We start from the raw sequence: 56,327 nt of genomic DNA on the forward strand, positions 1-56,327 counted from the left end.
CTTCACTTCATTAAAAAGTCTTTCTTCATCGTGTTCGTATGGCGGAATGCTTTCTTTCACTCCATAATGTAAAAATTTCGGGGTCAACCCTTTGTCAAAGACAATGTTTTCCGGCGTCGCAATGAGATGCAGCCTTTTGACCGAATGCTCTTCAACAGCTTTGACGAGCTGGTAGGCGAAAAGCCATTTGCTTTTTTTATTTTTGGATTTCAAGTAGCGAAATTCTTTATATTCAGCAGGAGGCTGAATCGAAATTTGGACTTCATCATCGGTCATGACGGTTTCTTTTTTAAAGGAAGGATCGACTTCTTTGATGACGTTTGCTTCCAAGCCGTTGACAAGGTTGATCTTTTCTCGTTGAAAACGAAAAATGTAAGCATCGTCTTCCTTCGTCATGACGGCTTCCAGTTGATTTTCCAGATACGTTTTCTTTTTTTCTGCCATTCATCCAGATCCTTTCATAATATTTCAAGACGGTCTCCAGTCGTTATACCGCACTGTGACAGTGTGTATTCGCCTGAAAAAACGGCATCCTTATTTGTCACCCTGATCCAGCAGCCTTCGCGGGGAGGGACAGATATGCTCTTGGCCTGCCAAGCGATGTCGACCACCTTTTTGACAGAATGGTAATCTGACAGTCTGAGATCAAAAGCGCCGCCGTCATAATGTTTTAAATCGATGGTAATGTCAACATACACCAGTTCATCACCTCTCAATAGAAAAAGCGCCGTCATCTTCTTTTGAATTAGGCGCTTCTCTCTTTCTTCTAATCTGTAAATTAGCCGCGAATTTGGCTAGCGATGTCTTGGTCAGTGCTTTCAAGAGTGTTAGCAGTCTGATGAAGCTGTTTAGAAACGTCGCTTAGAAGTTCAGCCATTTTCACAAAAGAAGGTCTCAGCTCTTGATATTGCTCTGCGAACGCGCGGCTTGATTCACCTTCCCACATATCTTGAAGCTGGTTGATCATTTGATCAAGACGCTGGTTGACCTGTTCAGTAACGTCTCCGCTTTCTTTTTGATATCTGTCAGCCATTTGCCGCAGTTCAGCCGGCGTAACACGAATGATTCCTGACATATTCCTTATACCTCCTGCGCTATTCGCCCTAGATATGGGCTAAATAACTTATTTTTTTGAACGCTTTTATTATAAAAACAAGATTGAGGCACAGTCAAACAAATCTGTTGTTATTTTACAAAATGAGTCTAAAGGTTTATCATTCCTCTATTTCCATCCAGCAAAAATTCTAGAAATCTAGTAAAAAAATCTCAATTTTCATCAAATATTCAATTTGAATCAAAATCGATGGTTCTATTTGACTATGTGCAAGCTTTTTAAAGTCCATAGTGAAAAGGATGGATTGCATTATAATGAAGAAAAACGCCGAGAAGGCGCTCAGACCAAAAAAGCCTGTCTCCTTATCTTGGAGACAGGCTTTTTCGCCTCACCCGGCTTTTAGTTTCGCCGGCTTTTGCCGGTTGTAATGATTTAAAAAGAAATCGTCGGTTTCCGCGCGAATGACCTTCCATAATAAAACAAGAGCCACCAGGTTGGGAATCATCATCAACGCGTTCGCCATGTCGGCAAAAGCCCATACCGTATTCAGGCTTGCCACAGCACCGTAAAACGTGATGAATACGTAAGCAACACGGTAAATCGGCACCCATTTTAAGCCGACAAGATATTCAAGACATTTTTCTCCATATACATACCAGCCGACAATTGTTGAATAGCCGAAAAAGATCACCGAAAACGTAACAATGTACTTCCCTGTTAACCCTAAAGAAGAGGCGAACGCCGCATTCGTGAGCGCCCCCGCGTCAAGGGATGTATCATGGGCAACTCCGGAAATCAACCCGCCTGAAGGATCCCAGAACCCTGTAATGATGAGGACAAGCCCTGTCATTGTGCAAACGATCAATGTCACAATAAACGTTCCCGTCATCGCCACCAGCGCCGATTTAACAGGATGATCGGTTTTGGCATTCCCGGCGATGAGAGCCGCTGTTCCTAAACCGGCTTCGTTTGAAAAGATCCCCTTGGACATTCCGTTTCTGATCGCTTCGGACACGACCACTCCTGTGAAGCCTCCGGCCGCAGACACCGGGTTGAAAGCATGATAGAAAATCAGCTGAAACGCCGGAATGATTTGATCATAATGCAGGAAAATGATAATCAATGAACCGCCGATATAAAGAATCGCCATCACCGGCACAAAAATGCTTGCAACCGTGCTGACGCGCTGAAAGCCGCCGAAAATAATCGCCGCTGTCAGCACTGCGAGCACAAGGCCGATAATCCAATCTTGGATGCCGAATGTATGTGTGACGACCTCAGCAATCGTATTGGACTGGACAGAGTCGCCGATTCCAAAAGAAGCGAGCACGCCCGACAGCGCAAACAAGACGGCGAGCGGCTTCCACTTCTTTCCGAGACCTTTTTCAACATAGTACATCGGTCCTCCGGAATACTCGCCGCGTTCATTTTTGACACGGTATTTCATTGCCAGCAAAGCTTCACTGTATTTGGTAGCCATACCCAAAAGGCCGACGAGCCACATCCAGAACAAAGCCCCCGGGCCCCCTACCGTAATCGCCGTGGCCACCCCGGCGATATTGCCGTTTCCAATCGTCCCGGCCAGCGTCGTCATCAGCGCTTTGAAGTTGCTGACATCGCCGTCTGCACCCGCAGACTCTTTTTCTTTTCCGAAAGCGAGCTTGAAAGCATATATCAATCGTTTAAATTGAAGCCCCCTCAGGATCACCGTCAAAAAAATTCCGGTCCCTACAAGCAGAACGATGCCCGGGACTCCCCATAAAATGCTGTTAATTTTCTCTAATACCAACACCGCTGTCTACTCCTCTTATTCCAAAATAATTAAATTTGTTGTAATAGCTGTCACCATTCATGAAATATAATGAATCGCGATTAACTTTTTTGTTGATTTTCACAAACAACTATATTCATAATAAAAGTAAGATGGGTATATGTCAAAATTTTTTCATGCAAACATAAAAGTAGGGGTTTTTTATGAACAATCGAGTGAATCCTTTTAAATACCAATACGACCGTTTGGAAGATGTGGCGGATCATATCAGCGAGGTGCTGAACTGCCCGATTACGATAGAGGATGTCAACCACCGCCTCCTTGCTTACAGCACGCACAGCGACTATACCGATCCGGCGAGAACATCGACGATCATCGGCCGGCGCGTTCCGGAAAAGGTGATCAACAAGCTCTGGAAAGACGGAACGATTCCAGCTTTGATGAAAACAGACGAACCGATCAGGGTGGAGCAAATCGATGAAGTCGGTCTGAGCAGCCGCGTGGCGATCTCAATCTGGAAAAACAGCGAAGTCATCGGTTTCATTTGGGCTCTCGAAAGCCAAAAAACACTGTCGGAAGACGAGCTTCACCTCTTAAGGCTTGCCGCCGATTCCGTGAAGAATAAGCTTTTGCCATACCAGGTCCGCAAACGAAAGAATGAACAGCGCAGCCAGGAATTTTTCTGGAAGCTGCTCACAGGGCATATTTCAGAGGAACAGGAAATTGCCGACGGCTTTCATCAGCTCGGCATCAGGGTGCCGTCTTCCTACTCTGTCTTCATCATCCGCCTGAAAAACGAAATTGAGGAAAAAACCGAAAAACAGCTCAATTATTTATTGGAGACGACACAGCAGGTGCAAATTTCGCTGGCCACGATCGACTATAATGAGCTGATCATCCTCGCCGCTCCGAAAACAGGGGAAAACGGACAGCCTTTTAACGATTTAAAACAGTTTGCCGGAAGTATTCAAAAGCAGCTTAGTGAGCGGTACAAGCTGAACGACTGCACGATTTCGATCGGAGGAATGTACGGGTCGATCACCCGTGTGCACCAATCCTATCAGGAAGCGCTCTCCGTCTTAAAAGTAAAGGAGCGGTTTGCGGACGAAACAAAGCATCTCGTCAGCTTTTCAGAGCTCGGCATTTATCAATACCTCGATGTGCTTGCCGAAAAAAGAAAACACGCGAACTATCCAAATTATTCGCTCATGCAGCTTGAGGCTTATGATCAAGAACACCACTCCAATCTCGTCGAGACCCTTGAGCAGTTTATCGAGTGTGACAGCAATGTCAACACCGCTGCCAAAAAGCTGAACATTCATGTCAATACATTAAACTACAGGCTGAAGCGGATCGGCAAAATCGCGGAAATCGATTTAAAAAACATTAATGAAAAGTTTACGATTTACCTTGAAATCAAGCTTCGCAACATGCATTTGTGAGATTCCACAAATGCATGTTTTTTTATTTTCTTATTCGAACAAAGAAAATTCTAAATTGTCAGTATAAACTAAAAGAACAGTAACCATAGAAGGAGGAGCGACGCGATGATGATCGGGGTTCCGAAAGAAATCAAAAACAATGAAAACAGGGTGGCGCTGACTCCCGGTGGAGCAGCGCAGCTGATTGCCGCCGGCCACCGCGTCATCCTGGAAACAGATGCAGGTGCGGGAAGCGGATTCGAAAATGAGGATTATGTGTCAGCAGGTGCGGAGATCGCCGAAGAGGCAAAAACGGTTTGGAATACTGCGGAGATGGTGATGAAAGTAAAAGAGCCTTTGCCTGAAGAGTATCCCTATTTTCGCGAAGGGCTGATCTTGTTCACCTATCTCCATTTGGCTGCGGAGCCTTCTTTGGCTGAAGCTCTAAAACAAAGCGGTGTCATCGCCATCGCTTATGAAACGGTAAGTGACGGCCGTTCCCTTCCTTTGCTGACGCCGATGTCGGAAGTCGCCGGACGGATGGCCGCCCAGATCGGTGCGCAATTCCTTGAAAAGCCGAAAGGCGGAAAAGGCATATTATTAGCCGGCGTTCCCGGTGTGGCTCGCGGAAAAGTGACGATTATCGGAGGAGGCGTCGTCGGCACAAATGCGGCGAAAATCGCGGCGGGTCTTGGCGCCGATGTGACAATGATCGATTTGAACGCAGATCGGCTCCGCCAGCTTGACGATCAGTTCGGCCATCAAATCAAAACGCTGATGTCAAACCCGGTCAATATTGCCGATGCTGTCGCTGAAGCCGATCTTCTCATTTGTGCGGTGCTGATTCCCGGCGCAAAGGCTCCGACATTGGTGACGGAAGAAATGGTCAAACAGATGAAGCCCGGCTCCGTTATCGTGGATGTCGCCATTGATCAAGGCGGAATTGTCGAGACGGTTGACCACATCACGACCCATGACAATCCGACATATGAAAAGCACGGCATTGTCCATTACGCCGTCGCCAACATGCCCGGCGCCGTCCCGCGGACATCCACAGTGGCGCTGACAAATGTAACGGTTCCATACGCCCTTGAGATCGCAAACAAGGGCGCGGAAAAAGCGGTTCTTGAAAATCCAGCCTTAAAGGCCGGCGTCAATGTGGCAAGCGGACATATCACATATGAAGCGGTGGCAAAAGCTTTAAATGACAGCTATGTACCGCCGGAATTGGCGCTTGAAAGTTCGTCGTCAGCGGCTGGGGCGTGACATGTTCAAAAGACAGAGGCTTACTCGCAGGCCTCTGTCTTTTTTTAATCAAAGCTGTATCTTTCTTCTTTCCAAGGGTCTCCCCTCATATGGTAACCATTTTTCTCCCAAAATCCCGGGTGGTTTTCCTTTGTAAACTGGATGCCCCTCAGCCATTTGGCGCTTTTCCAAAAATAAAGGTGCGGCATGATCGCCCTCAGCGGAAAACCGTGCTCAGGAGTAAGCGGAGCGCCGTTATGGGAGTGGACCAGCAAAGAGGAATCCAGCAAAAAATCCTTCAGCGGCACATTGGTCGTCCAGCCTTCCTCAGCGTGCAAGATCACATATCGGGCTTCCTCAAGCGGCTTTGCGATTTTGGCTATCTCCTGTGTCTTGATTCCCTTCCAGACATTATCGAGTTTTGACCATCCCGTCACACAGTGGATGTCGTTTGACACTTCGCTTTCCGGGAGCTCGCACAGTTCCTCAAAGGATAATAAGAGCGGCTGTTCAACCAATCCGTAGATTTGCAGATTCCATTTTGACAAATCTCCATAATCGGGAACATCGCCTGTGTGAAGGACGGGAAACGTCGTGGTGACATTCTGGTTCGGGGGCACTCTGTCAGATGGCTTGTGCTGTTTTGCTTTTCCAAAAAACATGTGGCAAGCACCTCTCTTTTGTTAACTAGTATAGAGATAAGGTTGACAAACTCTTTCATCATCTTTTACGATAGGAGGAGAATGAAGGAGGAAGAACAACATGACAAAACAAAAGCTTCGTGCCAGTGACATGGCGCTTGCTGGAATGTTTGCCGCTCTGATGGGAATCGGCGCCAACATCACTTCGTTTGCTCCCTTCCTGCAAATCGGCGGAATTCCGCTGACGATGCAGCCGTTTTTCTGCCTGCTGGCGGGCCTTCTGCTCGGCCGCAGACTGGGGGCGTTATCCATGATTGTTTATGCGTTGGTTGGCTTTATCGGCGCGCCTGTTTTCGCCTCGTTTTCCGGGGGAATATCCGCTCTTTTCAAGGGCAGCGGCGGTTTTATTTTATCCTACATCCCCGCGGCATATGCCGCAGGCTGGATCACAGACAGAAAATCTGAGCCGAAAGCAGCCGATTTTTTCACCGCTTCAGTCATCGGTACATTGATCATCTACCTAATCGGCGTCAACTATATGTATTTCGCTTTTAAAACTTGGCTGAACACACCGATCACCTATTCTTACGCCTGGGTCATGATGACCTGGTTTTTCATCAAGGATCTGGCCTTCTCCGTTCTGTTGGCCGCCCTCGCCTCAAAAGTTTACAAAGCGGTTCAGAAAGCCGCCGGCTTCAAAAGAAATCCCACTTTTTAAAAAAAGAGAACCTTTGCGGGTTCTCTTTTCATTTTAACAAATATCCAAAATTAAAGGACGATAGCCGCGATCCAGCCAAACAGGATCAGCGGGATGTTATAAAAGATGAACGTCGGCACACAAGTATCCCAAATGTGATGGTGCTGTCCATCGGCATTTAAGCCTGATGTCGGTCCTAACGTACTGTCGCTCGCAGGCGAGCCGGCATCTCCCAAAGCTGCCGCCGTTCCGATAATGGCGATCGTCGCCAGCGGGCTGAAGCCGAGCTGTGAGCAGAGCGGGACGAATATCGTGGCAATGATCGGGATCGTCGCAAATGATGAGCCGATTCCCATTGTAATCAACAGCCCGACGATCAGCATCAATAGCGCGCCGACAACCTGGTTATTGCTGATCAAACCGGTGGATGCTTCAACAAGGGATTTGACATGGCCCGTTTTCTCAAGCACATTGGCAAAACCTGCAGCGGCAAGCATGACAAAGCCGATAAACGCCATCATGTTCATCCCGTTTGTGATCAATTCGTCGGCTTCGCCTCGTTTCATGGCGCCGCTTAAGAATAAGACCGCCAATCCGCTGAGCGCGCCGAAGATCATCCCGTCAACATCAAGGCTTTGTGACAAATACAGCTGCACGCTTAATGAAACGGCGATGGCCAGCACTGCGATAGAGAGGCTTTTTTTCGTATAAGCCGCAGGTTTTTGACCGGCGATTTCCTTCATTTCATATGTGCGCGGTTTCCGGTATACGAAAGCGGCGATTGCTAGCCCCACAACCATTCCACCAACCGGAATGATCATCGCCAGCGGAATATCCGAAAGAGAAACGGAGAGTCCCGCGTCTTTCATATTATCTTTCAAAATCCCCTGGAAAATCTGGCCGAAACCGACCGGAAGCAAAATATACGGAGCCGTTAATCCGAAAGTCATCGCACACGCAATGATCCGGCGGTCAACTTGAAGCTCATTTAAAATTTTGAGCAGCGGCGGGATTAACACCGGGATAAATGCGATATGAACGGGAACGACATTTTGCGACATACAGGAAATGATTAAAATCACAAGAACGATCAACACTTTTGACAGTGTTTTGCGCCGCGTGTCCCCTTCTTTGCCGATCAGCTTTACAGCCGCTTCAACCATGGCATCCGGGAGGCCCGTTTTCGTCAAAGCGACCGCAAATGCGCCGAGAAGCGCATAGCTGACGGCTACCGTCGCATTTCCTCCAAGCCCTTCGGTAAAGTCGCTGACCGTCTGACCGAGGCCGAGCCCGCCAGTCAGACCGCCGGCAAGGGCGCCCGCAATCAAGGCAATGACAACATTGACCCGCAGCAGGCTTAATATCAGCATAACAATAACTGCAATCACAACTGCATTCATATTTAAACCTCCGAAAAAATACTTTAGTTTGCTAATGTAGTAGATAATTAAAGTAATGAACGTATATTACCACATCTTTTGCGATTGCGTCAATGAAGCTTTGAAAATGTGAAAATTCACCAATAAAAAAATCCCCTGGTGAAGGGGATTCTAAAAGATCATACATCTCCTGTAAACCGCTCAACAAACGTGACAAGCGTTCTCACCATCACACCTGTCCCGCCTTTTGGCCCGAAGCATGTATGCTGATTTGTCGTTGCCGTTCCGGCTATATCAAGATGCACCCATGGCGTCTGCTCTGCGAATTCACCGAGAAAAGTCCCGGCCATTATGGCGTGGCCTTCTCTGCCGGGCGAATTGTTTAAGTCGGCCATTTGGCTGTTTTTCACTCTCTTTTTGTCCTTTTCTGTTATCGGAAGCTGCCAGATCGCTTCTCCCGCTTCATCAGCGGCTTCCCGCACCCGGTCATAAAGCGGCGCGTGATTCGTCATGGCCCCCGTTGTTTCCGTGCCGAGAGCGACGATGACGCCGCCTGTCAGTGTCGCGACATCGATCAATACGTTTGCTCCATGGTGTTTCGCATAAGTCAGACCGTCGGCCAGGGCAAGCCGTCCTTCAGCATCCGTATTCAAAATTTCAATCGTCTTGCCGCTTAAGGAAACGATGACATCGTCGGGCTTCATGGCGCTTCCGGAAATCATATTGTCCGTGGACGGGATGACAGCGAGAACATTTTGCTCGGGACGAAGTTCGCCGATCGCTTCCATCGCCCCTAAAACGCTTGCGGCTCCTCCCATATCCGATTTCATCCCGACAATGCCGTCCTTCGTTTTAAGAGAATAGCCACCTGTATCAAACGTGATTCCCTTGCCGACCAAACCGATCACATCATCCCATGTTTCTTTTCCTTGATATTTAAGCACGATCATTTTCGGCGGTTCTTCAGACCCTTGGTTGACCGCCAAGAGCCCGCCCATGCCGAGTTCTTCCATTTCCTCTTTCTCAAGGATTTCGCATTCGAATTCGTATTTAGCCGCCAGTTCAGCCGCATAGGAAGCGAGATCGGCCGCGGTCAGCATATTGCCCGGCATATTGACGAGCGTTCTGGCTGAATTCGTGGCATGTCCATACACTTGGCCGACATGAAGGCTTGCCTGAACCTCCTTCAGGTCATGATCAGTTAATACGAAAACGTTTTGCAGGTGGTGCTCGGGTTCGTTCGGTCTGTGCTTGTAATCCTGCACCTCATATGTTGAGAGCATGCAGGACTCCGCCAGTGCATGGGCGGCATCGTTTGCATCGATTTGATCAGATACAAAGCTGTCTAGCAAAACGGTTATGTCCTGCTTTTTGTCTTTGTGAATCATTTGAACCGCTTCTGCAAAGCACCGCTTTGCATCCTCGAACGAGAAGTCCGCTTCCCGGCCCAATCCGACGACATACAGCCGTTTAACTCCCGTAAGCGAGGGGGTAAATATTTTAGAAACTTGCGCTTTTTTGGAGGATACATCACCGTCTTTTAACAGCTGCAAAAGCTGGCCGTTCAACAGGCGGTCGATTTCTTCCGCTTTTCCGTACAGGCTGCTTTTTTTAAACAATCCGATCAGCAGCGTTTCTTTTTTTTCAAAGTCTTTAAAGGCATAAAACATCTGTCCACAGCTCCTTACCAGCAGAGTGAGTAAAATTGAAGCAACAATGTTATAATAGGAAAAACATTTTTTCCTTATGAGGTTTCATATGATATATTTTAGCAAATAACCGCATACTTTTCTGAATTCATCTCTATTTTCTTTTAGAAAGGATGTTCTGAAAATGGAAATCCTCAATAACTTTCCTTTACTGGCGAGCTTCGCTGCCATCTTTTTTGCTCAGTTCATCAAAGTGCCCATTTATTTTGTCGTCTCAAAAAAATGGGATTGGCGGCTGTTGACCAGCACGGGGGGGATGCCGAGCTCTCATTCAGCGGCCGTTACGGCCCTGTCAACGGGTGTGGCTCTTGACCATGGGATGGATTCGTCTTTATTTGCCGTCTCTTCGATATTTGCGGTCATTACGATGTTTGATGCGACCGGAGTCAGAAGGCACGCCGGAGAACAGGCGACGGTCATCAACCGGCTCGTCCGCGACTTCAACCGCTTTGTCAGTGAGGCAAAGGATTTTCCAAAAGTGCATCAGGAGGAAAAGCAAAAAAAGTTAAAAGAGCTGTTGGGCCATCAGCCGATCGAGGTCTTTTTCGGAGGATTGACCGGCATCGCTTTAACGCTGATTCTGCACTATTTATTCATGTAAAATAAAAAACGTTTAAGCCCGTTTTTCGGACTTAAACGTTTTTTTGCTTATTCTTTCGCCATTTTATATTTTTGCCTGAATACCTGCATCGATTTGTTTTCATTCAGCTTCATGAGATCCTCTTCGGTCACGGAGCCGTCCCCTTTTTTAATGACATAGACATCAAGGGTTTTCTTTCCCCATTCATTATAGACATCTTCAACCGTTTCATAATACAGGTCCAGCCTGTTCCCTTTAATCGCCGATCCCGTATCAGCGACCACGCCGTAGCCGTAGTCGGGAATGAACAAAATCGTTCCGATCGGAAACACGTTCGGGTCCGCTGCAACGGTCGAATATAAATCTCTTTTCACTTTGACTCCTGAATATGTAAGCCCGTACTCAGGATCGTGAGGCTGTTTTCCAGTCGATTCAACCCCTGCGGTATAGCCTGTTGCCGTGACTTTTTGTTTCGGATATTTACTCCAGTCAAATGCGTCTTCAAGTTTTTTCGGTTTGTTTTTAATTTGCTTGGCGGCAGACAAAGACGTCTTTTCCGCCCTTTCTTTCGGAAGTGATTTAAAGGTTAGCCCCAATTGTTTAAGGGACAGGTCCCGTTCTTTTGCCCAGTTTGATAAATCCTCTGCTTCGACGCCTGATACGGCAAAGAAAGTCGTCATGAAAGCCAGGACGAACAATATCGTCATCAAAAAGCGCCTGCACATTGTTATCACTTTTCTCAAATCTTCCCACTCCTCTCACCATCTAGTTGTTTCCAAGAGTGGGCGGAAATATTCAGATGGCGAGATAATTTCAAGAAAGTTGGGAAAATTCACACCAAAAAACCCTCTTCAGCAAAAAGAAGAAGGTTAAAACATTTGGTATCCTCTTTTTCGCAAAGCTTTGATCGTGACTCCTGACAAAAGGGCCCCGGCCATCCCGCTTGCTAAAATAATAATGTCCGCCGCAGCCAATGAAGCCACCCTGTCAAAAAGTCCGGAAAACGCCTCTCCGGGCGTCTCCACATAGCGAATTAATTTTTCCTTATTGACAATGAAAAGGCATACAATCGGATAAATGACAGCCATGATCCACGACATCCTGAGCAGCATGTTCAGCAAAAAACCGATTCCGAAAAACAAGACGAAAAACAAGACAACTGATATGATGACAACTGGTAAACTGATCAAAGCCTTCCACCCCCAAGTAACCTCTTTTAGTGTACATTGGAGAAGGAGCTTGAGTCAATCATTGGAAAGTCTTGATTCAGCGGTCTTTTCCGGTCCCCTGGCAGTGGCTGCACGTTTCCGAACCGCCGAGCAGAAGCTGAAAATAACCTTTGCCTGAACAAAATGTGCAGGTTTCTGAGCGCTGCTTAGTTGAAGAAGTCTTCATCACACACACACCTTTTTCTTAATTTTCAGATAATAATATCATGAAGATTGTCAATGAGAAAGTCAGAAAATATAACGGAATATTTCATGTAAGCGCTTAAAAACAAGGCTTTCTTCCGTTTTCTTTCATTTTTGAAGTTTTTGATCGGAAATAAAAAGCCCGCAGCACATGCTGCAAGCTTCTTAGAAAAATTTAAATTTCCCTTTCTTCAGGACGAGCCCCGGTCCTCCGATCATGAAGAGCGAACGGTTGTCGATCATCTTCTTCATAAAGGAAGCACTTGTACCGGTCATTTTTTTGCCGAAAGCGATGCCGATTGCATCGTGTTCGCCAAGCGAAGCGACAGATCCTTTATTATCGAACGTGAATGTTTCAGTTTCTTTGCCGTGGATCAACGCCGCAATATTTGCCGCACAAGTCTCTCCCTGCTGCATGGAAATTTGCGCTGTCGGCGGATATGGACGATCGGTTTCTTCGTTGATGACAAGCGAGCAGTCACCGATGACAAAAATCTCATCATGGCCGTCAACCCGAAGATCCGGCTTGACTTTGACACGGCCGCGCATATTTTCAAAACCCGATTCTTCAATCACCGGATTTCCTCGGACACCGGCAGCCCACACCACCGTTCCGGCCTTAATTTCTTCGGTCTCGTCATCTTTTCCGACAATGATGCCGTCTGGTTTGCATTCTTTTACGGCTGTTCCGATTTTGAATTCGACGCCTTTTCCTTCAAGGAAATTGACCGCATAATCGACAAGTTCGGGGTCAAAACCAGGGAGGGCGGACGGTGCGGCCTCGACGCAAATCAAGCGGACCTGCTGGCGGTCAATATCGTATTCCCTGCACAATTCGGGAATGCGGTTGGCCAGCTCACCTAAAAATTCGATTCCAGTAAAACCTGCGCCTCCGACAACAATCGTCAGACGCTCAGGGCGCTTTTCGGCTTCTGTGTTGTATGTCGCAAACTGGTATTCAATATGCTCCCGAAGCTGGCGGGAGGAATCGATGTTTGAAATCGGGAAAGCGTATTCCTTTAATCCCGAAATGCCGAATGTCTCAGGAACGGCTCCCAAGGCAACGACAAGGTAGTCGTATGCAATCTCGCCGGTTTCCAGAACGACCTTTTTTTCTTCTTTATTGATTTTCTTCACCGTGTCCTGAACAAAACGGACGCGGGATGTGTTGATGACATCTTTAATTTGATAGCGGCACCTGTCGTGATGAAGCGTGCCTGCGCTTGCCTCGTGCATCCATGTTGTTTCATAATGATAGTTGTGCTTATTGACAAGCGTAATGTCCGCTTCATTGATGCCGATTTTTTTGACAAGTCGCGTCACAGTCATTAATCCACCGTAACCTGCACCTAACACTACTACTTTTGGCTTATTCAACGGAATCACATCCACCTTTTCTATATTTTACTGCTAAGCCGGATAAAAATAGCCTTTGGGTTATTTTCGCCCTCTCTCCGGCTTTTTATGAAAAAAAGATTGTGAAACCCTTCACTTTAGATCCGTCCAAAAACGGATCGCTTTCCAACTGATTGACAAAAAAAATTCATAAAACATTTATGAAATGTTCACAACTACATCATAGCGATTCAGAATTGGTTTTTCAAGATTCGATATGCCGCCGGCGAAAAGCGGTTTTGACCGCTGAAAAACAACAGACATACTCGTATTTATTTTATGTGATATGATATAATTAAGAACAATTTTCATTTAGGGGGCATTATTTTCATGCGTGAAGACTCAAAAGTATATGATATTACGATTATCGGAGGCGGCCCGGTCGGCCTGTTCACCGCGTTTTACGGCGGAATGAGACAGGCGAGCGTCAAAATCATCGAAAGCCTGCCGCAGCTCGGAGGCCAGCTGTCCGCTTTATATCCGGAAAAATACATATATGATGTTGCCGGCTTCCCTAAAATCCGCGCCCAGGAGCTTGTCGACAACTTAAAGGAGCAAATGGCCAAATTTGAACAGACCGTTTGCCTTGAACAGGCTGTCGAAAGCGTGGAAAAGCAAGCCGACGGCATATTTAAGCTTGTCACAAACAAAGAAGTTCACTATTCGAAAACTGTCATTATTACAGCCGGTAACGGCGCGTTTCAGCCGAGAAAGCTTGAACTTGAATCCGCGGCTCAATTTGAAAACGCGAACCTTCATTACTTCATCGATGATCTGAATCAATTCGCCGGCAGACGCGTTGCAGTGCTGGGCGGAGGGGACTCAGCTGTAGACTGGGCGCTGATGCTTGAACCGATTGCAAAAGAGGTGTCGATCATTCACCGCCGCGACAAATTCCGCGCCCATGAACACAGCGTCGAAAACCTCCGAAATTCCAAAGTCAACGTGCTGACGCCGTTTGTGCCGACAGAGCTGATCGGCGAAAACAAAATAGAGCAGATCGTCATTGAGGAAGTCAAAGGAGAAAGAAAAGAAGTCATTGATGTCGATGACGTCATCGTCAACTTCGGATTTGTTTCATCCCTCGGACCGATCAAAAACTGGGGGCTCGAGATCGAGAAAAATTCGATCGTTGTCAAATCGACGATGGAGACAAATATTGAAGGATTTTATGCAGCCGGTGATATCTGCACATATGAAGGAAAAGTCAAGCTGATCGCAAGCGGATTTGGAGAAGCTCCGACCGCGGTAAACAACGCAAAAGCTTATATGGATCCCAAAGCCCGCGTTCAGCCTCTTCATTCGACGAGCATGTTTGAGAACAAATAAAACAAAAAGGAGCCTTACAGAAAAGGCTCCTTTTGTCAAAAGACATTCATATATGAAAATAGCGTTCCCAAAATCAGCACGATCGTTAAAATCGCAACCATTCCTGCTACAGTCAGGATCATCCTGTCTTTGATTTTTTGTGATTGAGGAAGCGGGCTTTCGCATCCGCACGCTTCACATACTTTTGAGCTGTATGGAATAAGCTGACCGCATGCTTTGCAGTTGATTCTTTCTTCCATGATGGGCCCCCTTTTCCCTGATGGGCTTTTGTTCCTAAAAGAACTTGTCCAGAATAGAATAACAAATAAACGAATAGAATGTCTTAGGATTCACAAAATATCCTTAAAATGAATAAAAACCTTTGTTAGGAAGTGACGGTATGTCTTACTACAACAACCGAAATCAAGAACCTTTGCCCAAGGAAGATATCAGCACTTGGGAGTGCACAGCAGAGGAATGCAACGGCTGGATGAGAAAAAACTTCACGAGCAGTGAACGTCCTTTATGCCCTCTTTGCAATCAGGAAATGGTGAGCGGAAGCCGTTATTTAACCTCAATCGCCAACAATACGAGCAACCTCCATCGTCTGTTTAATCAAAAATAGAAATACTCCCTTGCTGAAACCAAGCGAGGTGGATGCCTTTCTTTAATCAATTCTTTGATTTCCCGCATATTTATGTTTTCGCCTGACTGTCCAATCATACTTCGATTCCATCCCCCTGTATGAAAAGAAGATGTTGCTATTCATCATACAATTGGGATTGTCATGTTCATTTGCCAAAATCCAGCCGTCGGGGTGCGGCTGGGCAAAATGAGCATGAGGGATGGTTATGTTCCGCACTTCGGGTTATTAAGGCAGGGTGCTTTTAAATCACTTTCTTTTTTTATGCCAAGCTTTTCAGCAACAGGATTTCATCGCGGATTGGAATGCCGTTATCCGCCGTAAGGGGAATTTCCGGTTTGATTTTCCTTGCTTTTTCCACCGCATTCACATAGAGCTCTCTGAATACATAGCCCCGCTTTTGATAAAATTCCAGGGCGCGTATATTATCGTTGGTGGTGATCAGCTTCACCACGCTGCATTGCTTTTGTTCGGAAACGTGTTCGACTTCTTTTAAAAGAACCGAGCCAATCCCTTTATTTTCAATAGTGCTGTCCAAAGAGACGACTTCACACTCGTTTTCTTCGATGATATAAGTAATCAGACCTGCTATTTTGCCCGTTTCATCTAAAACAGCATACCCTTCCAATTCATCGCATTGAAATGTTCCATTTGAATTCACCATTTCAGGGCTGCCCCAATGGAGGCAAAAAAATTCCGTTACAGTCCCTTTTGGCAATTCGTTCACCGGGATAACCTTCACGTCTTTACCCCCTAGTCGCAATAAAAGCTTTTCATATCACAACAACGCCTTTCTCACAAAAACGATGAGAAAGGCGTTGTTTTACCCGCGTATATCAGCATTCTTCAGGCGTACCGGCGTTTACCGCCGTGCGGAATGATGAGCCGCAGCCGCATGATGCGATGGCGTTCGGGTTGTCGATCGTAAAGCCTCCGCCCATCATGGACTGTTTAAAATCGATAACCGTTCCGTTCATAATATCAAGACTTTCTTGATCAATCAGCATCGTGATCCCATGCTGGGCAAATTCATTGTCATCTTCATTTTTTTCGTGTTCAAAGCCCATGCCATAGGAAAGGCCGCTGCATCCGCCGCCTTTTACACCGATTCTTAAGAAAGCATTTTCCTCTTCATGCTCCTTCATCATATCTTTAATATGAATGGCGGCCGCTTCCGTAAGCGTGATCGTTTTTTCACTCATGACAAAGCACCTCCTTCAGCTGTCATGTGTACCTTTATTATAAATGTGAATCCCGCATTTCTCAAACAGACTGTCTTCAAATGTAATATACGCCTTCACAAACCGTTTCCGCCGGACCCGTCATCATGACGCGGCCGTCGTTTTGCCAGTTAATGATCAAATCCCCTCCGGCAAGATGGATGGTAATGTCGGTTTCTCTTTCGGAAAAGCCGTTCAGAATGGAGGCAACCGCGGCCGCACAGGCGCCTGTTCCACACGCCTGGGTAATGCCTGAGCCCCTTTCCCAAACGCGGAAATGCAGTTCCTGCGCGTTTTCCACTTCCACAAACTCTACATTGACACCTTCGGGGAATCTCTCGTCTTTTTCAATCACCGGACCCAATGTCGTAAGCGGTGCTTCTTCAATATTGTCCAAGTAAAAAACAATATGGGGATTGCCCATTGATACAGCCGTTCCTTTCATGTCATGTCCGGCGAATGTCATCTGTTCATTGACCGTTTGCGATTGCTCTTCCCCGAGCATTGGCATATCCGCTTTCAAAAGGCGAGGTTCGCCCATGTCAACTGTCGCTGAAACCACTTTCCCGTCTCTCACTTCGACTTCTGCCGTCACGAGGCCTGATAATGTTTCAATTAAGAAAGACGTTTCCTTTACCAGGTTATGCTCATACGCATATTTGGCGACACAGCGCAAACCGTTTCCGCAGTTTTTCCCTTCCGATCCATCGCTGTTGAAAATCCGCATTTTAACCGGTGCCTTTTCAGAAGGGCAAATCAGAATCATGCCGTCCGAGCCGATGCCCGTGTAGACCGAAGAAACTTTGACAGCAAGATCCGGCAGAAGCTCTTCCGGAAGATTTTCTTCAAATTGATTGACATATATATAACTGTTTCCTAAACCGTGCATTTTAGTAAAACGAAAAAAATTCATCGCGGCCTCCAACTTTTTTTATTTCTTTTAGTATAAAAGCTGAACGGGATGGACACAATACGAATATCCCCCGTTTTTCATACATAAAAGCTCCCTGCGATATTGCAGGGAGCTTTTATCATTTATCCGATGAACATTCCGGCGATTGCCGCGCTTAAAAGGTTGGCCAATGTTCCGGCCGCTACGGCTTTTAAACCGAGACGGGCGATGTCAGAACGGCGGTTTGGCGCCATTCCTCCGAGCCCACCTAGCAAAATCGCAACCGAAGACAGGTTGGCAAATCCGCAAAGGGCAAAGCTGATAATTGAAGCGGTTTTCGCAGAAAGCTGCTCCATTACCGGCGCAAAATTGGAGTAAGCAACAAATTCGTTTAAGACGAGTTTTTGACCAATGAAGCTCCCGGCTTGAACGGCTTCATCCCAAGGGACACCGATGACAAATGCGAGCGGCGCGAAAATATATCCGAGTATGAATTCGAGAGACAGGCCTTTAAAGCCGAACCATCCGCCGATTCCTCCGAGAATTCCGTTTAAAACGGCGATCAAGGCAACAAACGCCAGAAGCATGGCGCCGACATTCAAAGCAAGCGACAAACCTGTTGATGCCCCTTTTGCCGCGGCGTCGAGGACATTTGCAGCATCTTCGTCTTCAGCCATTTGAATATCCTTAGATGAAGCCATCGATTTTTCCGTTTCCGGAATCAGCATTTTTGCCATAATCAATCCTGCCGGTGCAGCCATAAAGCTCGCCGCCAGCAAGTATTCAAGAGGAACTCCCAAAAGGGCGTAGCCGAATAAAACAGAGCCGGCAACTGAAGCCAGTCCGCCTGTCATAACCGCAAACAGCTCAGATTTTGTCAGTTTGGCAATAAACGGCTTAATGACCAATGGAGCTTCGGTCTGCCCGACAAAAATATTCGCCGCTGCTGAAAGTGATTCTGTTTTGCTCGTTCCAAGAAGCTTGGACAATCCTCCGCCGATAAACCGGATGATCGCCTGCATGATTTTCAGATGATAAAGAACGGCAATCAACGATGAAAAGAAGATGATAACGGGTAGAACGCTGAGAGCAAAGGCAGCGCTGTCTCCCACTTTTAATAGAGGTCCGAAAAGAAAACTGATACCTTCATTCGCATAATTCACGAGGTTTTGCACAGCTTTCGTAAACCAAAGAAACGCCTCCCGCCCGGTTTCCCATTTCAGTACGATAAAGCCAAACAGGAGCTGGATCGCCAAACCGATGGAAATCGTTCTTACATTAATTCTGCCTTTATGTTCTGAAAGCAAGAACGCAATCGCGAAAATGACAATAATTCCAAGAAGTCCCCATAATATGTTCAATGACCACACCTCTTATTATTTTTTAAACTTTTATTAAGATAACAATTAATTTTTTGCCTGTCCACAAAAATTTTTAAGAATTTTTTCTCTTTTTATGTAAACCCTTTCAAATGAGGGTTTAGGCTGATAAAAAAACGGGATCATTCGCATGACCCCGCTTATATCATTTCATTTTCCTCAATGAACTCATATATATTTTCGACCAATTCAGCCGGATTATTCCCTGAAACCATTTCACCGTTCACAAGAGCAAACATTGTCTGCATACATTGACCGCAGTAACTCAGGCAGCCGTATTCAACGACGTCCAAATTCGGATCTTTTTCCAAAATTTCCTTTGCCTCCTGGGAACCTTGGGCAAGATTGCTGACGCAAAATTCAACAATTGGAAACACGTTCTCTCACCTCTCATTATCTTTTTTATCGTACCCTAATCTCCTTTGAATAGTCAAAGTATTCATTTGCTTGATAAAGCTTTTGTAACATATTAATACTTTAAAGAGTTTTACTAATTGTGCCAAAGCGGTGTTTGTGTAGGTTATTTTTCCGAGAAATATTGTGATTTTACATCAAATTAGATATAATTCTAGAGGGTATTTTCATAGTTTTTTATTTTTGCAATAGATCAGTTTCTGAATCTGAGGGGAAAAGGGGAATTAGCAATGAGAAATTTAGTCCTGCTCGGCGGCGGCTACGGAAATATGCGCGTCATCCATCGATTATTGCCAAATCAGCTGCCTGATGATGTGATGATCACTTTAATTGACAGAAACCCTTACCATTGTTTAAAAACCGAATATTACGCACTTGCTGCCGGAACGATTTCTGATCATCATATCAGAGTATCCTTCCCGGATCACCCTAAATTAAAGCTGGAATACGGCGATATTTCCGGTCTTGACCTTGAGCAAAAAAAGGTTTTGTTTCATGACAGAGAGCCGATTTCTTATGATGATGCAGTCATCGGACTCGGCTGTGAAGATAAATATCACAATGTGCCTGGTGCTCCTGAACACACATACAGCATCCAGACGATCGATCAATCGCGCCACACTTATCAGGCGCTCAACAACTTAAACGCGGAAGCAACCGTTGCGATCGTCGGTGCGGGACTGAGCGGTGTAGAACTTGCGAGCGAATTGAGAGAGAGCAGAAAAGACTTGAACATTATTCTTTTCGACCGCGGTGAATTCATTTTGTCAAGCTTCCCTGAGCGGCTGAGCAAATATGTTCAAAGCTGGTTTGAAGAGCACGGCGTCAAGATTATTAACTGTGCGAATATTACGAAAGTGGAGCAAGGTATCGTCTATAACCATGACGATCCGATTCAAGCGGATGCGATCGTTTGGACAGCGGGCATCCAGCCGAATCAAGTCGTCCGCGAGCTTGATGTGGAAAAGGACGCGCAAGGCCGCGTCGTCTTAACACCGCACCACAATCTGCCTGTCGACGAACACGTCTATGTCGTTGGAGATTGTGCAAGCCTTCCTCACGCACCAAGTGCACAGCTTGCCGAAGCACAGGCGGAGCAGATCGTTCAGGTTCTGGAATGGCGCTGGAAAGGCGAGCCTCTCCCGGAAGAGATGCCAAAATTCAAACTGAAAGGCGTACTCGGCTCACTCGGCAAGAAAGCCGGCTTCGGACTGGTCGCTGACAGGCCGCTGATCGGCCGAGTACCGCGCCTGTTGAAATCGGGACTGCTTTGGATGTATAAGCATCATAATGGATAGGGTTTCGAGAGCCGTCGTGCGCTTCTCCTGCGAACCCTTGATATATCAAGGGCTTTCCGATTTGAGTTTTCGCTGAGAAAAATGTTGTACTTTCTGGCATCACATGACAGAAATATGTATTTTCAGACCGGAACAAGTTCATCTGTCAGGATGGGCTTGTTTTATTAATATCATAAAAAAACACTCTCGGTATCCTGAGAGTGTTTTTGTAAAATAATTTTGGCTCTCCACTTCCCTATAAAGGGGGGTGCTGCTTATACGGTCCGTTTAGTTCTTGCCTTGTTGTCCTATATAATAGACTTTATCCACAAAAATGATTCATAATGGATATCACGCTTCTACATGATATCGTAATTTTGGCAGAATCAAAGTTTAGTCAGACAAAGTGACCTGTTCTATCTTCTCAACCATCCGCCATTGTTTTAAAAAGTCCATCATTTCCTCGTATGCAATCTGTGAAGAATCGCTGTTGTAATTGACTGAATAAGGGTCGCTAAATCCATGCGCTCCTTTCAGCTTGAACGCTTTAACAGATTTTGCTTCCAGGACTGCAATAATTTCGTCGACGTCAAAAGACTTCTCTTTTTCCGGAAAGAAAAGCATCGCAGGGCATGCAGGCGATATGTCCAAGTAATCTCTAATACGGGAGCCGTAATATCCGACAACCCCGCTGACGTGTTTCTCTTCGCTGCACAGCCAGGCTAAAGTCGCTCCCACGCTGAACCCGACCAGTATGATCTTTTGATATTGGTCTTTCAAATGACATATCAACACTTTGATTTTGCGGGCAGCACCCGCAAAACCGACGTTCTCCATAAAATGAAGATAGGCGGCTTTCTCCTCCATATAATCGAATGGTTTTTCCTGATTTAATAAATTCGGACAGATGACATCAAACCCGCGGTGGGAAAGCGAGCGGCAAACATCTTCCATATGCCGGTTGATCCCGTATATTTCATGTAATACGATCATCGCCTGCTCTGAATTCTTCTGAATATGTATCATCCTCTGACTCCTTCATTTCTATGTGAGCTGGCTTCATAAGCTCCAAAAAAAGAAGGCGCCGATCATGGCGCCATTATAAAATGGATGGCAGTGTGCGGACGAGTCTGGGGGAGACTTGTCCGATCGAGCTTGTCAGCTTAATGCAGAAGATTTGTCTGCAAGCGATGTTCCGGGATAGCTGTCAAGGAAGATCGCTCTTCCCGCCATCAGCTTTGCGGACGCTTGATCAAGAAAAATGGCACGTCCCGCCAACTCGGCGTTGTTGCTTGCCTGAGACGCAAAACTCAAAACGACAAGGCTGGCGAAAACGGCCGTTGAAACAACGGCAATGATCTTTTTCACTTTATCTCCTCCGTTCTTTTAAGAATTTGGTCTCTTGCATGATGAGACTCTTCAAAATATCCGGCAGCATTGTCTGCATCACCATTTTTTTTATAGAAAAGCGCAGCGTCCAGTGTTAATTCCGCTATATCCGTCCAAAGATTGATTGTTTTGAGGTATTCTAAAGCTTTTTCGACGATCAGTGGATTTTGTTCATCATACAGAGCATGTATAAGTTTAAATTTCGACAAATATTCCCTTTCTCCTGCTTTTTTCGCGCGGGAAAATCCTTTTTCAAACCATTCGCGCGCTTCATGAAAGCGGCCCGCTTTGTACAGGACGTGGGTCAATTCAAACATTGAATGAATGCCGTAAACCGATTCCTCATGCTCTTTTAAACAGAGGGCTTCTATGAAATGCTTTTCCGCCAGGGTGAGGAGATCGCGGTTAAAATAGCTTAACCCCAAGTTGTGATGCGCCATTCCGATGAGGACATGGTGCTTGATCAGTTCAGCATCTTTAAGCGCCTGCTTATAATGTTGTTCAGCTTCGTCAAAGCGAAATAAATCGAGTTTGTTCGCACCTATGAGCATTTCATTGCTGATCGCTTTTTGGATGTAATCATCATGCATTTTGAAGGTTTTTAAAGCTGTTTTCGCATGGTTCAAGGAGAAGAAATTTTGTTTGATTTGATAGTAGGCGATGGCCAGTTTGTAATGGAATTCGGCGTTTTCGATTTGATCGGGGATTTTTCTAAGCTTGTCCTCAGCCATTTTGTAGTAATTGATGGCATTTGTGTAGTCCTTCTTATGAAACTCGTACATGCCGGCAAAAAAGAAAAAATAATATTCAATCATGTCATCGGTGCTTTGCATATCGGCTTTTTGATACTGGATGTCCTCAAAAAGCCTGTTGGAAGCGGCAAATTCTTCCGTTACCAATTTATGGCGGTAGTCGAGCAGATTAAAATAGAGCAGCAAATCCTGATTTTCTTCCATATATGGCAGCAGGTGTTCAATCTCATGTTTTATGGAGACCGCTTGGGATATTTCGTGGCGCTTAATCATGACATACCATTGATTCAGCATTTTCGCGACTTCTTCGTATGCGATTTTTGTCTTCAACCGATTATCATTCCTTCCCTTCGATTTTTTCCTTTTTATGGGTTGCTTTTCATTTTACAGAATCACTCATTTTTTGACAATGTATTTTTCTAAATATTAGCATAATTTCCTAAAATCCTTTTATTTCACCTCCATTTTGACAAAAGCGTCTGTGAGTTGAATTTTATCCGCGAAAAATCTATAATTATATATGTAAATATAAACATGTTTAAGTTTACAATAAAGGAGAGATTTTAATGAATGAAGATGTAAAAGATTTTGTTGGAAGTCATATGATTTATACTTATGAAAACGGCTGGGAATATGAGATCTATATCAAAAATGATCATACCATCGACTACCGTATTCACAGCGGAATGGTGGGGGGCCGCTGGGTCCGCGATCAGGAAACAAATATCGTCAAACTGACTGACGGCGTCTATAAAGTATCCTGGACCGAGCCGACAGGCACTGATGTTTCATTAAACTTTATGCCGGAGGAAAAGCGGATGCACGGCATCATCTTCTTCCCAAAATGGGTGCACGAACGTCCTGACATCACGGTTTGCTTTCAAAATGACCATATTGACTTAATGGAGGAATCACGCGAAAAATATGAGACATATCCAAAATATGTCGTACCTGAATTTGCCGACATTACGTTTATGGAGAACGCCGGCATCGATAATGAAGAGCTTATTTCAAAAGCGCCCTACCCCGGAATGACGGATGACATCCGTGCAGGAAAACGGGTGTGAACAGAGGATAGACAAGAGGCTGGGGCCGCTCAGCCTCTTTGTTAATGATATAAGGATTGGACCTTTGATAAATCATGCAGCAAAGCTTGAATGTCGTCTCGGGAAAGAGGGACAAGCATTTGATCATACAGTGTGATGATCTGTCCGTCTTCTTCATGCTCATGCTGCTTTAAATACTGCTGCAAAGCCTGCAATTGATTTGCATTCAAATTTGTTTGCGTTTGAAACTGCTTGATTTTTCTTAATGAAAACACGTTCGTTTCACCGTCAAATACACCGGACACGATTTGCCCTTCTACGTTTGCCATACAACACACTCCCGAACTTTTATCCATCAGCCTTAGTTAGTCTGTCCTGTTTTCCAAAAGAACAATCATGCAAAAATAAAACAGCAGGGGGTAAAATCCCATGCTGTTTATATTTTTGCAGGCTCATATCCTTGCTTTTCCATCTCTTTACAGACGTCCTTCAGCTTTGGATTTCCCTCGCCGACCACTTGATCGCCGACAAGGACGAGCGGATAAAAATATTCATCATTCAGTATCTTTTTTGAAATTTCCTGTTTTTCAGGATCATTTTTCGGCGGGCGGTGGATATCGATGTAGGTAATCGAGAAAGGCTGGCCGGGATATTTTCGTTTCAGGGCTGCTTCGAGCCATTCATATGTTTCTTTTGATGAGGGCAGATTGACACAGCTTGGACAGAGAACTTCCGCACCATAGACAAAAAGCTCAGCAGGTTTTTTCATCTAAGCAGACTCCTTTCTGTTTACTTTTATTTTAGTCTATTTTTTTCCCGTGCTCCATATCAGAAATGAAAATCGTTTTTTGTCTTTAACGGTAAATATGATATAATATGTGGGAAAACGATGAAACCAAACAATAGCTTTTTATTGTTCGACTGAATATAATGGTTGTATGATTTGAAAGGAGCGATATGAATGACGACAGAAGTCGAAATGAAAGAACAGGTACAGGAAGTCCTGGACAAACTTCGTCCATTTTTGCTGCGCGACGGCGGAGACTGTGAGCTTGTCGATGTGGAAGACGGCATCGTGAAGCTTCGCCTGCTCGGCGCTTGCGGAAGCTGCCCAAGTTCAACCATCACCCTGAAAGCGGGAATTGAACGCGCCCTTTTGGAAGAAGTACCGGGCGTTCTTGAAGTAGAACAAGTATTTTAATGACCCGAAAGGCTGCCGCAACGGCAGCCTTTTTTGTTTATAAATAATCTTCAAACCATTCCGCTATATATTGCAGCCGCTTGATCCGCTGTTTTGGATGCCCGTTCCTTGATAAATTGTGGGATGCGTTCGGAAACCTGACGAACTTCACTTCTTTGTCCATTTTCTTCAGCGCGGTAAACAGCTGTTCAGCTTGTTCAATCGGACATCTGTCATCCCGTTCGCCATGCAGGATCAACAGCGGGGTCTTGACGCGTTCCGCATATTTCAAAGGAGAACGGTCCCACAGCATATCCGGGTTTTCAAAGAGATCTGCACCGAGCTGCCATTCTGTGAAAAAGTAGCCGATGTCACTCACACCGTAAAAACTGATCCAGTTGGATATCGACCGCTGCGTCACCGCAGCCTTAAAGCGGTCCGTATGGCCGACGGCCCAGTTCGTCATAAAGCCGCCGTAGCTTCCTCCCGTGATGCCGAGCCTTTCCCGATCGATGAAGTCATTTTCTGCAACGGCATAGTCTACAGCTGCCATGACATCCTCATAGTCTCCTCCTCCGTAATCGCCCCGCACTTGATTGACGAATTCCTGCCCGTATCCATGGCTTCCTCTCGGATTGACATAGACGACGGCATTGCCTTTGGCAGCCAGCACTTGAAATTCGTGAAAATAAGTATTGGCATACATGGCGTGAGGGCCGCCGTGCACTTCCAAAATAAGCGGATACGTCTTTCCTTCCTCATATTGTGCCGGTTTCATCAGCCATCCGTGCACCGTCAAACCGTCCTTTGTTTCAAATTGCAGCTCTTCGGGTTCTGAGATGATATGTTCCTCTATAAAAGCCAGGTTGGCATCTGTAAGCCGCTCTGCTTTGTCTTCCCCCAGAGGGACATCATAAAGCTCGCTCGGCCAATCAGGCAAAGCGATGGCAGCGGCAAAGCCCGCTTCATCCGGATGGAGGCTGAACCCGTTCAGATGTTCCTTTTCAAATCGGACCGGATATGCAAGGCCTTCTGTTGATATGTAATATATGCCTGTTGAGCCCTGGTCGGTTCCAATCACATAAAAGCCGTTTCCGTCCTTTGTCCAGGCCGGTTTCGGGAGGACGCCTCCGACAAGGCTGTCCCCGACAACCGCGTCTTGAAGATGGACGTCAAGCATTTCTGTCAGGCAAGTCACTTGATCTTTTTCCATATCGTACAGCCAAGCTTTATCAAAGGTAGCATTTTTAAATTCCTGTTCATTTCCTAAAAACGCAAGATACTGACCATCAGGTGAAAAAGACAGTGACGAGAACACCCCGTTTTGTCCTGTGAGCCGCTTTGTCTCTCCTGTCGAAAGCGTCATGAGGTAGACATCGTTTACACGGGCGTCGGCTTTCCCTGTCACATTGGCGGAAAAAGCGATCCTATTCCCGCAGGGCGAAAACGTGTGGCTAAAGTGCTCTCTCTCCTCATCCGTGACCTGTTGAACATCCCCCGTTTCCAGCTCAACGAGGATCAGCTGGGTGTATTTCCCCCTCTTAAAGCCTTGTCCGTCCGCTTTATATACTAAAGAATCGACTTCTAAAGGTTCGTGATCATCAATTTTTGTTTTTTCTTTATCTGTTACACTTTCGTCTTTAGTCAGTTTCACTGAACAAAGCAAGGATTTACCGTCTGGCGACCATTCGGGCTCTGTGATGTCGTATGGAATATCGGTCACCTTTTTTGCCTCTCCTCCGGCTGTATGAATGATGTAAACCTGTGCCGTTTCATCCCTATTTGATGTAAAGGCGAGCATACTGCCGTCTGGCGACCAGCGGGGATGCTGATTTCTGCCCTTTCCAAACGTCCATTGCGCCGTTTTCCGCTTTTCAACATCATAAACCATGATCTGTGCGTCATAGGAATCCTGCTCTTCGTTCACAGATGTTTGCACATAAGCGATTTTCCTGCCGTCAGGTGAATACTGCGGGTCTGTGATAGACGCCAGCTTGATGAGGTCTGCTTCAGTTATGAGCTGCTTCAACGTTGATTCTCCTCCTTCATGTTGAATTCTATATTCTATTTCGACTTCCTAAATAAAAATCCTTGTTTTGTGCGAGAAACAAAAAAGAGCCGTTAAAGGCTCTTTTCATTAAACACTATTCACTGATTTTCTCTCGACGACACAGCCGGTATCCGGTATATGAAGACAGTCGACCTCACAGTGCGGAAACTTTGCGGCGAGCTTGCTTTGAAGCGCTTCGCCTTTGCCTTTTTCGATAAAGGAAAGGATCGTGGGTCCTGCGCCGCTTAAAGCCGTTCCGTATGCCCCGTTTAAGCCCGCTTCATGCTCCACCTTGGCAAGCTCAGGGACGAGGGCCCGCCGGTACGGCTGGTGGAAAAGGTCTTTTTTCATCATGCGGCCGACAAGCTGCCAGTCCTTTGACATGAGCCCGGCGACGAGCATATTGCTGACAGCGCTCGCTTCAACCGCTTTTGGATAAGAGAGGCTGTCAGGGAGCACGTCCCGCGCATCTTTTGTGAGCACTTCATAAAAAGGAATCACAACGACGACATCCAAATCAATTTCCTTGACAGAGACCATCTCCGTGTGATTTTCTTCGTGCAGCCCGATCACAAGGCCGCCGGAAAGGGAAGCACCGGCATTGTCAGGATGGCCTTCTTCAAGACTCGCAAAATGGAGCTTATCACTGTCTGAGAGCTGTAAATCAGCGAGCTCGTTTGCCAGTTCGATGGCCGCGGCAATTGCGGCGGCGCTGCTGCCGAGGCCCCGCGCCAGCGGAATGTCGCTCCACACTTTCACAAGGCTCGGCGAAAGCTCTTTCCCGAAATGATCAGCAGTCCGTTTGGCCACTTGGTAAATCAAGTTTTCCGTTCCTTCCGGTATGCCGGCGAGGACATCTGTTTCAGCTGCAAAACGCCACTCATCAGACGGAAAAACGGACAGCTTTAAATAGCGGGACAGCGCCATGCCGACCGAATCAAAACCCGGGCCCAAATTCGCCGTGCTTCCAGGAACCGTAATGGAAAACAGCATGTCAGCCTCTGTCATACACGTGCGGCTCCTTTTAAGTGTTCGAGAATTTTTTCTTCGTCTGTCGGCAGTGTGACAGGTTTAATCTGTGATACATCTACAGCTGTATTCGGATCTTTCAGGCCGTTTCCGGTTAATACCGCGACAACCTTCGTTCCAGGCTGAATTTCTTTCGTTTTCACCTGTTTCAGCACGCCTGCGATTGACGCGCATGATCCCGGCTCTGCGAAAACACCTTCCTCCCGGGCAAGAAGCTGATAGGCATGGAGAATCTCTTCATCTGACACTGCATCGATTTTGCCGTTCGATTCATTTGCGGCATTGACGGCTTTATCCCAGCTTGCCGGATTCCCGATTCGAATGGCTGTCGCAACGGTTTCAGGATTTTCAACAACCTTGTTTTTGACAATCGGAGCGGCGCCTTCCGCCTGAAAACCGCGCATAACCGGCAGACCTGTTCCATTTTTTTCGTGATATTCTTTAAACCCTTTCCAATATGCCGTAATGTTGCCGGCATTTCCTACAGGGATTGCCAGAATGTCAGGTGCTTCCCCGAGCTGCTCGCAAATTTCAAATGAAGCGGTTTTTTGCCCTTCAATTCGGTAAGGGTTGACAGAGTTGACCAATGCGATCGGCTCTTTTTCACAAATGCTGCGAACCATTTTCAGCGCGTCGTCAAAGTTTCCGTCGATCGCGATGATCTCAGCGCCGTACATGACGGCTTGGGCCAATTTTCCGAAGGCGATTTTGCCGTCGGGAATGATCACGATGCATTTCATATTGGCTCGCGCCGCATAGGCCGCGGCTGCTGCCGATGTGTTTCCTGTCGATGCACACATGATCGTGTCATTGCCCTCTTCCTTCGCTTTTGCCACCGCCATGACCATGCCGCGGTCTTTAAAGGAACCGGTCGGGTTGACACCTTCTGTTTTGACATAGAGCTCAATGCCGAGCTTTTTTGAAAGGTTTTGCAGATAGATCAGCGGCGTGTTTCCTTCATTCAGCGTCAGTTCTGGTGTTTTGTCCGTTACTGGCAGATAGTCTTGATATTGATGAATAAGTCCTTTCCACATTAGCTCCAACCGTTCCCTTCTACTCGATAAGTGCTTTTAACCTGGTGAACAACCTCAAGATCATTCAGCTTTTGCAAAATTTCGGTGAAATCTTCTTCAGACGTATGATGCGTGACGATGACGATTTCAGCCAAGTCGTCATGACCTTTAATCGGAAGCTGGAGGATTTTTTCAAAGCTGACACCTCTTTCAGAAAAAATCGAGGTGATTTTTGAAAAGGACCCGACTTGATCTTTGACATGGATTCTTAAAAACTGCTGGGCAAAGATTTCCGCCGGCGCCTTCATTTGCTTTTCAAACTGCGGGTCGACAAAGCTTCTGCCATTGACGCCTAGACGCATGTTTTTCATGACGGAGACCAAATCGGACACGACGGCTGTGGCAGTCGGCATGCTTCCCGCTCCCGGACCGTAGAACATCGTTTCTCCGACGGCTTCCCCGTACACGTAAACGGCATTAAACTCATTGTGCACAGATGACAGCGGATGATGCTCCGGAAGCAATGTCGGCTGCACGCTGACTTCGACTTTTTTGCCGTCCCGCTGGGCGATGCCGATCAGCTTCATTGTATAGCCGAGACGTTTGCTGAAGTTGATGTCTTCATCAGACACTTGGGAAATGCCCTTTACTTTGACATCTTCAAGATCGACGTTCATGGAAAAGCCGAGCCGTGCCAAAATTGCCATTTTTCTCGCTGCGTCAAGCCCTTCCACATCAGCAGTCGGGTCCGCTTCGGCAAAACCGAGCCTTTGCGCTTCCTTCAGCACATCATCATATGAGGCATTTTCCTTGTTCATCTTCGTTAAAATAAAATTCGTCGTTCCATTGACGATTCCCATCATCTTTGTGATTCTGTCCGAAGCAAGGCCGTCTTCCAAACTGCGCAGGATCGGAATGCCTCCCGCCACACTCGCCTCGAAATAAAGGTCGCAGCCGTTTTCTTTCGCCGCGGCCAACAGCTCTGACCCGTAAAGTGCGATCAAATCCTTATTGGCAGTCACGACGTGTTTTTTGGCGCGAAGCGCGTCAAGCAGATACTTTCTTGTCTGTTCAATTCCGCCGATGACTTCAATAATGACATCCACTTCGGGATCATCTATCACATCATAAGCTTCGGTTGTCAGCACTTCCTGGGAAAGCTCGACATCCCTCTTCTTATTCTTGTCTTTTACAAGTACTTTTTGAATGGTGACGGGACAACCAACCTGGTGTGTCAATTTATCCTGGTGATCCTGAATGATTTTCACCACACCGCTCCCGACTGTTCCTAAACCTAGAAGCCCCACTCGTATCGCCTTCACTGAAATTCCACCTTTCTCTTCCGATCGTCCTTTCTAAGAGGACATTTGTAAACATAACGCAGACATTTGAGTTACAAATATTATAATGGGGGATTGTTTTTTTGACAAGATGACAATGGTTGAAAGCAAATAATGAAAACGCTTCAATCATTGATATAGCAAGATTCTATATATTCAGAAATATTTTTGTGAGAAAATCTTCCGACTCGTTCATCGAGACGGAAGACAGAATCAAAGCTCGGTCCTGGCCGGTTCTCCGCCGAGAACCAAGGCAATGTTTTCAGCGCAAAGCCTCATCATCGCTTCCCGCGTTTCATTAGTAGCGCTTCCGATATGGGGGAGCGCGGTTACCTGAGGAAGACTCACGAGCGGATGATCTTTGGAAATCGGCTCCTCTGCAAAAACGTCAAGCCCCGCACCTCTAATCTCTTTGTTAACAAGCGCTTCATACAAATCGGCTTCATCAACGACCTGCCCTCTTGAAGCATTGATGAAAATGGCAGTGCGCTTCATCTTTTGGAAAGCCGAACGGTTGAACAGATGCTTTGTTTCGTTTGTCAATGGTGTCAGACAGACGACAAAGTCGGACTGTTCAAGCAGTTGAGGAAAAGATGTATAGACAGCGCCAAGCTCCGCTTCCGCCTCTTGGCTCCGGCTCCGGTTGTGATACAAAATCTTCATACCAAAGCCTTTCGCACGGCGGGCAACAGCCCGTCCAATGCTTCCCATGCCGACGATGCCGATCGTTTTATGATGGACATCTGCACCGGCCAACAGCAGCGGCCCCCAGCCTGTCCACCGGCCTTGTTTGATCCAATCGCTTGCTTCGATGATCCTTCTTGATGCAGCCATTAATAAAGCGAAAGTCAAATCTGCCGTTGATTCTGTTAAAACACCGGGCGTGTTGCAGCAAATGACACGGTGCTTCTTTGCCGCTTCGACATCGATATTGTCATACCCTACCGCCAAGTTGGCGACCACTTTTAGTTGACGTGCTTCGCTCAGCAGCTCGCTGTCGATCCGGTCTGAAAGCATGGTCAAAAGTCCGGCGGCCGTTTTCGCTTTTTCAAGCAGAACCGCCCGCGGACATGGTTCATCTTCCTTTTCCCACATTTCAATATGAGCCGCTTCTTTTAATGAAGACAGCTGTTCTTCAGGTAAAGCTCTCGTCACATAGACAAACGGTTTTTCCATTGCTGCCTCGTTCCTTTCTAAGCATAGCTTCCACTCTAAGCATATCGAAAAAAGCGGGAAAAGTTAAGACGCCCAGGCGTTTTAAGGCGTCCGTTTCAGCCAATTGACCAGAGGTATGACAGCATATCCTCCGCCTCTCATGGCGGCCATTTCCTGAAAGGCGCCCAGAAACTTTTCATATGCCGCTGAGCGGGACAGCAGATGATCAAGCTTGTTCTCGAAGTAATGGTGCTCTGATTCGGAAGAGATATAATAGCCTTCAACGGTTTCAAAATAATGAAGCGGAAACAGGAGCCTGCTGTACAGGAGCCGTTTTGAAAATGAAGAAAGAGGTGTGACTTGTTCATATTGTTGAAGGAATGACGCGATTTCATTGAAGGTATTGTTTTCTTGAAACATGCTTCGCGTGTATTCGGCAAGATCGCGGGCGGCATGATCAAACACCCATTCCAGCGGGACTTTGATCAATGGTTCCCGCTTCCATGTCTCACTTGAAAGGCGCTGCTGGCAAATCGTTCCCGAATCCATCGATTGCGGCTGATCATCCAATTCTGTGTCAGCCAAGTACTGAATCGCGTTTTCCGTCAATCCAAGATAATAAGGAAACGATTCGATAAACTGTTTTTCAAAGGGTTCCAATTGCTTTGATTGGGACTTTTGAATCCAGAATTGCTCAAGCTGATCAAGACGCTTGCCCCACAATTCTTTCCACTGGCCGATCCTTGAGGTTTCTTTTACCTCATACGGGTAGCCTCTTCCTTTTTGATGAAATTCGGCAAGCTCCGCCCCGAATGGAAACGACCTGTTCGTAAAGCGAGGCGCAGCCTGAAGCAGTACATATGTCGCGCCTCCATCCTCAAAGGTCATCTCCCCGTCCTTCGTAAATATAAAAGTTGAAACGTATGGGTCCCGCTGTTCTTGCAAATACTGACTCATACCGTACAATTCCGCCAGTTCAGTCTGTGTTAAATGGGAAACCGGAACAATTAAAAAAATGGAGTTTGGGGTCTGAAAACTCTGGTAAGAAAGGTATGACGTCATGTCGCGGATGTGAATGCCGAACTTTTCTTTAATCAAATCCTTCATGATGATCACCTGCGCTCCTAAAAAATGGCCTTCTAACACATCGTAATCGAAAAGACGCCCGATTATGATCCGTCAGGAAAAACAGTTTTGAAAATCGTTACATTTTCAAGGACATTTGTATACACTAAGTAAAAAAGATTGGGTGAAAAATGATGCCGGAAAACAACAGCATGACTCAAATCGAAACAGCAGCAAAAGAGTGGCTTGAGAAACGGGGAGTCAAGGTCGCAGATATTGCCGAGCTTGTCTACATCCTGCAAAAAACGTATCATCCAAACTTAACAAAAAAAGAATGTGAAGAGAATGTCAACCGTGTCCTGAAAAAGCGCGAAGTGCAAAATGCAGTGATCACAGGCATTCAATTGGATATATTAGGGGAGGAGAAAAAGCTTCTTGAGCCTCTCCAAACGTTAATTGAAACCGATGAAAGCCTTTATGGAGTCGATGAAATTTTATCTTTTTCAATCGTGAATCTATACGGTTCGATCGGCTATACGAACTACGGATACATCGATAAAATAAAACCCGGGGTGCTGGGCCGTTTAAATGATAAATCAACGGGCGAATGCCATACCTTTTTGGATGATATCGTCGGCGCCATCGCCGCCGCAGCTTCAAGCAGGCTGGCGCACCGTGCGAAAGACGCGGAATAAAACAAAAAACACTTGTTCATTTGGAACAAGTGTTTTTTATTTAGGCTCTGTTAAAGATAAATGTTGATATTTAAGTATATCGACAAATTACCACACACCAAAAAAGAACAGGTATATCAATGGGTCAAACGCTATGTTGAACCTTCTTCCTCCGCTGGTGGTCGTTTAATCAATAAAATGAGGGAAACTCGCTTCAAGGAAGGATTCGAGAGTTCTCATTGTTCATCGGAATACGTTGCTCGGTTCGGAAAATGTATTGGTCGGCTGCGGTATCGCTGTAAGTGCTGTAACAAGACTTTTACTGACACAACCAATCACTTTTATTTGAAATGACAGATACTTATGATATCCTATGACTTTCTAAATTCTCTATAAATTGATTACATTTAAAACCCTAAAACAAGAAATTTTGAGAAGGGATTTTATTGTATATGATAAAATCAGCTAAAAAAAATCAAATAAAAGGAGAGGAAATAGTGAAGCGTATCACCATTTATTTCATTTCATTGTTATCGCTAATGATATTATTTAGTGGATGTAGCCTAAATGCTGATTCAAAAACAGATTTGTTTCAATATAAGAATTCATATGTGGGTGACAACAGTGCAGTTGTAAATATCGTAAAACAATTGGCACACAACAAAGAGTTGAATCAAGTTTCACTCAAGACCAAGAAAAAACCATATGGAATTACTTTGGAATATAAAGATATAGATGCAAAAAAAGCAGATCAAGAAATAAAGGAAACTGTTATCTCAAATTCCACATTTCTTTTTGCTTTAATCAAAAATGTGGATTGGATTACATTCAAGTTTCCAGACCGAGAATTCACTGTATCAAAAGAGAAATTACAAAATTGGTACAACAATAAATTGGATGTGTATAAAAATGAACAAGACTTAAAGAAACTGGTACAAGAACACCTAAAGTCTGAGGACTCAGTTAATCAATTTTTTCACCAGTAAAAAATAAGATTGCTCTGGATAAGAGCAATCTTTATTTAAAGGTTATTTTCAACAACAAACTTTAACAGAGCCTATATTTAAATACGCTCGATCCATTCTGTCAGCGAATCGATCACATAGGTCGGCTTTTCCGGATAGGCTTCAAGATGCTCTTTTTTGGTCACGCCTGTGTGGACAAGAAGCGTATCCATACCGGAATTCATGCCTGCCATGATATCTGTGTCATAGTTGTCCCCGACCATCAGCGTTTCACTGATGTCCGTGCCAAGCACTTTCATCGCCTGCTTCATAATGATCGGTTCAGGCTTGCCGATGAAAATCGGCTCTGTCCGCGTGGAAACGGTTAACACAGATGTCAGTGAGCCGTTTCCCGGCAACAGACCTCTTTCAGTCGGAATGGCGATATCGCCGTTCGTGGAAATGAATGTCGCTCCGTTGCGAATCGCGAGACAGCCGACAGCAAGCTTCTCATATGTAATGCCGCGGTCAATGCCGACAACGACAAAATCGGCGTTTTCTCCGCCGAATGTCAAGCCTTTTTGTTCGATGGCCTGGCGGATTCCTTCTTCACCAATGACGTATACGGAAGCGCCGGGTTTTTGTTCGGCGATGAAATTCGCGGTCGCCATGCTTGTCGTAAATACCTGTTCTTCGGTTGCCGGAATGTCAAAAGAAACGAGCTTGTCCGCGACCTGTTTCGGAGTGCGGGACGAGTTGTTGGTGACGAATAAGTATGGGATGCCGCGTTCTTTCAGCTTTCTGACAAATTCGCACGCTTCATCGATTTTTTCCGTTCCTTTGTACATTGTTCCGTCTAGATCAATTAAGTATCCTTTGTATGTTTTCATGTTGTACACTCCAGTTTTTTTAATGCGGTTTAAATGCCGATACAGGACCGAGTTCATTGTTCAAATAATCGCGGATTCGGGCTGGAAAACGTCCAAGCGTTTCCGCGTGCTCTTCAAGCAGCTTCACCAGTTGTTCATGATTCACGTGCAAGTAGTCCTGAACCAGTGTTTTTCGATAGGCGATCACATCTTTCAGGCCGTCTCCTTCTGTTTTGCCGACAACCTTTTCATCCATCAGTATATCCATGATGTCGTCATAGCTTCCCGGGTCTCTCATAATAAAGCCGTCAATCATATCGTTTCCTACATCCAAGATGCATTCGATCACTGTATGGCCGATTCGTTCAAGCGCTTTTTTTTCGATAGCGGAAGTCCATTCTTCGTGCGCATGAAACAGGCGGAGTTCGTCTTCAAGAAAGTTCAGCGTGCTTTCGATTTTGTTTCGATCGACAAAATACATCAGCTTGACACCCCCATTTATTTTCGCATTCGTTTTAACACAAAATAGGCACATCCAAAATTGCAGTATTCGTAAATATATTCATCAAGGGTGCTGATTTTTGTATCAAATGTGGCCTTTTGATTTTGATCGTCAAAAAAGCCCTTCAGCCTCAGCTGGCTGTAACCCCAGTCTCCGACAATATAGTCGTATTTGTTTAAAATGTCTGAGTATCTGGCTTTGAATGCTTCTTCATTAAAACCGTTTTTTACATCTTTGACGACTTCAAATGCAGCGTTCTGGACGACAATCATTCTTTTCACCTCTTTTATATGATAATTCAAACCCAGGCCGCCATCAATTGCTAAGAATATTTCCTCCGCTTTGGAAAAGCTAAAGACAAGGAGGAAATGCAGAATGAATAAACAACTACTTTTCATAGGACTGCTGCTGGCGCCGCTCGCCGGATGCCAGGCGGCGTTAAATGACACAGAAAACAACAACGATATTTATGAGAAAGACGGGAATACCGTTCATGTGGCGGACAAGAACCGCCAATACAACGAAACAAACCCGTACGATGACCGAAAAGGCAGATTCGGTTATGCACGTCATCAGGCAACACCTGTTGCAAACAAAGAAAAAATGCGGGCTCCCAAAATCAATCGGGAAGAAATGGCCCATATTATCTCTAGTTTAACGGTTCAGCTTCCCAATATTCAAGATGCCTCAGCGCTTGTCACAGATGAGGAGGCGCTCGTCGTCTATCAAACGGATACCAAAGAGCGGGAAGAGACGGCGGATCAGGTGAAAAAGACGGCCGCATCGGTTATTCCAAGGTATTACAAGATTTACATTTCCGATGATGCCAGCTTGATGCAATCGATCGCCAATTTCAGCCGGCTCGGTTCCAACTCAAGGAACGTCGATCAGCTGATGGCTGATACGATTAAAGACATGCAAAAATCGCCGCAGGGAAAGGCAACGACAGAGATGGATGATGAAGAAACCGATCTTGACGGAAAAGGGAAAAATACGGGATCCTAACATAAAAAACGCCAGAAATGTTCTGGCGTTTTTTTCGTTATGCCTGAGCCTGCCGCTTTTTGGAGGCTTCATTCACCTGTTCATCGGCATGGTATGAAGAACGGACAAGCGGCCCTGCTTCACAATGACTGAAGCCTTTTTCCATAGCGATTTCTTTCAGTTCGGCAAATTCATCAGGGTGATAGTACTTTTGCACTTTGATATGTTTTTTAGACGGCTGCAGATATTGGCCGATCGCCATAATATCAACTTGATTCGCAAGCAGGTCATCCATTGTCTCAATGATCTCCTCTTTTGTTTCGCCGAGGCCGATCATGATGCTGGATTTCGTCGGAATATCAGGCTGCATCTCTTTTGCGCGGCGCAAAAATTCCAAAGATCTGTCATATGTAGCTCGTGCGCGGACTCTCGGCGTCAGGCGGCGGACCGTCTCGATGTTGTGGTTTAGAATGTCAGGCCGGGTATCCATCAGCGTTTTTAAGTTATCATAGTCTCCGCCCATGTCAGAAGGGAGAACTTCAATCGTCGTAAACGGGCTTTTTCTGCGGACAGCGCGTACAGTTTCAGCAAAAACGCCTGCTCCTCCGTCTTTTAAATCATCGCGGGCAACCGCAGTGATCACCGCGTGTTTCAGATTCATGATGCTGACGGAATCTGCGACGCGTTCCGGTTCATTTAAGTCAAGCTCTGTCGGCAATCCGGTTTTCACCGCACAGAAGCGGCATGCTCTCGTGCAGACAGAACCGAGAATCATAAAGGTCGCAGTTCGTCTGACGGCCCAGCATTCATGAATATTCGGACATTTCGCTTCTTCACAAACCGTATGCAGGTTGTTTTCTCTCATCAATTTTTTCAAGCCCGTGTAGTTCTCATTTGTGTTCAGCTTGATTTTAAGCCATTCGGGCTTTCTCAGGTGCTCGTCTTTCTTTGCCAATTCCATCATCTCCATCGTGGATTGTAGTCAAGTTCAGATATGAAATTTCTGACATAACGCCGGATATGTCCCCTCGTTTTGGAACCGCTTAAAAATTAAATCGTCATCTTTAGTCACTTTAACATAGTACAGATTTGTGAACAAGTGGTTGATTGCATGACATGTAATTACTAACATTTTCATATTATCGTTCCCTGTATATGTCACAAACTAAATGTATTCAAACGGAAAGGAGCTAAGGACACTGTGAAAGTTGTATTATCCGTTCTCATCCTCCTTTTGTTCAGCTCGCAGCCCGCGGCTTTCGGGCAGGAAAAGAAAGAGCCGGATCTGCAGACGAGAATGGCGCTTTATCATAAAACAGAGGCGGCCACACATATTCCCTGGTATGTTTTTGCAGCAGTCGATCAATATGAAATCAACATCCGCAAAAACCGAAGAGACCTGCCAAAGCAAAAAGGCTACACCGGAATCTATATTCCGCAAAGCGTTTGGAGCGGGCCGGAAAATCCGAATCCTAACGATACATCTCCGCTCAGCATCAAAGTGTTTGACGGAATCGGAATGGATGGAAACGGAGACGGACGGGCTGAATCTGATCAGGATGAAGATGTCCTTTATACGTTCGGCCAATACTTGCTGACATATGGAAGAGATATCGATAACATCCGCATCGGATTGTGGGAATTTTATGAAAGGGATCAGACGGTCGGAATTATTTCAGGATTTATGAGACTTTTCCAAACCTATGGCCACATCGATTTGGGAAAACACGCTTTTCCCCTGCCGGTCAAATCTGATTACAGCTACAGAAGCACGTGGGGAGACGCCCGCGGATTCGGGGGAAGACGTATACATGAGGGAACTGACTTGTTTGCCCACTTCGGCCTGCCCGTACGATCCACATGCTATGGGATTATTGAAATGAAAGGCTGGAACCGCTTCGGCGGATGGAGAATCGGCATCAGAGATATCAATAATACGTACCACTACTTTGCCCATCTCAACGGGTTCACGAAAGGATTGAAAGTCGGACAGATCGTTGAACCGGGACAGGTCATCGGGTCGGTCGGCAATACGGGATACGGGCCGCCCGGGACAGCCGGAAAATTCCCTCCCCACCTTCACTATGGGATGTATAAAGATAATGGAAGAACCGAATGGTCTTTTGATCCGTATCCTCACTTGAGGGCCTGGGAACGAAAGGAAATCAGAAAGAAAAAATAAAAAACATCCCTATTCAGCCGAATAGGGATGTTTATTTACTTTTTGCTTTTTGCGACCGCGTTTGTGATGCTTGCGGCCAATCCTCCCCAAATGATGATGATGCCTGCTGCCATCATAGCAATAGCTGCGCCGCTCATGAGGAAACCTCCTTATCTTGATGAAGTGACGTATATGTGATCCCATTCTTCCATTTTGAAAACGAGAGCAAAATGCCGGCTGCGATGGCGCCGATCGCCACACACCAGCCCCACTTCAGCAAAAATTCCATCGGCAGATCGCCATAAGCCGTTGTCAGATTCGTTTTGATATTATCAAACATCATATAGCCCAATACAAGCGGAGTGACAACACTTAAACAAATTCTCCACCATGCGCCCAGCTGAATGTCGGAAACCGAATTTGCGTGAGCCTGAAGAGATTTGAGCTCTCTGGCAAACCAAGCGATGGCAATGACTTCAATCAACCCGGCAAGCGCGACACCGAAATTATTGATAAAGTAGTCGGCCGCATCAAGGAAGAACAAGCCGCCTTTTGTAGCAAACACCAATGAACAAACGGCAGCGGCTCCTCCGCCGAAGAGGACGGCCTTCCGCCGCGGCACATTGAATTTATCCTGAATTGCGGCAACATAGGTTTCCGAGATCGAAATGAGAGAAGACAAGCCCGCCAAAACGAGTGAGCCAAAGAATAAAAAGCCGAACAGCGCATTAAACGCCGGAAACTCATTAATGATCTGCGGAAAGACGACAAATGCCAAGCCGACGCCGGAAGAGACAACCTCTTTTACCGGAACACCCTGCTGCGCCGCCATAAATCCAAGGGCGCTGAATACGCCGATCCCCGCCAGAAGCTCGAACGAGGAGTTGCCGAATCCGGTGATAAACGCGTTGTTGGTAATATCTGATTTCTTCGGTAAATAGCTGGAATACGTAATCATGATCGCGAAGGCAATCGACAGGCTGAAGAAAATTTGCCCGTAGGCTGCAACCCATACTTTTCCGTTTGTAATCTGGCTCCAGTCAGGGGTGAAAAACGCATTCAGCCCTTGCGCGGCTCCGTCCAGCGTAACCGAATAAACAACGATGATTAAAAATAAGACCAAAAGCAGCGGAATGAAAATCCGGTTCGCAATTTCGATTCCTTTTTTGACGCCGGCAAATAAAATGCCGAGTGAGACAATCCAAACGATCGCCAGCGGGATCAAGACACCCGGCACAAAGCCGCCGAATTGGCCGATTGCACCGCCGCTGATATCAACTCTGTTTAAATATTCATTCATTAAGAAATTTTCTGTATCTTTTCCCCAGCCCAAGTTGAAGGAAAAGACGGCGTAGGATATGGCCCAGGCCACGATAACAGCATAATAAGTTGAAATGACAAATGATATCGCAACTTGCCACCAGCCGATCCATTCTTTTCCTTTCCCCATTCTGGCGTAGGACAGCGGAGCCGATCCTCTGTATTTGTGACCGATTGTAAATTCCATTATGAGAAGAGGAATTCCTGCGGTTAACAGTGCAAACAAATACGGCAGAAAGAATGCGCCGCCACCGTTTTCATAAGCGACAGCCGGAAATCTCCAAATATTCCCTAAACCGATAGCAGAACCGACTGCAGCCATGATAAAACCCGCTCTTGTTCCCCATTGCGGACGATTATCCATAAGCTTCCTCCTTTACCTTTTTGAAACATCAGAAAACAGTGAATTTTCTAATTATTATTATTGAATAGTATATCCAGTCTATTTGCCTATGTCAAAGTATTTTTTTAAGAAAATAGACGCATGTCCTTTTTGCTTAAATGAAAAAAGCATTCTGCATGGGTTTTGCAGAATGCCTGGAAACATTTACTCTTTTTGATCGGATTTCTCGTCCGTTTTTTCGCCTTTGGACGGAATCTGAATGGATGGCGCCGTCTGGCTGCCGCTTCCGCTGTAGAAGTCTGGCACATCTCCGTGAACCGCCTGAATCGTCGCCGGAACCGTATTTTTGACAACCGCGGTTTTTGTCGCAAACGGAATGACCACGCGAATTTTGACCTCGACAAGGACGCCGATATTAATTAGTGCGTTATTAATGCCGTATGGTTTGACGCTCTGTTTGAAATCTGTAAAGACATCGCCGATGATATTGAGACGTACAGGGATTTTTGGCCCCAGGTTTCCAAGGAGCGAGTTTCCGGTTGTCTGTCCGAGAGGAATGTTGTAAATAACACCGTCATGGCGGTCTTTAGGCGTTTTTGCAGAAGAATTAAATTCTTCCGTTTCTGTTTCTTTCAACTTATGATGAAGCTGTTTCGTGATTTTCGAATGCATATCCCGGAGAACATGGGAGTTGAAGTCGATCGTCGTCACTTTTCCATTTTCATCCGACTTCATCTCCACCATGTTTTTCACATTTTCATCTTCGCTCATATAGTCCTCAACGGCTTCCTGGATGACGTGGGTTGCAATCCTGTTTGTCTCCATCTCCGCGATGTTCAGAAGCGTCGGCTTGATTGATGTGTTGATAATCAATAAACTGGCTGTTGTGGAAAGAATGAAAAAGACAAACGAAAGAAGCATGACATACCGAAAAGGCAAAGGTCCTCTTTTTGACAGAGGGCCGCGAAATCTTCGCAAGCAAAATCCCCCCTTACATCACAAGTGTATGCTTGTAAGAGGGGATATACGATTCAATCAGACAACTTTATTCCGTCATTTTCAAAAGGGCCTCTTTCCCGCTCATCCCTTCATAGATGCCAAGCGCTTTCGCCGCATCTGTCACAGATTCGAGCGGGGCTTCGAGAAGCTGGTCGATCGTCCTGACGCCGACCGCCCTTGCCGCGACGATCTTTCGTTCCTTTAATTTATCGTTCAGCAGCGCGACGTCAAGCGCTCCGCACATAATATATCCATGGTCGTTTGCAACCGCCATAAAATTCGTTTTTGGCAATTTGACGGTGACAGCCGTGAAGGGCTGATCTTCGATCATGATCGGAGTTAAGTTTACCATCGCAATCCCTCCCTTTACCACCAATCTATGATAAAGCGGAAAGACATGTTCCGGGCTTTTCCGGACAGGGGTTCATACACGCGGCCGGATTGAAGAGCCCTTCTTGTTCAGCTTCCAGGAAAGCAGGTCCCGCAAAAATTCGGGCATAAAATAGTCGATATGAAGGCGATCGCGAATGGCGGGAAACAGTCTCGAGAGCGTAAACATGTCAATGGTGGCGATGTTATACATCCTGTCCGTTTCAAGCTGCGCACCATTGACCGAGAGCTTTTCGGGGTCAAGCCCTGAGTACATCATTTTCCCCATGACTTTCCCGCGGAAGCCGAGCCCTTTGATGCGGAGCTGCTCCGTTTCCTTGAGCGAAGCTATGCGGACGATTTCTTTAAGCTCGGCTCCTGTCAGCTGAACGGCGACCGGATTGATCGGATGCGGACAAATGCGATGAATGTCTTCTTTTGTGACAGGACCTTCCAAAAGAGATTCAAGCACAATCCCGGCGTTGACCATTCCGATTTCGGCATCACACCATTCCTTCAGGGCGTCAGCGAGCAGTTGCGGCAAAGGCGATGTTCGAAACCAGGCGGCTTCAAGCGGCTGATCCAGGACCGTCACGAATTCCTGCAGCTGCCGTTTTGCCTCTTTTTCCTGTTTGTTCAGCATCAGCACAGCTTCTTTCGATTCGTTTTTCCAGTCGGCCGTTTTCAGAACGCTTGCCTTTTTAGCTTCCAGCCGTTTATCGAACTCGAGTTCAACATGGCCGACATAGTGTCCGAATTTTTCAGCGCAGGCGAGCAACACGCCGTCTTTCAACATGCCGTCTTCAAGCAGATGATGGGTGTGTGAGCCAAGGATCACATCGATTTCGGGAAATGCTTTCGCTGCGCGCTCATCGTCTAAAATGCCCAGGTGAGAGAGAAGAATTGTGATATCCGCTTTTCCTTTTATCTCTTGCAATATCTCGGCAATGCTTGCGAATGCATCCGTGACTTTCCAATCGAGCTGGGCGTAAATCGGATAATAGGGAACCGTCACACCGAGGATCGCAAGGGTGATGCCGCCCGTCAGCGTTTTGATCATATAAGGCTGCACCCAGGGCGGCCGGTTTCCCCTCATGTCGAACAAGTTGGAGACAATGACCGGAAATGAGGCGCCGTCATAGAGCGTATCCAGCTCTTGATGCGGCAATGTGATTCCTTCATTATTTCCGATCGTGACGGCGTCATAGTGCAGATGATTCAGGAGCTCCACATTCGCTTTTCCGAACGACGCTTCTGATATCGGGTGAAACCTGTCGACGTGATCGCCGATATCGAACAGAAGCACCTCTTCCTGTTGATCCGCGTGTTGTTGCCTTTGTGTCTGGATATAATCAACGATTTTCGGCCAGTTTTCAAAATGGCTGTGCAAATCGTTTGTATGATAAATATGGAGCTTTTTCCGCATGCAAATCTCTCCCTAATGTTTAACTGAATACACCCTGATAGATTAATCTGAGTCCGATCAGAATCAGAACAAACCGCATGATGACAACGATTGTTTTCGTCTGCATTTTTTTATTGATCAGGGCGCCTAGCTGTCCGCCAAACCATGCGCCGGGAATGAGCGCCAATGCATAGAGCCAATCGACATGGCCTGAGATGACATGGCCGACAGAACCCGCAACAGACGACAGAAAAATGATAAACATCGATGTTGCAACAGCGACGCGGGTCGGAAACAAAAACAGCAGCATCATCGCCGGCACCATCAATGAGCCGCCCCCAATGCCGAATAATCCGCCGAGGAAGCCGACAAAAAACGCGATCGCAATTCCGGTGAGCGGATGGTAGGAATACGTGTAATCCCGGCCTTCGTCATCTTTAAAGGTACGGATGATGCCGGCATGTTCCCGATCGGCAGCTTTTAATTTTTTCTTAAGCATTAGGGAAAGGGATATGAGAATCATAAACATCCCGAACCACAGGGAAAACGAATCTGCGCTGAAATACTTGGAAACATGCGCCCCGGCGATGCTTCCGGGCCCTGATCCGATGAAAAAAATAAGACCGCTCTTGTAATCGACGGTTTTATACTTCATATAAGCTATCGTTGAAGAGAGCCCCGTAAAAATGATGACGAGAAGCGATGTGCCCACCGCTATTTGCGGTGTCACATGTTCAAACATCCCGTGAATGCCGGCTAAAAAAAGCAGAGAAGGAACAATGACCACTCCTCCTCCTAGACCGACAAGACTGCCGATGGTTCCGGCGATGAATCCAAGTACGATCAGTATGAAATATTCCATAAAAAGTCCTCTTTTCTAGCTGAATAAATCGAGCTGTCTTGGCGTGAGCCCTTTATAGTCAAGATCCAACAATTCCATCATTTGTTTGCCGTTTTCGGCGGCATCTCCTCCGGAATTGTTGTTAAACAGCACATATAGATTTTTTGACTGCTGTTTTAGCAGCTCCAGGTTTTCCTTCCAGTCGAGCAGTTCCTGTTTATTATATAAATACAAATACCTGACTTCCCGCCAGTTTTGCCCTGAAGACGGCCTTGTCCATCCCTCTTTATTGCGCCCGTGGAAGCGGACGAGCGTTTTTTCGCTGTCTGTCGCATGAAGGACGGTCGGAATGCTGCCTTCACCGATCTGCGGTTCATCGCAAATGCTGTGAATCCAGTTTTGCTCCCCCATGAAGGCGAGCGTCTTATCGTAAAACTGCGGGATAAACCATGACCGGTGCCTGAATTCGAGGGCGCACGGAATGTCTCCCATTTTCTCTTTGCACCATCTTAAGTAATCGACATTTTCCTTCCGGCAGTCAAACCATGGCGGAAACTGAAACAGCACCATCGCTAGCTTGTTTGCTTTTATGTATGGCGTTAAGGAAAGCTTGAAGGCGTCAAACATTTCATCTTTCGATTCAAAGGGGATTTCCCCGCGCTGATGACCGGTCATCCCCTGGTAAGCCTTTATGATAAACTGAAAGGATTCCGGCGTTTCTTTCACCCATTTTTCATTGTTCCGCTCCGGCTGAATCGCATAAAAGCTCGCATCCAATTCTACGATCGGAAAGTGAGCGGAATAGTGGATCAGTTTGTTTTGGCTGCTCGTTTTGGGCGGATACAGGCTGTCATGGTCCCCCCATCCCGTTAATCCGATATAAATCAATGCAGTTCACCTCTCTTTTTAGTTTATCACAGGTTTTTTTCAGAATCTTATATTTAGGCCTGTTTGTAGCTTTTCCTTTTTTAGAGGCGGAATTCTTTTCCGTAAAAAAGAAGCCGGATCCCGGCTTCTTTTTTCATCCTTTCAGCGTGATTGAAAACCCTTGCAGACTAGGAAGGCCGAGCATCGGAGCAGACTTTCACAGGATGTGATGACGGCGGCGTTCAGGCAGGACGCCTGCGCAATTAGTCGCCGATCCTTGTAATAATTCGTGAGCACCGAAGCGCAGGCCTGACAACGAATGCGAGGGTTTGTCGACACGCTGAGAAGCCGGAATCTCCGGCTCCTTTAACGCGCTTTCTTAGGAAAAAGAGTAAAGCTGAAGCTGTAAAGAAAATCGATCGCAAGAATAAGCGTCCATAAAGACGCGAGCCGTATGAGGGGCTCGGTTCTTTCCGCGTCACCGATGTAGAGATGCATTCCGGCTAAAATCGCCGCTCCAACCGCCCAGGCCAGCAAATGGCGCAGCCAGCCTTCACGCTCTCTTTTGGCATGTTCTTTGCCGTATTGCGGCCCCTTATCAGGCTTCGGGCCCCCGGCAAAACGGTAGGCGAACCTGGCATCGGCCCATTTGATCATGCGGCTGCCGAATGCGATGCTGACTCCGATATATACGGCAGCCAAACCATGCAGTGTGTCCGCTTTCGCCCCATTATGCAGATCGGCCGCTGTCGCTATCAGCAAAAGCAAATCCAACACAAGGGTGCAAGCAAACATGATCATGCCGATTGTCTTCTTCCTTGCAATATATCGAAAAAACAGTCCCAACAGAATAAAGATCCAGAATCCAATTTCACAGGCGATTATCAAAAAAGCGATCATCTAATGTTGGCCTCTCCTTTTTAATACAAACGTGTCAAAAAAATAATAACACACATGTATTAAATAACACAACCGTGTTATAATAAATATATGCCAAAAATCGTTGATCATGAAAAACAAAAAGAGAAGATAGCCGAAGCCGTTTGGAATGTGATTCACAGCGAAGGTCTGGAACAGTGCACCGTCCGGAAGATTGCAAAGGAGGCCGGACTCTCCGCAGGTTCTTTGCGGCACTATTTTCCAAACCAGTCTGAACTGTTGATTTACTCAATGAAGCTTGTCACAAACAGGGTAAAAGTGCGGATTGAAAATATGAGGTTTACAGGAACACCTGTCGAGTGTGTCAAACAGCTTCTCCTCCAGCTTTTGCCCATAGACGAAGAAAGAAAACTGGAAATGGAGGCTTGGCTTTCATTTACGGTGAAATCGCTCAGTGACCCGGCGCTCAGACCGTTAACGAAGGAGATGAATGAAGAAATTTATTCAGCCTGCAGACTGGCTGTCGATACAATCAATAGATCCGGTGAGATGTCCGGTATTGATGTGAGCCGGGAAACAGAACGGCTGTATGCACTTGTTGACGGATTGGCGCTGCACACCCTCTTTGAGCCCGAACGAGTCACAGCCGAAATGATCGATTCCATATTGACAAGCCATTTCAAAGCATTGAAAAAATGATGAAACAGCCCGGTGTGCCGGGCTGTTTTACTTTTAGCAAACCTCTGAATATGCTTTGTTTTTAAGCCACTCTCCCCCGGCTTCTTCAGACGTCCCCTCACCATCAAAGACAAGCCTGCCCCGATTGAAGACAGCCGTGATACGGCAGGGAAAGACATGGCCTTCATAAAGGCTGTGCTGATGCCTCGCAAACATATTTTCCTTTGTCACAGTAAACGTCTCCGACAGATTCACCACTGCAAAGTCGGCATCATAGCCGATTTTAATTTGTCCCTTTCGTTCGCCAAGGCCAAAGCGCTCAGCTGGAGCCCGCGCCGTCCATTCCGCCGCCTTAACGAGCGGCGCTTTGTTTGCCAAAGCAAGCTCGATTATCGCAAGCAGGGTGAACTGTCCGCCGCTGATCCCGCCCCATACACTAAAAAAGTTTTCGCCTTCTTTTAATGCCTGAGGGCATGGGGAATGATCTGAAGAGACGAAATCGATTTTCCCTGCAAGCAAAGCTTTGACAAGTGCCGATTGCCGGTCTTTTGAACGCAGCGGAGGCGCACATTTAGCCACAGCCCCTTTTTCTAAAACCGCCCCATGATCAAAGAGGAGATAATGCGGACACGTTTCCAATGACACGTTCATACCTTCCTGTCTCGCTTCCCCAATCAAATCGACCGCTTCCTTTGTACTGATATGCACAAAATGAAGCGGACAGCCCGTGATCCGGGCAAATTGCAGGGCGCGGAAAACCGCTTCTGCTTCGGCCTCAGGCGGCCTTGAAGCAGCATAGGCATCCCCGTCCGTCATCCCGCCGTTTTCCGCTTCTTTTTGCAGAAACTTGGTAATGGCATCACTTTCAGCATGAAGCGCCAGGATGTTCCCACAGGATGCAATTTCCTTCATGCCGTGTAAGAGTGTCATATCGTCGGAAGCTTGAAATTCGTCATTTCCAGACATGGAAAGAAAGGCCTTAAAACCGATCGCTCCGGCATCGGCCATCTTTCTGAGCTGCTCCCGATTTCCGGGAACAAGGCCGCCCCAAAGCGCAAAATCGGTGAGGGACTTCTCTTTGGCAATGTCAGCCTTCTCCCGCAGCGCCTCAACGGTGACGGTTGAGGGAATGCCGTTTAAAGGCATATCAAAATAAGTGGTGCATCCGCCGGCAGCCATCATTTGCGAGCCGTTTGCGATCCCTTCCCAATTTGCCCGGCCCGGTTCGCTGAAATGGACATGGCAGTCGACCGTTCCCGGGAAGACGTGCAGTCCTTCAGCCTGAAAAACCTTTTCAGCCATGTTTTCATCAAGCTCGCCGAGCTCTATGATGATTCCGTCTTTTACGCCGATATCCGTTTTTTTCACACCTTCAGGACAGACGGCTTCGGCACCTTGCAGCAGCAAGTCATACTTTTTCATGAAACTCCTCCTCTGCAGCAGCTTTTTCATGATAAAAGGAAAGGGCAGCCTGCAGCGCTTTTCCCGGCAGAACGGATGCCCCGGTCTGAAGCAGAACCGCTTCAAGCGCAGCCAAGGTAAACAGGACATTCTCTTTTCGGCAGCTGTATCCCATTGTTCCGATCCGCCAAATTCTGCCGTGCAGGGGACCGAATGAGCTGGCGATTTCCACCCCGAAATCGGCGAGCATCATCCTTCTGACCTGATCTGCGTCAATCTGATCCGGCACTTTGACACATGTGACAGTCGCAAGCTTCTTCTCTCCTTCCACGAACAAGTCCAAGCCCGTTGCTTTGATTCCTTCTATTAAAGCCGCTTCATGAAGGCGGTGTCTTTTAAAACGCTCGGAAAGCCCTTCTTCAAGAACGAGACGGGCCCCTTCCCGTAAACCGTACAGCATGGAAGTCGCTTCTGTGTGGTGGTTCAGCCGTCTCGGGCTCCAGTAATCCATCAGCTGACTGATGTCAAAATAATTGCTGGCGACAGGCATACAACCGCCTTCCCGCAGCAAATCTTGTTCTGTCGCAATGCCCTGTTCGACCTTTTTCCGTTGGTTGATCCGCTCTTCTATCCGGCTGTTAAACGTGATCGGCGCCATCCCCGAAGGAACGGACAGGCACTTTTGCGTGCCGGCGATGACGGCGTCAAGACACCACTCATCCGTATTCACATCCGTGCCGCCGGTTGTAGCCACCGCGTCGACAACACACAAAACATCGAGCTCGCGGCAGGCCCGGCCGATTTCCCGAAGGGGCTGAATGCATCCGGTCGATGTCTCCCCGTGCACAATCGCAACGATATCTGGTTTGACCCGATTGATTTCAGCGATGACGTCCTCCGGGGCAAAAACCTCTCCCCAAGGACATTCCATCGTATACACATCTGCGTGATAGCGTTCACAGATTTCGGCCAAAAGGGAGCCGAATCTTCCGAAAATCGGGATGAGCACCTTGTCTTTCGGGAAGATGATGCTCGCAAGCACGGCTTCGAGTCCTGCTCTTGATGTCCCGTCGACCGGAAACGCCCACTTGTTTTTCGTCCGGAAAATCTGCCTCAAGAGCTGCATGACTTCGTTCATCATTTCTGTAAATACCGGATCAAATTGCCCCACTATAGGATTTGAGAGTGCGCTCAGCACTCTTGGATGCACCTCGACCGGCCCCGGGGTCATGATCGTCCGTTTTGGAATCTTCATTTCTCCGATTGTCATTGTTCTTTCTCCTTTCATTCATATGCCAGCTTGTATAAAACATCGGACAAGAGCCGGATTCCCGAATCAAGATCATTGGAGGATGTCCACTCCTCGGGGGAATGGCTGATGCCGTTTTTGCTTGGAACGAACAGCAGCGCCGTCGGACAGTGCGCACCAAAAATCTGGGCGTCGTGCCCCGCTCCGCTCACCATTTCCTGATACGTGACATGCGCATTCTCGGCCGATTGTTTCGAGATACGGATCAGCTCCGGGTCCATCATAACGGGCTTCACATTCGTCGTTTGCGAGACGTCGACCTCTATGCCCCATTCTTTTGACAGCTCTCTGAAGAACGCAAAAATATCCTCGCAATATTGGACCAAAACCGCTTCATTATGATGGCGGATATCGAGCGAAAAAACGGCTTCGCCCGCGATTACATTCGGCATGTTCGGCTTCGCTTCAAGCCGGCCGACGGTCGCTGTTAGGAGCGGATCGACGGCATTCGCCTTCTTTGTCAGATAAGAAATGCATAGTGCCGAAAATGCCAGCGCATCCTTCCGCACATTCATCGGTGTCGTTCCGGCATGGTTGCTTTGACCCTTGACTGTCACGGTATAGCGCTTTTGACCGACAATGTCCGTCACAATTCCGATCTGCCTGCCGCTCGCCTCAAGAATGCCGCCTTGTTCGATATGAAGCTCGATAAAACATTCGGCATCATGTCTGAAAGGCGGCCTGTAATGTCCATTCCCAAAACCGCAATCCTTCATCGCCCGCTCAAGCGGGATTCCGTCCCGGTCAAAAACAGGCGGAGCGTGACAGCAATCAAACAAACCGGTGATGTTTCCCGATCCCCAAAATGTCAGAGGAAAACGGCTCCCTTCTTCCTCACACAGCGATACGGTTTCAATGGTCGTTTTCGGCGGCCCGTATGTATCGAGGAGTTTTTTTGCCGCAAACAGGCTGGCCAAAACCCCGTATGCTCCGTCAAATTTCCCTCCGTTTGCGACCGTATCGATATGCGAACCGGTCAATATCGATCTCTTCTTCTCGGTTCCTTCTATTCTTCCAAACAGGTTGCCTGCGTCATCAAAATAAGCGTCCATCCCAAAGCCTTCCATCATCTTCTTTAGAGCATGCTGGGCGTTTTGCCACGGCTCGGAGTATAGAAGCCTTGTCACGCCCCCTTCCCCGCTTTTTCCAAATGAAGCAAGCCAATGGATCATGTCTTCAATTCTGTCCGATGCGCTCCCGTCGGTTATATGCGTATCAATGGTCATGAAAGAAGCTTCCTTTCTTTTTCTCGTTATATTTCTTGACAACTTCCTATCTAAAATCTAGTTTACTGTTAATATAAAACATATACATCGGCAGATTTGTCACAAATCCAGTATTTTTTTGTTGATGTTGACTAATAAGGAAACAGCCGTTTACGAAAAAGGAGGTCTAATGCAGCAATGAATATTTTTGAGATCTTGGAGCTTCCCGTTTTTAAAGGAGCAAAACTCGCCGCCGGAGAATCGGGCGGTTTCAGACAGATTGAGCACATTAACATGATGGATGCCCCCGACATTGCCGATTTTTTGCATCAGGGTGAGCTTCTGGTGACGACCGCTTATCACATCAAAGACCACCCGCAATTATTAAAGGATTTGATCGAAAAAATGGTCAGACGCGGATGTGCGGGACTGGGCCTTAAAACGAAGCGCTTTCTGCAGGAAATTCCGGAAGACGTGATCAAACTTGCCGATAAAAGGGCTTTTCCGATTATTGAATTAAGTGATAACGTCCGCCTCGGAGACATTGTCAATCATACATTGAGCCGCATTTTAGATAAACGGACGGCAGAGCTTGAACAAGCGATTAAAGCGCAAAAGCAATTTACAAGCCATATTATGAGCGGAAAAAGCGTTCAGTCCCTTATAAAAAACATCTCCATTACGCTGAATCTGCCCGTTCTGCTTTTAAACCGGCACCTCAAGCCGGCCGCTTCCTCAAAAGCAGGGATGTGTGAGGCGCCTCCGCTTTATGAAGGTCTTTTCCAAAGAAACAGCAAAACGGCATTTACATGCTTTTCAACCCTTTCCAAACGACAAACCTTTTCGGTATTTCCGATTTATACTCATGAAAAAAAATGCGGATTTCTGGTCGTATGCGGGATGATTCCCATAGAGGACAAAGGCTTGCTTTTAACGATTGAACAAGCCGCCAATGTGATCGGCTTTGAACTGATGAAAGAAAACGCGCTAAAGCAATATACGAGAAGAGCGCGCAATGAATTTTTCAGCAATTTTTTAGAGGGCTCCTTTTCTTCGCCAGCGGAAATCAAAAACCGGGCCAAGGAATTCAAGCTGAAATCGGATCAAAAATATGTATGTATCACCGGCAAATTGGACCGCAAAGAACAGGCGGTGAGCTTTACTGAAAACCAGCTTGAGTCAGACAGCGTGTTTGAGTGTCTTGAAGAAGAGCTGGCCGATTTTCCATTTCCGCCCCACCTTTTCACGAAAGGAAATATGTGTGTCCTGCTCGCTGAGGGAACCGACAGCTGGGCTGAAATGAACGCAGCGGTCTGCGGTTTTTTAAGGCGGTTTCAACAGCTCTGTGCCAAGCATTTTCAGCGAACGATTTCTTTCGGGATCAGCAACCTCAGCCATCAGCTGCTCGATGTTCCCGGCATCTTCAAAGAAGCGGTCGACGCCCTTCATTCCGGACACCTTTCCGGAAGCACCGAATTCATCCAGACGTATCATACGAAAGATGTCTCAGAGCTCTTAAGGATGGTTCCCATTGATGACTTGAAAAAATTTTATACATACACACTGCAAAAACTGGCGAACCTGCCCGGCGATGATCATGGGCTCCTTCATACATTATCCGTTTATTTGGAAACGCACTGCCAGATTTCCGAAACGGCCAAACGCCTTTATGTTCATCGAAATACGGTCATCTACAGGCTTGAAAAATGCGAAGAGCTGCTCGGGAAAAGCCTGAAAGATGCAGATACAACGCTTCGCTTGAGGCTGGCGCTGAGAATTCAAATGATGCTTGGATTGTAAGAAAATCTAACGTTCTTTGAAACAATCATTACTCAGTGCCCGGGGGACCTTTTGATTCGGACATGATCAGGGCGCTGTATGGGCGACCATTACAGCGCAATTGTCGGCCATGATTTCGCTGCATTTCCCGCTGAAACCGCAGCATGTTTCCGCAGGTCGCGACCATCATCGGCCACTCTCGGGGCTCCATCTGATATCGACAGATTTAAAGAATCAGACAGACAATAATGCAAGAGATTGCAAAATATATACCCATTTCCCGATCGCGATTAAGTGGTTTTTCCAATAAAAAACAAATGATATACTACAGGGACCGACTCTTAAAAAATTCCCGAGATTTGTTGGTTTCATATGTATGCTGCCGAGAATACATATGAAGGAAGGCGATTCGAACCATACCAAATATTTCTAAAGGGAGGCGGCACAGTATGTTTTCTTTCTGGCTGACCACAGCTTTTCTCGCCGCTATCATTTTCGGAATATCCTTTATATTCCGGAAAAAGGAATCCCCATTGCAGTACGCAATTCCGTCAGGTGTCATGACGCTCGGCATCATCAGTTTGATCATCGGCGGTTGGGAGGGATGTACATCGGCGGCATCAGCACATCCATCTTCCTGTCATCGGTTATCGCATTGCTTTTGATATGCGTTTTCGGATTGCTGAAGGAACAAGATTAAACGAAAACAGCGGGGCTGCTCCGCGCTTTTTCACGACCAGCCGGCAGCATGGGCAATCATTAAGAAAACAACAGCCGCTACCATCCAGACACAAAAAAGCGGAAGGATGAATTTCACCCAGCGATTCCAGGAAATACGGCTGACAGCAAGCGTCGCCATAAAGTAGCCCGATGTCGGAAAAAGGATGTTTGAAAAGCCGTCGCCGAATTGGAAGGCCAGTATCGCCGTCTGCCTCGTCATGCCGACGATATCAGCCAAAGGCGCCATGATCGGCATCATGATTAAAGCCTGTCCGCTTCCGCTCGGCACGAAAAAGTTAAACAGCATCTGTGTCAACAGCATGGCTGCAACGGTCAAATAGGAAGGAAGCTGGGAAACGGCATGTGACAGCCCATAAACAATCGTGTCCATAATCTGTCCTTCATTCATGACGACCGCGACCCCTCTGGCGATCCCGCAAACCATTGCGCCGATGAGGACTTCTTTAAATCCTTCATTGAAAGATTCGGCAATGTCTCTTGCACTCATTCCGGCAATACATGCCGGAATAACGGCGAGCGCTAGAAAATACCCCGACATTGTCACCATGTCCCACCGGAAGGTAATCACACATCCGATCAATCCGGCAAACAAAATGAGTGCCGCGGTTCCGGCCCATTTCACCCGTTTGCCCGGTTTAAAAGCGGACACCGGTTCAGCCGCCTCCATTCCTGTTAAGCTTTTTTCCGGATTTGCTTTGACCTTTTCTCCATATGCCAGCACATAGATGGCAGCAAGCGCCGTTATGACAAGAAAGATGACCGCTCTGTACCCCATGCCGGAGTAAAGAGGCAGGCCCGCAATCGTTTGCGAGATGCCCACTGTGAAGGGATTTGTCAAGGCGCTCGTAAAGCCGGCAATCGTCCCGCATAACGCGATTGCTGCCGCGGTCATCCTGTCGTATCCGAAAGACAGCACAAGCGGCAGAATGACAGGGACATAAACGATTGACAGTTCAGGTGTCCCGATAAAACAGGCGATACCTGAAAAAACGAAGATGAAGACTGGAATAACAAAAACCGGCCTTCTGCTGAAGATGCCCGCCAGCAAGCGGACGCCTATTTCAATGACCGACGCTTTTCGCAAAACGGCAAATACACCGCCGACCATAAAGGTAAAGACGATGATCGGAGCGGCTTCCGTCATCCCTTTCGGAACCGCGGACAAGAGCGACAGCACATCGACCGGAGTCTGTTCAACCCGTTTGTATGATCCGGGATCAATCATTTCCCTGCCATCCGGACTTTCCACTCTTTGATATTCCCCTGCAGGCACCAGGTATGTCGAAAGCGCCATCAATCCAATCATGACAGCGAGGATGACATAAATATGGGGAAACTCATGTTTACGCTTCTCATTCTTTTTCAAATCCCCGCGTTGATAGGCCGGCATTCCCATTTTGATCATCTCCTTCATCCAATGTGAGCTTTTTTCACATCTTAAATGAACCCAGAAACCGTTCGCATTGAAAGATCATCCGAATCCAAGAAGATTTCCAGTTAAATTATCTAAAAAACGCGTTTTGATCCAGTTCATCGGCAGATTTTCTTCCAAAAAAACAAGCGTAAATCTCCACTATTCGTTTTTAGTATTTTCATGTAAAGTCATAAGAAAAAGAAGCAGATAAAAGGAGAGGTCTATATTGCAGCAATGGATTAAAGAAACGGCAAGAGGAAAAAGAGGCGCAAGGGATTTAACTTATGAAGAAGCCAAAGAGGCCGCCGAAGCCATCATGACAGGCAAAGCCACACCCGCCCAGACCGCCGCTTTTTTGATAGCGGAGCGCATGAAAACGGAGTCGGCCGAAGAGCTGCTCGCCTTTATTGAAGCCTTGAGAAATCACTCCAAACAACTGCCCATATCTCCGGAGATTCAAGAAAAGGTGATTGATTTTGCCGGTCCGTACACGGGAAGACATTCGTTTTTGGCAACGATTCCCGTCTCGATTCTTCTCGCAGCAAACGGTCTTCCCTCATGTTTGCACAGCAGTGATTCCCTGCCGCCAAAATATGGAACAAGCATAAAGGAAGTCCTGAACAAGCTGGGAATTTCCGCCGACGCTTGTCCCCGCCAGACGGCAAACACGCTTGAAGAGCTGTCAATCGGCTTCACTGCCGCTGAAAAGCTGTGCGAGCCGTTTTCCCGGATTCGGCAGATCCGCGAGGAAATCGGCGTCCGCACGATTCTGAATACAGCCGAAAAACTGATCAATTTTTCAAACTCAAAAAAACTGATGCTTGGCGCTTTTCACAGAACAGCCATTCAAAAAATGCACCCTGTGTTTCAGCATCTTTCATATCAGGAAGTGTTTATCGTTCAAGGGGCTGAAGGATCTGAGGATGTTCCCGTCCACCGGGGGAGCTTTGTGTTCACCATCAAAGACGGCGGGATCACTTCGTTTATTTTGCAGCCTGAGGAATACGGTCTCCATGTCGAGGAAAGCAGGCAGAACAAGCCCCTGTCAGCCGTCGAACAGGCTGAAAAAATCGAAGCCGTTCTCTTTGGGGATGATTCGGAAGATGTGGAATACGAAAGAAAACAGGTGATCATGAACGCGGCATTGCGCTATTTCTTATTCGGTTTTCATCCGACAATCGAAGAAGGCATCCGGACCGCAGAACAGCAGCTTCGAGACGGATCAGGTCTCAACATTCTGAGAAAATGGCAAGCTACATTTACAAGACGGTAAGAAAACCGTAATCAAAATGACATTTCCTTTTCATGAAAACAATGGATAATAAAAACAAATGAAAAGGAGGTTTCAGCCGATGATTCGCATGTTTGCCATTCCGCTTCTATTCATGTTATCAGCCGTTTTCCCCCCTTTTGAAAAAGCCGACGCCGCCCCGCTTTTTTCACTGCAATCTTCGCTTCAGCCATCCGGCGCTTTAGAGGATTATTATGAGAATGCTGAAGGGAAAACGGGAGCGGCGCTCAAACAAGCGCTCCACGAAACGATTGATCATCATACAGAACTTTCATACAGCGAAGTCTGGGACGCGCTGAAAATGACGGATGAAGACCCGGCCAATCCCCATCATGTCCTGCTTCTTTATTCCGGACAGTCCCGTTCTAAAGATTTAAACGGAGGAAATGTGGGCGACTGGAACCGAGAGCACGTCTGGGCTAAATCACACGGAGACTTCGGTACAAGCAAAGGGCCCGGAACAGATTTGCATCACATCAGGCCAAGCGATGTGCAAGTGAATTCCGCCCGGGGCAACCTCGATTTTGATGAAGGCGGCAGCGCGTATCCTGGTGCCCCCGATAATTTTTACGACGGTGATTCATGGGAGCCGGACAGCCGGGTGAAAGGTGATGTCGCCAGAATGATTTTCTATATGGCCGTCCGCTATGAAGGTGATGACGGACACCCCGATCTCGAAATGAATGATAAAACAGGCAACGGATCCCTGCCTTTCCACGGCAAAATGGCAGTCTTATTGAAATGGAACCAAGAAGATCCTGTCGATGATCTCGAGAGAAGAAGAAACAACATCATATATGAACGATACCAGCATAATCGCAATCCATTCATTGATCATCCCGAATGGGCCGAAGAGATTTGGCATTAGACGTTGTCATCCGAGGGCGCTTACCGGG

61 protein-coding genes and 2 pseudogenes (1 of these 63 cut by a window edge) are annotated in these 56,327 nt (G+C 46.7%); 19 read left to right on the forward strand and 44 right to left on the reverse strand.

Translation table 11 applies throughout. The annotated features are described in order from the left end of the window. From essB to ACINLD_RS20100, 4 genes are all read right to left on the reverse strand, one after another. Positions 1–444, reverse strand: the start of a protein-coding gene (essB, locus tag ACINLD_RS20085; protein WP_026588599.1) for a type VII secretion protein EssB. Its footprint begins 891 nt before the window's first position; the window shows 444 of its 1,335 coding nt (coding positions 1–444); the start codon lies at positions 442–444; its stop codon lies beyond the left edge, outside the window. A 14-nt stretch (positions 445–458) separates the two neighbouring features. Further along, on the reverse strand, positions 459–698 hold the full coding sequence (locus ACINLD_RS20090) for an EsaB/YukD family protein (RefSeq protein ID WP_026588600.1): 240 nt from the start codon (positions 696–698) through the stop codon (positions 459–461). An 80-nt stretch (positions 699–778) separates the two neighbouring features. Then, the gene (locus ACINLD_RS20095; protein ID WP_026588601.1) at positions 779–1,075 is read right to left on the reverse strand and encodes a WXG100 family type VII secretion target; all 297 of its coding nucleotides are present in this window, start codon (positions 1,073–1,075) and stop codon (positions 779–781) included. A gap of 367 nt (positions 1,076–1,442) precedes the next feature. Continuing rightward, positions 1,443–2,846, reverse strand: a complete 1,404-nt coding sequence (locus ACINLD_RS20100; RefSeq protein ID WP_077735493.1) for an alanine/glycine:cation symporter family protein — start codon at positions 2,844–2,846, stop codon at positions 1,443–1,445. 182 nt (positions 2,847–3,028) lie between these two features. Between ACINLD_RS20100 and ACINLD_RS20105 the strand changes: the two genes are divergently transcribed. Continuing rightward, positions 3,029–4,267: a PucR family transcriptional regulator gene (locus ACINLD_RS20105; protein WP_077735494.1), complete on the forward strand. Its 1,239-nt coding sequence runs from the start codon at positions 3,029–3,031 to the stop codon at positions 4,265–4,267. A 105-nt stretch (positions 4,268–4,372) separates the two neighbouring features. Next, positions 4,373–5,512 (forward strand): alanine dehydrogenase, encoded by a 1,140-nt coding sequence (ald, locus tag ACINLD_RS20110; RefSeq protein WP_026588604.1) that lies wholly within the window; start codon positions 4,373–4,375, stop codon positions 5,510–5,512. Positions 5,513–5,556: 44 nt separating this feature from the next. Here the strand turns inward: ald and ACINLD_RS20115 are convergent, their stop codons facing one another. Beyond that, on the reverse strand, positions 5,557–6,153 hold the full coding sequence (locus tag ACINLD_RS20115; protein WP_409444208.1) for a sulfite oxidase-like oxidoreductase: 597 nt from the start codon (positions 6,151–6,153) through the stop codon (positions 5,557–5,559). 100 nt (positions 6,154–6,253) lie between these two features. Between ACINLD_RS20115 and ACINLD_RS20120 the strand changes: the two genes are divergently transcribed. Then, the gene (locus ACINLD_RS20120; RefSeq protein ID WP_026588606.1) at positions 6,254–6,850 is read left to right on the forward strand and encodes a biotin transporter BioY; all 597 of its coding nucleotides are present in this window, start codon (positions 6,254–6,256) and stop codon (positions 6,848–6,850) included. 50 nt (positions 6,851–6,900) lie between these two features. On the opposite strand, the gene ACINLD_RS20125 is transcribed toward ACINLD_RS20120, so the two are convergent. Beyond that, complete coding sequence (locus ACINLD_RS20125) at positions 6,901–8,229, reverse strand: Na+/H+ antiporter family protein (protein WP_409444210.1); 1,329 nt, start codon at positions 8,227–8,229, stop codon at positions 6,901–6,903. 158 nt (positions 8,230–8,387) lie between these two features. After that, complete coding sequence (locus ACINLD_RS20130) at positions 8,388–9,878, reverse strand: leucyl aminopeptidase (RefSeq protein WP_409444212.1); 1,491 nt, start codon at positions 9,876–9,878, stop codon at positions 8,388–8,390. A 163-nt stretch (positions 9,879–10,041) separates the two neighbouring features. On the opposite strand from ACINLD_RS20130, the gene ACINLD_RS20135 reads away from it, so the two are divergent. Then, a complete protein-coding gene (locus tag ACINLD_RS20135) occupies positions 10,042–10,518 on the forward strand; it encodes a divergent PAP2 family protein (protein WP_026588609.1) in 477 nt (158 codons plus the stop codon). 47 nt (positions 10,519–10,565) lie between these two features. Here the strand turns inward: ACINLD_RS20135 and ACINLD_RS20140 are convergent, their stop codons facing one another. The 4 genes from ACINLD_RS20140 to ACINLD_RS20155 all read right to left on the reverse strand — a co-directional run bounded on the left by ACINLD_RS20140 (position 10,566) and on the right by ACINLD_RS20155 (position 13,292). Then, positions 10,566–11,231 (reverse strand): 3D domain-containing protein, encoded by a 666-nt coding sequence (locus ACINLD_RS20140; protein WP_026588610.1) that lies wholly within the window; start codon positions 11,229–11,231, stop codon positions 10,566–10,568. A gap of 135 nt (positions 11,232–11,366) precedes the next feature. Next, positions 11,367–11,687, reverse strand: coding sequence for a YuiB family protein (locus ACINLD_RS20145; RefSeq protein WP_026588611.1), 321 nt, complete (start codon positions 11,685–11,687; stop codon positions 11,367–11,369). A 76-nt stretch (positions 11,688–11,763) separates the two neighbouring features. Then, a complete protein-coding gene (locus tag ACINLD_RS20150; RefSeq protein ID WP_035428456.1) occupies positions 11,764–11,892 on the reverse strand; it encodes a YuiA family protein in 129 nt (42 codons plus the stop codon). A 182-nt stretch (positions 11,893–12,074) separates the two neighbouring features. Further along, positions 12,075–13,292, reverse strand: a complete 1,218-nt coding sequence (locus tag ACINLD_RS20155) for an NAD(P)/FAD-dependent oxidoreductase (RefSeq protein ID WP_179115653.1) — start codon at positions 13,290–13,292, stop codon at positions 12,075–12,077. 342 nt (positions 13,293–13,634) lie between these two features. Here ACINLD_RS20155 and yumC point away from each other — a divergent pair, with 342 nt between their 5' ends. Further along, positions 13,635–14,633: a ferredoxin--NADP reductase 2 gene (yumC, locus tag ACINLD_RS20160; RefSeq protein WP_026588613.1), complete on the forward strand. Its 999-nt coding sequence runs from the start codon at positions 13,635–13,637 to the stop codon at positions 14,631–14,633. Positions 14,634–14,668: 35 nt separating this feature from the next. Here the strand turns inward: yumC and ACINLD_RS20165 are convergent, their stop codons facing one another. After that, positions 14,669–14,872 (reverse strand): DUF2116 family Zn-ribbon domain-containing protein, encoded by a 204-nt coding sequence (locus tag ACINLD_RS20165; RefSeq protein WP_026588614.1) that lies wholly within the window; start codon positions 14,870–14,872, stop codon positions 14,669–14,671. Positions 14,873–15,012: 140 nt separating this feature from the next. On the opposite strand from ACINLD_RS20165, the gene ACINLD_RS20170 reads away from it, so the two are divergent. Further along, on the forward strand, positions 15,013–15,237 hold the full coding sequence (locus tag ACINLD_RS20170; RefSeq protein WP_026588615.1) for a cold-shock protein: 225 nt from the start codon (positions 15,013–15,015) through the stop codon (positions 15,235–15,237). Between the two features lie 280 nt (positions 15,238–15,517). Here the strand turns inward: ACINLD_RS20170 and ACINLD_RS20175 are convergent, their stop codons facing one another. From ACINLD_RS20175 to ACINLD_RS20195, 5 genes are all read right to left on the reverse strand, one after another. Next, complete coding sequence (locus ACINLD_RS20175; protein WP_026588616.1) at positions 15,518–15,997, reverse strand: GNAT family N-acetyltransferase; 480 nt, start codon at positions 15,995–15,997, stop codon at positions 15,518–15,520. A 94-nt stretch (positions 15,998–16,091) separates the two neighbouring features. Next, positions 16,092–16,457, reverse strand: coding sequence for a HesB/IscA family protein (locus ACINLD_RS20180; protein ID WP_026588617.1), 366 nt, complete (start codon positions 16,455–16,457; stop codon positions 16,092–16,094). 76 nt (positions 16,458–16,533) lie between these two features. Then, a complete protein-coding gene (dapF, locus tag ACINLD_RS20185; protein WP_409444215.1) occupies positions 16,534–17,388 on the reverse strand; it encodes a diaminopimelate epimerase in 855 nt (284 codons plus the stop codon). 122 nt (positions 17,389–17,510) lie between these two features. Further along, on the reverse strand, positions 17,511–18,728 hold the full coding sequence (locus ACINLD_RS20190; RefSeq protein WP_026588619.1) for a NupC/NupG family nucleoside CNT transporter: 1,218 nt from the start codon (positions 18,726–18,728) through the stop codon (positions 17,511–17,513). 158 nt (positions 18,729–18,886) lie between these two features. Next, positions 18,887–19,123, reverse strand: coding sequence for a YuzB family protein (locus ACINLD_RS20195; RefSeq protein WP_026588620.1), 237 nt, complete (start codon positions 19,121–19,123; stop codon positions 18,887–18,889). Between the two features lie 267 nt (positions 19,124–19,390). On the opposite strand from ACINLD_RS20195, the gene ACINLD_RS20200 reads away from it, so the two are divergent. Beyond that, positions 19,391–20,458 carry an NAD(P)/FAD-dependent oxidoreductase gene (locus tag ACINLD_RS20200; protein ID WP_026588621.1) on the forward strand — a complete coding sequence of 356 codons (1,068 nt, stop codon included), beginning with the start codon at positions 19,391–19,393 and terminating at the stop codon, positions 20,456–20,458. Positions 20,459–20,830: 372 nt separating this feature from the next. On the opposite strand, the gene ACINLD_RS20205 is transcribed toward ACINLD_RS20200, so the two are convergent. The 3 genes from ACINLD_RS20205 to ACINLD_RS20215 form a co-directional block, all read right to left on the reverse strand. After that, entirely contained in the window at positions 20,831–21,463 is a 633-nt protein-coding gene (locus ACINLD_RS20205; RefSeq protein WP_026588622.1) for a dienelactone hydrolase family protein, read from the reverse strand. Positions 21,464–21,595: 132 nt separating this feature from the next. Then, on the reverse strand, positions 21,596–21,805 hold the full coding sequence (locus tag ACINLD_RS20210) for a hypothetical protein (RefSeq protein ID WP_409444219.1): 210 nt from the start codon (positions 21,803–21,805) through the stop codon (positions 21,596–21,598). Further along, positions 21,802–22,908, reverse strand: a complete 1,107-nt coding sequence (locus tag ACINLD_RS20215; protein ID WP_026588624.1) for a Rap family tetratricopeptide repeat protein — start codon at positions 22,906–22,908, stop codon at positions 21,802–21,804. Before ACINLD_RS20215 ends, ACINLD_RS20210 begins: the two co-directional genes overlap by 4 nt. A gap of 236 nt (positions 22,909–23,144) precedes the next feature. On the opposite strand from ACINLD_RS20215, the gene ACINLD_RS20220 reads away from it, so the two are divergent. Continuing rightward, positions 23,145–23,645 (forward strand): phenolic acid decarboxylase, encoded by a 501-nt coding sequence (locus ACINLD_RS20220; RefSeq protein ID WP_026588625.1) that lies wholly within the window; start codon positions 23,145–23,147, stop codon positions 23,643–23,645. 41 nt (positions 23,646–23,686) lie between these two features. Here the strand turns inward: ACINLD_RS20220 and ACINLD_RS20225 are convergent, their stop codons facing one another. Together ACINLD_RS20225 and ACINLD_RS20230 are read right to left on the reverse strand one after the other, a co-directional pair. Then, positions 23,687–23,953 (reverse strand): hypothetical protein, encoded by a 267-nt coding sequence (locus tag ACINLD_RS20225; RefSeq protein WP_077735501.1) that lies wholly within the window; start codon positions 23,951–23,953, stop codon positions 23,687–23,689. 107 nt (positions 23,954–24,060) lie between these two features. Beyond that, positions 24,061–24,393: a YuzD family protein gene (locus ACINLD_RS20230; protein WP_026588627.1), complete on the reverse strand. Its 333-nt coding sequence runs from the start codon at positions 24,391–24,393 to the stop codon at positions 24,061–24,063. Positions 24,394–24,526: 133 nt separating this feature from the next. On the opposite strand from ACINLD_RS20230, the pseudogene ACINLD_RS20235 reads away from it, so the two are divergent. Further along, a pseudogene (locus ACINLD_RS20235) lies at positions 24,527–24,825 on the forward strand (NifU family protein). A gap of 37 nt (positions 24,826–24,862) precedes the next feature. Here ACINLD_RS20235 and ACINLD_RS20240 read toward each other — a convergent pair. The 6 genes from ACINLD_RS20240 to yutH form a co-directional block, all read right to left on the reverse strand. Further along, the gene (locus tag ACINLD_RS20240; protein WP_026588629.1) at positions 24,863–26,833 is read right to left on the reverse strand and encodes an alpha/beta hydrolase family protein; all 1,971 of its coding nucleotides are present in this window, start codon (positions 26,831–26,833) and stop codon (positions 24,863–24,865) included. Positions 26,834–26,941: 108 nt separating this feature from the next. Then, complete coding sequence (gene thrB, locus ACINLD_RS20245; protein ID WP_026588630.1) at positions 26,942–27,862, reverse strand: homoserine kinase; 921 nt, start codon at positions 27,860–27,862, stop codon at positions 26,942–26,944. Then, on the reverse strand, positions 27,859–28,917 hold the full coding sequence (gene thrC / locus ACINLD_RS20250) for a threonine synthase (protein ID WP_277692941.1): 1,059 nt from the start codon (positions 28,915–28,917) through the stop codon (positions 27,859–27,861). Before thrC ends, thrB begins: the two co-directional genes overlap by 4 nt. Then, a complete protein-coding gene (locus ACINLD_RS20255; RefSeq protein ID WP_026588632.1) occupies positions 28,917–30,218 on the reverse strand; it encodes a homoserine dehydrogenase in 1,302 nt (433 codons plus the stop codon). The genes thrC and ACINLD_RS20255 overlap by 1 nt, the downstream gene beginning before the upstream one ends. Positions 30,219–30,449: 231 nt before the next feature. Beyond that, complete coding sequence (locus ACINLD_RS20260) at positions 30,450–31,412, reverse strand: 2-hydroxyacid dehydrogenase (protein ID WP_026588633.1); 963 nt, start codon at positions 31,410–31,412, stop codon at positions 30,450–30,452. 81 nt (positions 31,413–31,493) lie between these two features. Continuing rightward, positions 31,494–32,501, reverse strand: a complete 1,008-nt coding sequence (gene yutH, locus ACINLD_RS20265; protein WP_410207167.1) for a spore coat putative kinase YutH — start codon at positions 32,499–32,501, stop codon at positions 31,494–31,496. A 149-nt stretch (positions 32,502–32,650) separates the two neighbouring features. On the opposite strand from yutH, the gene ACINLD_RS20270 reads away from it, so the two are divergent. From ACINLD_RS20270 to ACINLD_RS20280, 3 genes and pseudogenes are all read left to right on the forward strand, one after another. Next, on the forward strand, positions 32,651–33,151 hold the full coding sequence (locus ACINLD_RS20270) for a phosphatidylglycerophosphatase A (protein ID WP_026588635.1): 501 nt from the start codon (positions 32,651–32,653) through the stop codon (positions 33,149–33,151). A 60-nt stretch (positions 33,152–33,211) separates the two neighbouring features. Then, a pseudogene (locus ACINLD_RS20275) lies at positions 33,212–33,466 on the forward strand (IS1595 family transposase); the annotation flags it as partial. Positions 33,467–33,627: 161 nt separating this feature from the next. Beyond that, the gene (locus ACINLD_RS20280; RefSeq protein ID WP_277691626.1) at positions 33,628–34,116 is read left to right on the forward strand and encodes a DUF4825 domain-containing protein; all 489 of its coding nucleotides are present in this window, start codon (positions 33,628–33,630) and stop codon (positions 34,114–34,116) included. A 77-nt stretch (positions 34,117–34,193) separates the two neighbouring features. On the opposite strand, the gene ACINLD_RS20285 is transcribed toward ACINLD_RS20280, so the two are convergent. From ACINLD_RS20285 to ACINLD_RS20295, 3 genes are read right to left on the reverse strand one after another with little or no spacing between them, the layout of a single operon-like run. After that, positions 34,194–34,964 (reverse strand): TIGR01457 family HAD-type hydrolase, encoded by a 771-nt coding sequence (locus ACINLD_RS20285; protein WP_026588637.1) that lies wholly within the window; start codon positions 34,962–34,964, stop codon positions 34,194–34,196. A gap of 19 nt (positions 34,965–34,983) precedes the next feature. Continuing rightward, positions 34,984–35,424, reverse strand: coding sequence for a DUF86 domain-containing protein (locus ACINLD_RS20290; protein ID WP_026588638.1), 441 nt, complete (start codon positions 35,422–35,424; stop codon positions 34,984–34,986). Between the two features lie 17 nt (positions 35,425–35,441). After that, on the reverse strand, positions 35,442–35,717 hold the full coding sequence (locus ACINLD_RS20295; RefSeq protein ID WP_026588639.1) for a YutD family protein: 276 nt from the start codon (positions 35,715–35,717) through the stop codon (positions 35,442–35,444). Between the two features lie 103 nt (positions 35,718–35,820). Between ACINLD_RS20295 and ACINLD_RS20300 the strand changes: the two genes are divergently transcribed. Beyond that, positions 35,821–36,450, forward strand: a complete 630-nt coding sequence (locus ACINLD_RS20300; RefSeq protein WP_026588640.1) for a YhcN/YlaJ family sporulation lipoprotein — start codon at positions 35,821–35,823, stop codon at positions 36,448–36,450. Between the two features lie 37 nt (positions 36,451–36,487). On the opposite strand, the gene lipA is transcribed toward ACINLD_RS20300, so the two are convergent. Further along, a complete protein-coding gene (lipA, locus tag ACINLD_RS20305; protein ID WP_268884390.1) occupies positions 36,488–37,399 on the reverse strand; it encodes a lipoyl synthase in 912 nt (303 codons plus the stop codon). A gap of 231 nt (positions 37,400–37,630) precedes the next feature. On the opposite strand from lipA, the gene ACINLD_RS20310 reads away from it, so the two are divergent. Beyond that, a complete protein-coding gene (locus tag ACINLD_RS20310) occupies positions 37,631–38,611 on the forward strand; it encodes a M23 family metallopeptidase (RefSeq protein WP_026588642.1) in 981 nt (326 codons plus the stop codon). Between the two features lie 35 nt (positions 38,612–38,646). Here the strand turns inward: ACINLD_RS20310 and ACINLD_RS20315 are convergent, their stop codons facing one another. The 8 genes from ACINLD_RS20315 to ACINLD_RS20350 form a co-directional block, all read right to left on the reverse strand. Then, positions 38,647–38,748: a methionine/alanine import family NSS transporter small subunit gene (locus ACINLD_RS20315; RefSeq protein ID WP_142246043.1), complete on the reverse strand. Its 102-nt coding sequence runs from the start codon at positions 38,746–38,748 to the stop codon at positions 38,647–38,649. Beyond that, positions 38,745–40,274 carry a sodium-dependent transporter gene (locus ACINLD_RS20320; RefSeq protein ID WP_077735508.1) on the reverse strand — a complete coding sequence of 510 codons (1,530 nt, stop codon included), beginning with the start codon at positions 40,272–40,274 and terminating at the stop codon, positions 38,745–38,747. The genes ACINLD_RS20315 and ACINLD_RS20320 overlap by 4 nt, the downstream gene beginning before the upstream one ends. Positions 40,275–40,457: 183 nt before the next feature. Continuing rightward, positions 40,458–41,231 (reverse strand): sporulation protein YunB, encoded by a 774-nt coding sequence (gene yunB, locus ACINLD_RS20325; protein ID WP_026588644.1) that lies wholly within the window; start codon positions 41,229–41,231, stop codon positions 40,458–40,460. Positions 41,232–41,298: 67 nt separating this feature from the next. After that, a complete protein-coding gene (locus ACINLD_RS20330) occupies positions 41,299–41,604 on the reverse strand; it encodes a YunC family protein (RefSeq protein ID WP_026588645.1) in 306 nt (101 codons plus the stop codon). A 72-nt stretch (positions 41,605–41,676) separates the two neighbouring features. After that, entirely contained in the window at positions 41,677–43,047 is a 1,371-nt protein-coding gene (locus tag ACINLD_RS20335; protein WP_410207133.1) for a bifunctional metallophosphatase/5'-nucleotidase, read from the reverse strand. A gap of 19 nt (positions 43,048–43,066) precedes the next feature. After that, positions 43,067–43,888 (reverse strand): sulfite exporter TauE/SafE family protein, encoded by an 822-nt coding sequence (locus ACINLD_RS20340; protein ID WP_026588647.1) that lies wholly within the window; start codon positions 43,886–43,888, stop codon positions 43,067–43,069. Positions 43,889–43,903: 15 nt separating this feature from the next. Further along, positions 43,904–44,755, reverse strand: a complete 852-nt coding sequence (locus ACINLD_RS20345; RefSeq protein ID WP_026588648.1) for a DUF72 domain-containing protein — start codon at positions 44,753–44,755, stop codon at positions 43,904–43,906. Between the two features lie 345 nt (positions 44,756–45,100). Next, positions 45,101–45,634, reverse strand: coding sequence for a hypothetical protein (locus tag ACINLD_RS20350; protein ID WP_410207134.1), 534 nt, complete (start codon positions 45,632–45,634; stop codon positions 45,101–45,103). A gap of 90 nt (positions 45,635–45,724) precedes the next feature. On the opposite strand from ACINLD_RS20350, the gene ACINLD_RS20355 reads away from it, so the two are divergent. Then, positions 45,725–46,312, forward strand: coding sequence for a TetR/AcrR family transcriptional regulator (locus ACINLD_RS20355; RefSeq protein ID WP_026588650.1), 588 nt, complete (start codon positions 45,725–45,727; stop codon positions 46,310–46,312). A 33-nt stretch (positions 46,313–46,345) separates the two neighbouring features. Here the strand turns inward: ACINLD_RS20355 and ACINLD_RS20360 are convergent, their stop codons facing one another. From ACINLD_RS20360 to ACINLD_RS20370, 3 genes are read right to left on the reverse strand one after another with little or no spacing between them, the layout of a single operon-like run. Further along, positions 46,346–47,713 carry an allantoinase gene (locus tag ACINLD_RS20360; protein ID WP_077735513.1) on the reverse strand — a complete coding sequence of 456 codons (1,368 nt, stop codon included), beginning with the start codon at positions 47,711–47,713 and terminating at the stop codon, positions 46,346–46,348. After that, entirely contained in the window at positions 47,700–48,962 is a 1,263-nt protein-coding gene (locus ACINLD_RS20365; RefSeq protein ID WP_077735514.1) for a pyridoxal-phosphate-dependent aminotransferase family protein, read from the reverse strand. The genes ACINLD_RS20360 and ACINLD_RS20365 overlap by 14 nt, the downstream gene beginning before the upstream one ends. Positions 48,963–48,976: 14 nt before the next feature. Continuing rightward, entirely contained in the window at positions 48,977–50,227 is a 1,251-nt protein-coding gene (locus tag ACINLD_RS20370) for a Zn-dependent hydrolase (protein ID WP_026588653.1), read from the reverse strand. Positions 50,228–50,404: 177 nt separating this feature from the next. Here ACINLD_RS20370 and ACINLD_RS20375 point away from each other — a divergent pair, with 177 nt between their 5' ends. Together ACINLD_RS20375 and ACINLD_RS20380 are read left to right on the forward strand one after the other, a co-directional pair. Next, positions 50,405–52,006 carry a PucR family transcriptional regulator gene (locus ACINLD_RS20375; protein WP_026588654.1) on the forward strand — a complete coding sequence of 534 codons (1,602 nt, stop codon included), beginning with the start codon at positions 50,405–50,407 and terminating at the stop codon, positions 52,004–52,006. Between the two features lie 428 nt (positions 52,007–52,434). Further along, positions 52,435–52,650: a YesK family protein gene (locus ACINLD_RS20380; RefSeq protein WP_277691630.1), complete on the forward strand. Its 216-nt coding sequence runs from the start codon at positions 52,435–52,437 to the stop codon at positions 52,648–52,650. A 65-nt stretch (positions 52,651–52,715) separates the two neighbouring features. On the opposite strand, the gene ACINLD_RS20385 is transcribed toward ACINLD_RS20380, so the two are convergent. Then, positions 52,716–54,122 carry a YfcC family protein gene (locus tag ACINLD_RS20385; RefSeq protein ID WP_410207135.1) on the reverse strand — a complete coding sequence of 469 codons (1,407 nt, stop codon included), beginning with the start codon at positions 54,120–54,122 and terminating at the stop codon, positions 52,716–52,718. Positions 54,123–54,366: 244 nt separating this feature from the next. Between ACINLD_RS20385 and ACINLD_RS20390 the strand changes: the two genes are divergently transcribed. Together ACINLD_RS20390 and ACINLD_RS20395 are read left to right on the forward strand one after the other, a co-directional pair. Further along, positions 54,367–55,413, forward strand: coding sequence for an anthranilate phosphoribosyltransferase (locus ACINLD_RS20390; RefSeq protein ID WP_410207136.1), 1,047 nt, complete (start codon positions 54,367–54,369; stop codon positions 55,411–55,413). 79 nt (positions 55,414–55,492) lie between these two features. Continuing rightward, on the forward strand, positions 55,493–56,299 hold the full coding sequence (locus tag ACINLD_RS20395; RefSeq protein WP_410207137.1) for an endonuclease I family protein: 807 nt from the start codon (positions 55,493–55,495) through the stop codon (positions 56,297–56,299). The last annotated feature ends 28 nt before the right edge of the window (positions 56,300–56,327 follow it).

This window comes from Bacillus sp. z60-11 (genome assembly GCF_046464135.1).
Classification (GTDB): domain Bacteria; phylum Bacillota; class Bacilli; order Bacillales; family Bacillaceae; genus Bacillus; species Bacillus sonorensis_A.

Excerpts from the sequence above, each read along its gene's own strand:
- ACINLD_RS20170 (WP_026588615.1), top strand. The coding sequence starts at position 15,013 with ATGTCTTACTACAACAACCGAAATCAAGAACCTTTGCCCAAGGAAGAT.
- ACINLD_RS20330 (WP_026588645.1), bottom strand. The coding sequence starts at position 41,604 with ATGGTAAACTTAACTCCGATCATGATCGAAGATCAGCCCTTCACGGCT.
- ACINLD_RS20230 (WP_026588627.1), bottom strand. The coding sequence starts at position 24,393 with ATGAAAAAACCTGCTGAGCTTTTTGTCTATGGTGCGGAAGTTCTCTGT.
- ACINLD_RS20135 (WP_026588609.1), top strand. The coding sequence starts at position 10,042 with ATGGAAATCCTCAATAACTTTCCTTTACTGGCGAGCTTCGCTGCCATC.
- ACINLD_RS20270 (WP_026588635.1), top strand. The coding sequence starts at position 32,651 with ATGCCGGAAAACAACAGCATGACTCAAATCGAAACAGCAGCAAAAGAG.
- ACINLD_RS20115 (WP_409444208.1), bottom strand. The coding sequence starts at position 6,153 with ATGTTTTTTGGAAAAGCAAAACAGCACAAGCCATCTGACAGAGTGCCC.
- ACINLD_RS20300 (WP_026588640.1), top strand. The coding sequence starts at position 35,821 with ATGAATAAACAACTACTTTTCATAGGACTGCTGCTGGCGCCGCTCGCC.
- ACINLD_RS20335 (WP_410207133.1), bottom strand. The coding sequence starts at position 43,047 with ATGCGGAAAAAGCTCCATATTTATCATACAAACGATTTGCACAGCCAT.
- thrC (WP_277692941.1), bottom strand. The coding sequence starts at position 28,917 with ATGTGGAAAGGACTTATTCATCAATATCAAGACTATCTGCCAGTAACG.
- thrB (WP_026588630.1), bottom strand. The coding sequence starts at position 27,862 with ATGACAGAGGCTGACATGCTGTTTTCCATTACGGTTCCTGGAAGCACG.
- ACINLD_RS20200 (WP_026588621.1), top strand. The coding sequence starts at position 19,391 with ATGAGAAATTTAGTCCTGCTCGGCGGCGGCTACGGAAATATGCGCGTC.
- ACINLD_RS20395 (WP_410207137.1), top strand. The coding sequence starts at position 55,493 with ATGATTCGCATGTTTGCCATTCCGCTTCTATTCATGTTATCAGCCGTT.
- ACINLD_RS20105 (WP_077735494.1), top strand. The coding sequence starts at position 3,029 with ATGAACAATCGAGTGAATCCTTTTAAATACCAATACGACCGTTTGGAA.
- dapF (WP_409444215.1), bottom strand. The coding sequence starts at position 17,388 with ATGAATTTTTTTCGTTTTACTAAAATGCACGGTTTAGGAAACAGTTAT.
- ACINLD_RS20355 (WP_026588650.1), top strand. The coding sequence starts at position 45,725 with ATGCCAAAAATCGTTGATCATGAAAAACAAAAAGAGAAGATAGCCGAA.
- ACINLD_RS20180 (WP_026588617.1), bottom strand. The coding sequence starts at position 16,457 with ATGAGTGAAAAAACGATCACGCTTACGGAAGCGGCCGCCATTCATATT.
- ACINLD_RS20385 (WP_410207135.1), bottom strand. The coding sequence starts at position 54,122 with ATGGGAATGCCGGCCTATCAACGCGGGGATTTGAAAAAGAATGAGAAG.
- ald (WP_026588604.1), top strand. The coding sequence starts at position 4,373 with ATGATGATCGGGGTTCCGAAAGAAATCAAAAACAATGAAAACAGGGTG.
- ACINLD_RS20350 (WP_410207134.1), bottom strand. The coding sequence starts at position 45,634 with ATGATCGCTTTTTTGATAATCGCCTGTGAAATTGGATTCTGGATCTTT.
- ACINLD_RS20165 (WP_026588614.1), bottom strand. The coding sequence starts at position 14,872 with ATGGAAGAAAGAATCAACTGCAAAGCATGCGGTCAGCTTATTCCATAC.
- ACINLD_RS20220 (WP_026588625.1), top strand. The coding sequence starts at position 23,145 with ATGAATGAAGATGTAAAAGATTTTGTTGGAAGTCATATGATTTATACT.
- ACINLD_RS20365 (WP_077735514.1), bottom strand. The coding sequence starts at position 48,962 with ATGACAATCGGAGAAATGAAGATTCCAAAACGGACGATCATGACCCCG.
- lipA (WP_268884390.1), bottom strand. The coding sequence starts at position 37,399 with ATGGAGATGATGGAATTGGCAAAGAAAGACGAGCACCTGAGAAAGCCC.
- ACINLD_RS20340 (WP_026588647.1), bottom strand. The coding sequence starts at position 43,888 with ATGGAATATTTCATACTGATCGTACTTGGATTCATCGCCGGAACCATC.
- ACINLD_RS20370 (WP_026588653.1), bottom strand. The coding sequence starts at position 50,227 with ATGACCATTGATACGCATATAACCGACGGGAGCGCATCGGACAGAATT.
- ACINLD_RS20130 (WP_409444212.1), bottom strand. The coding sequence starts at position 9,878 with ATGTTTTATGCCTTTAAAGACTTTGAAAAAAAAGAAACGCTGCTGATC.
- ACINLD_RS20295 (WP_026588639.1), bottom strand. The coding sequence starts at position 35,717 with ATGATTGTCGTCCAGAACGCTGCATTTGAAGTCGTCAAAGATGTAAAA.
- ACINLD_RS20120 (WP_026588606.1), top strand. The coding sequence starts at position 6,254 with ATGACAAAACAAAAGCTTCGTGCCAGTGACATGGCGCTTGCTGGAATG.
- ACINLD_RS20125 (WP_409444210.1), bottom strand. The coding sequence starts at position 8,229 with ATGAATGCAGTTGTGATTGCAGTTATTGTTATGCTGATATTAAGCCTG.
- ACINLD_RS20360 (WP_077735513.1), bottom strand. The coding sequence starts at position 47,713 with ATGAAAAAGTATGACTTGCTGCTGCAAGGTGCCGAAGCCGTCTGTCCT.
- ACINLD_RS20315 (WP_142246043.1), bottom strand. The coding sequence starts at position 38,748 with ATGAGCGGCGCAGCTATTGCTATGATGGCAGCAGGCATCATCATCATT.
- ACINLD_RS20205 (WP_026588622.1), bottom strand. The coding sequence starts at position 21,463 with ATGATACATATTCAGAAGAATTCAGAGCAGGCGATGATCGTATTACAT.
- ACINLD_RS20380 (WP_277691630.1), top strand. The coding sequence starts at position 52,435 with ATGTTTTCTTTCTGGCTGACCACAGCTTTTCTCGCCGCTATCATTTTC.
- ACINLD_RS20290 (WP_026588638.1), bottom strand. The coding sequence starts at position 35,424 with ATGTATTTTGTCGATCGAAACAAAATCGAAAGCACGCTGAACTTTCTT.
- ACINLD_RS20285 (WP_026588637.1), bottom strand. The coding sequence starts at position 34,964 with ATGAAAACATACAAAGGATACTTAATTGATCTAGACGGAACAATGTAC.
- ACINLD_RS20225 (WP_077735501.1), bottom strand. The coding sequence starts at position 23,953 with ATGGCAAACGTAGAAGGGCAAATCGTGTCCGGTGTATTTGACGGTGAA.
- ACINLD_RS20260 (WP_026588633.1), bottom strand. The coding sequence starts at position 31,412 with ATGGAAAAACCGTTTGTCTATGTGACGAGAGCTTTACCTGAAGAACAG.
- ACINLD_RS20320 (WP_077735508.1), bottom strand. The coding sequence starts at position 40,274 with ATGGATAATCGTCCGCAATGGGGAACAAGAGCGGGTTTTATCATGGCT.
- ACINLD_RS20095 (WP_026588601.1), bottom strand. The coding sequence starts at position 1,075 with ATGTCAGGAATCATTCGTGTTACGCCGGCTGAACTGCGGCAAATGGCT.
- ACINLD_RS20150 (WP_035428456.1), bottom strand. The coding sequence starts at position 11,892 with ATGAAGACTTCTTCAACTAAGCAGCGCTCAGAAACCTGCACATTTTGT.
- ACINLD_RS20375 (WP_026588654.1), top strand. The coding sequence starts at position 50,405 with ATGAATATTTTTGAGATCTTGGAGCTTCCCGTTTTTAAAGGAGCAAAA.
- yumC (WP_026588613.1), top strand. The coding sequence starts at position 13,635 with ATGCGTGAAGACTCAAAAGTATATGATATTACGATTATCGGAGGCGGC.